This is a genomic window from Rhodococcus sp. IEGM 1351, from assembly GCF_030056875.1.
GTDB lineage: Bacteria > Actinomycetota > Actinomycetes > Mycobacteriales > Mycobacteriaceae > Rhodococcus_F > Rhodococcus_F opacus.
Genome location: NZ_JASHKU010000006.1, coordinates 230,687 through 288,202, shown reverse-complemented (window position 1 = coordinate 288,202; position 57,516 = coordinate 230,687). Strand labels below are relative to the sequence as shown.

Sequence of the window (57,516 nt, the reverse complement as noted above, 5' to 3'; positions counted from 1 at the left end):
CTCACCGCCGCCGTCGGCGACGTGGGGCCGCTGCGCGAACAACTCCTGCTCCTCGTCCGGTCACTGGGACTTCCGCCCCGGGACTGATCGCCGTCGTCACACGTTCGCAGGAAGGGCGATGACGACCTCCTGCTCGTGCGCCGGCAGATAGTGGACCGTCACCACCCGGCCGACCTGGACGTGCCCGACGCTGCGCGGCGGCAGGAACTTCTCGACACGGGTGGTGAACGTCGTGCCGTCGGGCCGGGTGACCGCCAGCCCGAGTTCGACCTTCGAATTCCCGTTGCGGATCTCGCCGGGCACGCTGAGCGACTGCACCACCGCCGGCGCGGGGATGCCGCGGGCCGCGATGTCGAGCTTGCCCGGGGTGGTGATCCCCTCACGAATCATGGATCGGTTCAACGCATCCTGGGCCGTCGACATGTCGCCCGAGCGATCGATCTCGACCTTGTCGGTGCGGTCCGGAAGATAGCGGACGGGCAGGACGACCCCTGGACGGAGAAGCGCCAACTCGGTCAGCGGCACGATCATCCTGGCGTGCGATTCGAAGATCCTGCCGTCGGCGCCCTCGACGCCGAGGTCGATCCGCACTTCCGGTTGATCGTTGAGCGTCATGCCGGTCTGGCGCACCGACCGCACCGTCCCCATCCCGACCGCGCCGTGCCGGAACGCGGCACTGTTCCGCCCCGTGAACACTGCCAGCACACTGTCGCCGGTGACGGCGAAACAGACCACGACCACGCTGACCGCGACGATCGGCCAGATCATCTGCGGGCCGACCCACGACAGCGCGTCGATTCCGTAGTTCGTCCGCCCCCGATCGCCGAGGCCGTACCACAGGTAGTAGCCGACCGACCCGACGAGAAACACCAGGGCGGCGGTACGCACGATCTTCTTCACGATGAGTCCTCTCCGTGCCTGAACTGGGTGGAAGAACGGGTGGGACGCGCGCGAACTCGACTCCCGCGCGCGTCCCGGGTGAGCCGGCTCAGCCGCCCACGACGGTCGAGCATGCGAACGTGATGTCGAACTTCGACGAACTCGGCGCGGTCGGGTTGCTCATGTCGGGCGCCCCGACGCCTTCGCCGGTGATCGTGTAGGTGTCGCCGTCCTTCACGACCGTCGCGGAGCCACCGGGCATTCCCTGGCCGAAGCCGAGGGCGTACGGGAGGCCGTTCGACCCGCCCTTGCTGCCCGCGATCCCGACGGCCTGCACGGTGTCGGTGCCGGTGACGGTCGCGGAGACCGCCAGGTCGCCGTACGTCGCGTTGGCGGTGTCCGCCAGCGCCAACGCGAGGGTGTCGCCCTGCTTGGCGCAGGTGGCGTCGAAGTCGGCTTCCAGTGCCTTGCCGTCGACCGCGGCCGAGGACGCGCCTGCCTCGGACGCGGCGGCCGGGGACTGTTCGGAGCTTCCACCGCCGGAGTCGCTGTCGCTGGTGTCGCTGCAGCCCGAGACGAGCAGGGCGACAGCGGCCGCCGCCACGATGCCGGCGGTGTAGACGCGCTTCTGAGTCCGAACGATCTTGTTCATGATCCGTCCTTCACGTTTCGTGAGGGGCGCTCGGCGCCCGTCGTCGATTCCTTCGGCTCGCGGACTGGAGCCGATGTGAGAAAGGTAGGAACGTCTCGCGCCCTACCGATCCCAGATTTGTCGACGGGTCGACGGGGCATCCCTGCGGTAACCTGCTCGAATGCGGACTGGATCGAGGAGCTCAACGGCTGCTCGGCGACCGCGCGCGATGGTCCTCGACGAGCTGTGGCGCGAGCTGGACGGCGTCGAACCGCTCAGTGGGCCGGACGGCGGACCACTGAGCCGCACCGTGAAACTGATCCTCGATCCGCTCGTCATCCGCCCGGTGCAGAACCCGCTGTGCGCCGGGCCGATCGTCACGGCCGACGGGGCGCAGCTGCTCGCCACCCGGGTGCACGCCTCCGCCGACGTGCTCCGCGCCACCGCCGCCTGGTTCACGCTGCTCAAGCGGGTTCGCCGAGCGCTGCGCATCACCGACGGCAACCCCCAGGACCTGTACTTCCAACGCTGTTTCGAACTTGCGTCCGGCTCGGGCTCACCCGACCCGTTCCGGGACGAATCCGTCGCCGAGGACACGCTGCGCGACGTGCACGATGTCGCGGCCGGCCGCACCACTCAGGCGTTGAAGGCCCACGTCACCGACCCGGAACGGGCACGGGAACTGAACGCCCTGATCGACGTCGCGTGGGGACGGCGTCCGCTGTCGGGCGCGGCCACCGGCGACCACGCCGCCGCGATCGACGCGGTCCTCGACGCCTGTCCCGGCGCGCGCCTCGAGCAGGACGGTGACGACGGACGGCACGCTCTCGACAGCCTGGTGGCCGGGCATGCGGGAACCCACCACGGCATCGCACTCTGGACGATCGAGGTCACGGCCCACCGGCTCGGCCTGACAGCGCATCCCGTGCCCGTGCCGCCGCGGCTGGGGACGTCGGCGTCCACGTCGACGCTCGGGCTCCCGCTCGACCGATCCGTCTATGAACGCATCTTCACGGTGCTCCGCGCGTCGACCGACCGTACGGAACTGCCACCGATCCACGAACTGGTCACCACCGAGATCGCCCGAAGTTGCTCGCCCTGGGCGCTTCTCGACGAATCCTTGCGGGTCGCGGCGACGACGGGTGCCGCGCTGGCGACCGGTCTCCGTCCGATCGGAACGCCGTCTTCTCCCGCGGCCACGGCCACCACCGCCGTCCGGGTGATCAACGGTCGCTGGCAACGGGAGGCGTACGTCCTGCAGGCACGCCGCCTCGCGGTGAGCGCCGACGCCGCGTCGCTGCCCGCAGCGAATCCACTGACGGCCATCGCCGCCGAACTCCTCGAGCCGTGGCGGCCCTACCTCCGCCGCCTGTGGGTCCGCCTCCACGGCCGCGACGTGCGCGAGTTCGCCGTCCACGAACCCGACGAACTCTGGGACCTCCTCGACGGCGTGGCGCGATCGGTCATCCTCGACCACCGCACGCGGGTCAAGCAGGCGCTCAGCGCAATTCCGCTCACAGACGCGGCGAATGCTCCCGAATCGAGGGCGAGTTGACTACCGGCACCGTGCGGATCGAGCGCGCGCCCGACGGGGTCTGGATCATCACCCCCGACGACGCACCGAGCGTCCTCGACGACACCGCAGGCATCGACGTGGCAGTGCTGGAAGTCGTCGGCGGGCACCTGTCATGGAGTGTGCTCGCGGACCATACGGTCCCGGTCGCGGTGCTCGACGACGTTGCCTCGGCGCAGGACTGGGTGTGGGCCGTGTTCGGCGAGGAGGTGGCGCTCGCCGTGGCGGCCGGATCCGGACGTGACGTCACGGTTTCCCCGGCGCGCCCTCGGGTGGCCGACGGTGCACGGCGACTCGCGTACGCGCACTGGGCGGCGAGGTGGTGGCCCACCTCGACGATCGACGCCGTCCCACCACTCGACGAGGGGCTGTTGAACGGCGAGATCGCCACGCTCGTCGAGGAATGCGATCTGCTCGTCGACGGGGACGACTCCGTCGCGGCGACCGGCCCGGCGCTCGCCGACCGTCCCGGCCGGGCAGAGGACTACGCCCTCGCGGCCGGCGCCGCGGCGACGCTGCCGAGCACGCTCGTCCTGGCGCGGGGTACCACCGGATCCGACTGGCGCCGGTACCCACCCGGACTCGTCGACGCGTCCGAGCGTGCGGTGTCGTGGGTGATGGTGCGCGCCGCCGGGAACACGACCATGCGGGTGAGCGTCGTTGCGGCACCGGGCCTCTCCGAACCCGTGCCGGAGCATGTGCGTCCCCACGCGCAGGTCGGCACGGCATCGGGCGCTGTCGATGTCGCGCTGCAACTGTCCGGGGATGCCTGGTTCGGCGAGTCGGCCGCACCGCAGGGCTCGGAATCGGGGGTGTCCGTGGACGTGTATCTGCCCGGGTTCGGTATGGACGGGCGGCCGGACGGTGGAGGTTCGGAGGTCCGGGAGCGGGTTCGGGCCCTGGTCCGCCGGCGGCTACGCCGGGCTGCGGAGACGGCGCCGGACGACGGGCCGGACTCACCTCTGCTCGCGGAGATAGCGGCGGCCGCCTCGGATTCGGACTTCTGACGTGGGAGATCAGACGCTCGGCCCGGACGCGGCGCGCGACCTCCTCGCGGCCGGCGCGGCAGCGTACTCCCGTGGAGAGGTCGCCGAGGCACTCCGGACGTTCGAGCGGGTCGCCCGCTCGACCACCGGCGATCTGCGGACGAGCGCGATCATCAACGCGGCCAGCATGTCCGACGAGCTGGGCGATCACACGAGGGCAGTCGACCTCTACCGGGAAGCCCTCGCGGTGATGCCGGCCGACGCGGCCCGGATGCGTCCCGCGGCGCTGGTCAACCTGTCGCAGGCCTTGCAGCACCTCGGCGACCTCGACGGTGCGCAGGACGCGCTCGAGCAGGCGCGGGGACTGCTCGCGGCAGCCGACGATCAGGGCGACCTGCGGGTCGCGTGCCTGCTGTCACTGACCGCGGTCGCGATGCACCGGCAGCAGTGGGCGCACGCGGCCGACATTGCCACCGAGTCCCTCGACGCGGCGCTGCGTTTCGCCCCCGCGCTGGCGGGCCACCCCCTCATGAACCTGGCCGCCATCCACTTCGAGACCGGGCGCTTCGACCTTTCCGACGACTTCGCCGGCCAGGCGCTCGACGCGTTCGAGACGGCGGGCGACGTCAACGCGGTCGCCGAATCACAGCAGAACCTGGGCATCATGCACGTCCGCTCGGGGCGGCCCGACGACGCCGAACCGCTGCTGCTGTCGAGCCAGACGTATTTCGAGCGCGCCGGGATCAGCCACCGGGCGGGAATCGGGTCGAAGGTGCTGGCCTTCCTCGCCGAGGGCCGCGGCGACACCGAACGCGCGTCGACACTCTATCGCTGCAGTCTCGACTACTTCCGGAGTTCCGGAGCGGTACTCGACGTCGCGGACGTCGAGACCCGCCTCGCCACCGTCGCCTTCGGTGAAGTGCGGCCCGACGAGGGAGAGACACTGCTCGCCGCCGCGTTCGACACGTACCGCGGGCTGGGGCTCGGGCTGCACTGCGCGCAGGTCGACTTCTGGCATGCAGCCCTCCTCGAATCCGCGCTCGCGGTGTCCGGCACCCCCGACGGCGCGGTGCGGGCACGAGCCACCGCGCTCGCGGTGCCCGCGGCGATCGCCATCGACGCCGTGCGGTGCACACTCCCGAACGGGCGTCAGCGCGAGCAGTGGAACCGCGAGATCGCCGATCCGGCGATGCAATTGGCGTTCCGTCTCGCCTACGCGTCTGGTGATGCGCACCTGGTGGCCGAACTCGTCGAAGCGCAGTGCGCGGGGACGACGGTGGACGTCGGCCGGGCCGGGCACCGCACCCCGGCGCGGCTCCCTCTGCAGTTGCCGGACCTTCCCCCGGCAGGCGCGACCGGCACCGAGGGTTCGTTTTTGCTCGGCGCCGCACTGGCCGGGGTCGCGGCCGGTGCCGGTCTGCCGGTGCCCCTTCCTCCGCGACTCGTCACGCCGGATGGACGGAATGTGCTGGGCACCGCAATCGCGGTCGCCGAGGAACGCTATGGGCGCGACGTCCGGGACAGCCGGGTGGTGCCCGCACGGTGACCTCGCCCGGGTGTCACGGTCGTCACACCGCACGTCCGGCGACTACCTCGGGCGGTGTGGGTGGAGTGCGGTACTGACCTGCAGCGCTGCCGATTCGGCGACCATTGATAGCCCCACCCAATCTATGGAATAGGTCTCATAGATTGGACCTATTCCAATGTGCTGGATAGCCTCGTCGTGTCGGCTTCCCCGTATCCACCGAATAGAGGTTTCAATGGCCCTGATCAACACGCAGATCAAGCCCTTCGCCGCCAACGCTTTCAAGGACGGCGCGTTCATCACCGTGTCCGCGGACGACATCAAGGACAAGTGGGCGGTCTTCTACTTCTACCCGGCCGACTTCACCTTCGTCTGCCCGACGGAACTCGGCGACCTCGCCGACCACCACGAGGAACTGCAGCGCCTCGGCGTCGAGGTCTTCTCGGTGTCCACCGACACGCACTTCACGCACAAGGCATGGCACGGATCGTCCGACACCATCGGCAAGATCAAGTACGCCATGATCGGTGACCCGACCCAGGAGATCAGCAAGAACTTCGAGGTCCTCCGCGAGAACGAAGGATTGGCCGACCGCGGCACCTTCCTCGTCGACCCCGACGGTGTCATCCAGTTCACCGAGGTCACCGCAGAAGGCATCGGGCGCAATGCCGCCGAGCTGGTTCGCAAGGTCAAGGCAGCTCAGTACGTCCGGTCGCACCCGGGCGAGGTCTGCCCGGCCAAGTGGGAAGAGGGCGAAGAGACCCTCGCCCCGTCGCTCGATCTCGTCGGCAAGATCTGACGCAGCCCAGTCGTACCGCAGGCACGGGCTCAGGTTTCCTGAGCCCGTGCGGGCGGTTCCCGGTGCTCAGCTCCCGTGGGGGCAATCGGTGTCGCACCAACACCTTCCGGACCACCTGAACCAGAATTTCCGGTTTCCGATCCCTTGTCCTCCCGATCGATGGAGTAGATCCTCATGCTCGAAGCCTCGCTTGCCGGCCAACTGAAGTCCCTGCTCGAAAAGCTGACCCTGCCGATCGAGCTCGTGTCCTCACTCGACGACGGACCCAAGTCTGTCGAACTCGCCGAACTGCTCACCCAGATCGCGGCGATGTCGGAAAAGATCACCTACGAACGCCGCGACGACGACACGAGACGTCCGTCGTTCGCGGTCCGCCGCAGCGGCACCGACATCGAGGTCCGCTTCGCCGGCATCCCCCTCGGTCACGAGTTCACCTCGCTCGCACTCGCTTTGCTCCAGGTCGGCGGCCACCCGTCGAAGGAGGCTCCCGAACTGCTCGAGCAGGTCCGTGACCTCGACGGCGACTTCCACTTCGAGACCTACTTCTCGCTGTCCTGCCAGAACTGCCCCGACGTGGTGCAGGCCCTGAATCTGATGTGCGTGCTCAATCCGCGCATCAGCCACGTCGCGATCGACGGCGCCCTGTTCCAGGACGAGGTCGACGGCCGCCAGATCATGGCTGTCCCGACGGTCTTCCTCAACGGCGAACTCTTCGGCTCCGGCCGGATGAGCCTGGAGGAAATCGCCGGCAAGCTCGACGTCGGTGCCGCCGACCGCGCCGCCGCGGCGATCGCGCAGAAGGATCCGTTCGACGTGCTCGTCGTCGGAGGCGGACCGTCCGGTGCCGCGGCCGCGGTATACGCCGCGCGCAAGGGAATTCGCACCGGCATCGCCGCTGAGCGCTTCGGCGGTCAGGTGCTAGACACCATGGCGATCGAGAACTTCATCTCCGTCCCCTACACCGAGGGGCCCCAGTTCGGGTCGGCGCTCGAGAATCACGTCCGTCAGTACGGCGTCGACATCATGAACACGCAGCGTGCCGCGAAGCTCGTGCCGGCCGCCACCGAGAACGGTCTCGTCGAGATCGAACTGGAAAGCGGCGCTTCTCTTCTCGCTCGCACCGTGATCCTGTCGACGGGTGCGCGGTGGCGTTCGATGAACGTGCCCGGCGAGGATACGTACCGGAACAAGGGTGTGACCTACTGCCCGCACTGCGACGGACCGCTGTTCAAGGGCAAGCGCGTCGCCGTGATCGGTGGCGGTAACTCCGGCGTCGAGGCCGCCATCGACCTCGCGGGCATCGTCGAGCACGTCACACTCGTCGAGTTCGACTCGGTGCTCCGCGCCGACGACGTGCTGCAGCGCAAGCTGCGCAGCCTCCCCAACGCCGACATCCTCCTGAGCACGCTCACGACGGAGGTCCTCGGGGACGGTAACAAGGTCACCGGTCTGACCTACCAGGACCGCACGACCGACGCCTCGCACACGCTCGACATCGAGGGTGTCTTCGTCCAGATCGGCCTCCTGCCCAACACCGAGTGGCTGGCCGGGTCGGTCGAGTTGTCCGACCGCGGCGAGATCGCGATCGACGACCGCGGCCAGACGTCGGTGCCCGGCGTGTTCGCTGCCGGCGACTGCACGACCGTGCCGTACAAGCAGATCGTGATCGCCGCCGGTGCCGGAGCAACGGCAGCGCTGAGCGCGTTCGATCGGCTCATCCGAACGGGCGTACCCGCCGAGGATTCCACCGCCGCAACGGTCGGATAGCTCGGCCGAGGTCGACGAGCCGTGCCTGCATGTCAGGCACGGCTTTCGGCTTTCGGCTCGACCCGGGTGCCCGGTACGCACACCAGCGCCCGGGTGGTAAGGGATGCTGTGACAGTGCCGACTCACCTGTCTCACCCGCCGACCGCGATCGTCCGGATGGCCGACGCCGGCGATCTGTACACGTCGTGGCGGTGGACCCACGATTCTCACCCCGGCGGTGTCGGCGTCGCACCCGCCGTGCAGGTGGACGAAGCCCTCGCCGCACTGGCCCGGGCCCTGCCCGACCTCACGGATCCGCAGGGGCTGCACCACGCGCTGACGGCGGGCGGTTTCTCCGCTTACGAGCCGGAGCACGATCTGGCTCAGCTCCTTTCACGCACATTCCTTCCGTTCGGCCTGGCGCAGCAATTGCACGAGCTGTTCACCCGCGGTGTGCGCCCCCACCTCCGGATCCAGCCGTCGCCCCGCGTCGCGCAGGTGCCGTGGGAACTGATCGCACCCGACGCCGGGCTGCGTCTCGTGGACATCGCAGACGTCAGCCTGCTGGCTCCGCTCAGCATCGTCCACTCGCCCGGCCGACCGGTCCGAGCCTGGACGCACACCCGACAACTCCCCGTCGTCGCGGTGCTCGACCCCAGGGTTCCGGGCTTCCGCGCGGATTCGGCGCTCGGCTCGGTCCTGGGACGGATGGCCGCGGACAGTCCACTGTCGCAGCGGGTCGCGACCTACGCCGGGGAGGGCCGGCTGCTCCCCGCCGTCGACGGACCGACGGAGTGTTTCCGCCGCGAAGACGTGGACCGGGAGTGGCTCGGCGCAGCGTTGCGTGACGGTGCGGGCCGCCTGGTGTACGTCGGACATGTCACCGCGGCGGCACCCGGATCCGGTCAGAGCGAGCACGCCGAACTACACCTCGCCTGCGCCGCGGACTCCGTCGGGTTCGCGGAGCCGACCCGTGCCCACCGGCCGTTGTCCGCGAAGGACCTGCTGCTGGGAACGCACACGCTCACGGCCGAGCCGATCCGCGGCACGGACCTGTGGCCGATCCCGAGCAGGGTTGCACTCATCGCCTGCGAGAGCGGTGGCGACCTGCGGTTCAGCGAGGCACTCGGATTGGTCTCCGCGATGATCGCCGGCGGGGCCGAACTCGTCACGGCCAGCCGCTGGGCCCTGCCCACCGACCTCGCGTTCCAGCGCATCGCCGGCGCCACATCACACTCGTGTCCTCTGCAGGACGCAATCTGCTCGATCGACGCGGCGCACGAACTGCCCGACGCGGTCGGCGCGCTCTGCGACTGGCAACGCGACCGGGTGGCCGCCTGGCAGGACGAGCGGACGATCGAGCACTCGCCGGTGCTGTGGGCGGCGTTCGCGACGGTCTCGACGCACTGATCCGCCTCGGCCGTCCGTTCCCCACAACGTGTCGGCCAGTCGTTGTACCGTCGTTGCTGTCGGTTCCGGCACGAAGAAGGAGCATGTCCCATGACCTCTCGGCTCAACCCCTACATCAGCTTCGACGGCAACGCGCGGCAGGCAATGGAGTTCTACAAGGACGTCTTCGGAGGCACCCTTGCATTGAACACGTTCGGTGAATACGGTGCGCCGGAGGGCGAGGGCGCCGACAAGATCATGCACGCCATGCTCGAGTCGGACAGCGGCTACACGATCATGGGTGCAGACACCCCGCCCGGAATGGAACACAACCCGGGAACCAACATCGCGGTGAGTCTGAGCGGAGACGACGGCGACGAACTCCGCGGCTACTGGGCCAAGCTCGCCGACGGCGGATCCGTGTCCGTGCCCCTGGAGAAGCAGATGTGGGGAGACGAATTCGGTGCCTGTACAGACAAGTTCGGCATTTCATGGATGGTCAACATCGCCGGCACACCCGGCTGATCGCAGCGCCGGGTAGTCCTGCAGATCGATGTCGGTAGCGAAGGAGTCGGTCAGCTTCATCATCAGGCCGAACAGGGTCTTGGACTTGAATGTCCAGTTGCGCAGCCTGATTCGAGTAGCCGACTTCGGCGCGAGAAACGGTCCGGCGCTGCCCTTGCGGGCGATCTTCGCGTACCCGTGCATCTGCTCGTTGTAGCGTCCGAACGCCACGCGGTGGTCGCCGTCGGCGGCGGCAAGCTCACCCGCCAGGACGTAGGCACCGACGAGGGCGAGTCCGGTCCCGAAGCCGCCCAGCGTGTTTCCGTACGCGGCGTCGCCGACCAGGGCCACCCGGCCGGCGGTGTACGTATCGGTCTCGACCCTCGCGATCGAGTCGAGGTAGAAGTCGGGCGCGTCGTCCAGGTGCGCGAGCAGCCGGGGCACGCGCCACCCCGAATCGGCATACGCGGTGGCCAGCATTCGTTTCTGCTGGGTGAGGTCGCCGCGGTCGTACTCGATCCGGCCGGAGGCGAAGACGAACAATTCCGGAGCCTTCGGTCCGCCGACGACGGCCATCCGTCCCGGCTCGTTGTACATCAGCCCCGTCCCGCGTTCCCGGTCCGGCGAGGTGTCGCTCGCCGAGCCGGTGGTCCCGACGACGGCGTAGTAGTACCCGAGGAATCGGACGAATTCGTCCTCCGGCCCGAACCGGTGACGTCGGACGGCCGAGTGGATGCCGTCGGCGCCGAACACCAGGTCGAACCGGCGTGCGTCCGACTTCTCGAACGTGACCTCGACACCTGACTCCGTGTCAACCAGTGCGGTGACGGAATCGCCGAAGAGGTACTCGCACGAATCCGCGGTGTACCGGTAGAGGATCTCGGTGAGGTCGCCCCGCAGGATCTCGATGTCGCCGCCGACGAATTCGCCCGGGATGGTCGCCAGGTGCTTGTCGCGTTCGTCGACGATCAGGAGGTCGGTCTTTCCGGTCTGACTGCGGAGCACGTCGTCGAGAATTCCCATCCTCTCCAACACTTTTCGGTGAACCTCCCCCTTGAAGTCGACGGCCTGGCCGCCGAGCTGGAGGTCCGGTGCCCGCTCGACGACGGTGACGGCGTATCCGCACCGACTGAGCCAGAACGCCAGGGCGGGCCCGGCGATGCTCGCACCAGAGATCAGGACGGTTCTGTTCGGCATGGGAGGCTCCAACGGATTAATTGTGTCTGACGGACACAATTCAGTGTATGGTAGACACTATTCCGGATCAAGAGTCGGCCGGAGGAGCGCAGATGGTCACCCAGCCCCGTACCGCCGAGCTGCTGTGGGGATCGTCGGAGAGACCGAAGCGGGGTCCGAAACCCGCGCTGAGCCTCGAACAGATCGTCGCCACCGCGATCTCGATGGCGGACGCCGAGGGCCTCGCCACGCTGTCGATGCAGCGCCTCGCCGAAGACCTCGGGTTCACCAAGATGTCCCTCTACCGCTACACCCCCGGCAAGGCCGAGTTGACCGCCCTCATGCTCGATGCCGCTCTCGGACCCGCGCCCGACCCGTCCGGGATCGACGGCGGCTGGCGCGGTGCGCTCCACGAGTGGGCACTCCGGATGTGGGCGGGCCTCCGGCGGCATCCGTGGGTGGTGGACGTCGCCGTCGGTCCGCGCGTGCTGGGCCCGAACGAACTGGACTGGCTCGAAACCGGCCTCGCAGCGCTGCGCGACACGGGACTCACCGGCGCGGAACGGCTGGACGCGGTGGTCCTGATCACCGGACACGTGCGCAGCCTCGTTCAGCAGGCAACGGCACCCGGCGCAGAAACCGACACACCCGAGAAGTCCCTGAACGCGATCATGACGGAAATCCTCGCCGACCACGCCGACCGCTACCCCGAGGTGACAGCCGCGTTCGCGTCGGCCGGATCCACCTCCGGGCACGACGACGCGCTCGAGTTCGGCCTGGCCCGGATCTTCGACGGTCTCGCCGCCCTCGTCGCGGCCCGTGCCGAATAGCAGCGCGCGGGGCCCTCAGCTCGCCTGCGGTTTCAGGTCGCCGTAGTGGGTGTGCGCCTTGCCGGCGAGAAGCCACAGAGGCGCCGACGCGTCGTCGTCGGTCAGGTAACCCTTGTCGCGACCGTCGGCCAGGTACTGGGAGCGCACCCATTCCTCCATCGCCTCGTTCGACTGGTCGGGCAGACCGTAGATCTGCGCGACGGCGCGGTGAAGTTGTTCATCGTCGACGGTCATGCCCTGCGGCTGCTTTCGCAGGTTCAGCGCCTTGTCCGTCTCCCCCGCTCGGTGCAGGTGGACGATGTGGAAGGCCATCTCGCACACGAAAGGCTGGTTTCGGTTCACGATGCTCCTCTCCGTTCGTCACCCTCGATCGTCCCGCCCGAGTCCGTCCGGCGCCAGTGCGAACTATCGGCCGGTCCGCGCTCCCCGTCCGCCCCGCCGGTGTCCGGGGCCGAATAACGCGTTTCCACGGCGGATCTCGGTTGTGCTCGTGTGACGCCGACGGCGAATCAACGCGCGCAGTGTGGCCGAGTTCTGGTAGCCCACAGCGGACGCGATCGTGTCGACGCTCTGCTGCGTCGTGCGTAGGAGGAATATCGCCTGGTCGAGTCGGATCTCCTGAACGAACTCCACCGGCGACATGCCCAGCACTGAGGCGGTGGTGCGTTGCAGCGTTCGTTCACTCACCCCGATCGCGTGCGCGACCGAGTTGATCGGCAACGGTTCCGCGAGGTGATCGCGAATCCACCGTTCGAAGGCGGTCATCGTCGGATCGGCGGTGGCGAGCAGGGACGGCACCGCGAAGATCGCCTGCGAGGGCCGGTCGCCGATCAGAAGGTACCGCGCGACGAGATCTGCCAGCGCCGGGCTGTGCTGCTGGACGATCGCCAGCGCGAGATCGATGTGCGCGAACGCCGCCCCGGCCGTCGTCACCCGGTCGTCGTGGATGAGGGTGCGCCGCTCGTCGAGGTCGACGCGGGCATAGCGGGCTCGGAACGCCGGCCCGAGCCACCAACTCGTCGTCGCGGTCAATCCGTCGAGCACCCCTGCCTCGGCGAGGAAGAACGTGCCACTGCACGCCGCGGCGAGGGCGGCGCCGGAACCGCGACCCGCCGCGACCCAGTCGAGGGCGGGATGCCCACGCACCACGTCGACGATCCGATCCGGCGTCTTCACCCCCACGGCGGGCATGACGAGGACATCGGGCGGCACGGTGATCTCCGTCAGCGGGGTGGTGGCCAGCACGAGTCCGTGACCGGTGCGGACCGTCGGTCCGACCGCGACGGGGATGACGGTGAATGCCTGGTCGCCCGCCTCCGCGTCGTCACGCAGGGCATCGGCCGTCGCCAGGACGTCGAGCATGACGCTCAGACCCGAATCGAACATGCCGTCCACGGCGAGCACCGCGACACTCATGACGGAAACGGTAACAAAGGTGGCGCTTCCGCCGCCCCGCGTGCCGCTCGACGCCCATAGCGTCGGAGTTGAACGAAGTCGTACATCGACCGAGGAGGAGACATCATGACGATCGACAGAGGAATACTGGCACTGCTCGAGGCCAAGCCGGGCAAGGGCGAAGAACTGGCCGCGTTCCTCGAGCAGGGGCGCGCCCTGGCGGCGGAAGAACAGGGCACCGTCACCTGGTACGCGTTCAAGGTCAGCGACACGACGTACGGCATCTTCGACACATTCGAGAACGAGGAAGGCCGGCAGGCGCACCTGACCGGAGCCATCCCCCAGGCACTCGGCAAGGTCGGGCCCGAACTGCTCGCCACGGATCCCGACATTCGTCCCGTCGACGTCATCGCCGTCAAGTAGGGACGCCCCCGTCGCACGGTTTACCTCCATCCCCCGTCGGGCACCCGAACACGGACATCGACCGACGAGAGGTGTGGTTCCCAGTGCGAGCAGTCACGTGGCAAGGCAAACGAAAGGTCAGCGTCGACACCGTCGCCGACCCGAAGATCGAACACCCGACCGACGCCATCATCAAGGTCACGACAACGAACATCTGCGGCTCCGATCTGCACCTGTACGAAACTCTCGGCCCGTTCATGGGAGAAGGTGACATCCTCGGCCACGAACCGATGGGGATCGTCGAAGAAGTCGGCGCGGAGGCGGGCGACCTGAAGGTCGGCGACCGAGTGGTGATCCCGTTCCAGATCTCGTGCGGCAACTGCTTCATGTGCAACATGCAGCTGTACACGCAGTGTGAAACGACGCAGGTTCGCGAGCAGGGCATGGGAGCGGCATTGTTCGGCTTCTCCAAGCTCTACGGCGAGGTGCCGGGAGGACAAGCCGAGTACCTGCGTGTTCCTCAAGCCCAGTTCACCCACATCAAAGTCCCCGAGGGCCCGCCGGATTCCCGTTTCGTCTACCTGTCCGATGTGCTGCCGACGGCGTGGCAGTCGGTCGAATACGCCGCGATCCCCGAGGGCGGGTCGGTCACGGTGCTCGGCCTCGGACCGATCGGAGACATGGCGGCGCGCATCGCCCACCACAAGGGCGCCCGGGTCATCGCGGTCGACAACGTCCCCGAACGCCTGGCTCGCGCCAAGGCCCGGGGCATCGAAACCCTGGACCTGGACGAGCACGGCGGCGATCTCGCCGACGTCATCCGCGACGCGACCGACGGTCGCGGCACCGACTCGGTGATCGACGCGGTCGGCATGGAGGCGCACGGTTCACCGATCGGCAAACTCGCCCAGCAGATCGTCGGGTACCTGCCCGATGCGGTCGCGGCGCCGCTCATGCAGAAGGCCGGTGTCGACCGTCTCGGTGCGCTGTACTCGGCGATCGACATCGTCCGCCGCGGAGGCACCCTCTCCATCATCGGCGTCTACGGCGGCATGGCCGACCCGATTCCCATGCTCACCTTGTTCGACAAGCAGATTCAGGTGCGCATGGGCCAGGCCAACATCAAGAAGTGGGTCGACGACATCATGCCGCTCCTCGGCGACGACGACCCGCTCGGCGTCGACACCTTCGCCACTCACGAACTCCCCCTCGAACAGGCACCCCACGCCTACGAGATCTTCCAGAAGAAGCAGGACGGGGCGGTGAAGATCCAGCTCAAACCCTGAACGACGAAGACGCAGGCGGCGATGGCCGGGATCCCGTGACGGGTGGCCCGGCCACCGCCGCCGTTTTGCGCAAACCGGATAGACCTCTCCGTGATAATCCCGCTGACCAGCACGGATGCCGGAGAAATCCGCATCACGCCGGCGCAGAGCGGATTGCTCCTTTTAGCGATGCCCCTCACACTCATAAGCGAGGAAACCTGATATTCAGCGACCAGCTGTCGCAGGTCTTGCGTACGACCCAGCCCCAGTGAGGTGTCAAGGAGAGTCTTCGAACCGTCCGGTCGGGTAGTACCCGGACCGGCGCGTCCGGGGGCATACTTGGCCGACTCAGGGGTGTCCGCAGACGATACGGAGAAACTGATGCTCGACCGGCTGTACGCCGCTGTCCTCGCCGTCGCCGGGCTCGGCTACGGGGGATACATCCTCCTCGACGAGCTGACCGGAGGCTCGGACACCCCCGGAGAGGAAGACCATCACCTCCGCCGAGAACCCTCCGAGCAGGTGTCCACGGCATAACCGCACCTTCGTCACGGAACGCCGATGGACCGCTGCGGCAGGCAGTGGCCGGCTCACTGGTCGACGGTGAGGCCCTTCGCTTCGAGCACCTGGGCGAGATTGCTGACCTGGATCGGGGTTTCACCCTTCTTGTACCGCTCGATGTAGGCTGCCTCGGCGGCGTCGCGCTCACGGGAGGCGTCGATGGCGAACTGGACCTCGTCGCGCCGGACCACCACCACTCCGTCGCAGTCACCCTTGATCACGTCGCCGGGATAGATGATCTGGCCGCCGAACACCAACGGCTGGTTGACGGGACCGAGGGATTCCTTCACCGTTCCCTCGATGCACACGTGCTTGGAGAAGACGGGAAACCCGAGTTCGCGGATCTCCCGACTGTCCCGCACTCCGCCGTCCGTGACCAGTGCGGTGATGCCTCGGGCCACGCACGCGTTGGCCAGCACGTCGCCGAACTGGCCTGCAGGCTGGTCGCCGGAGGACACGATGAGCACGTCGCCGGGTTGCGCGTAGCTGATGGCGACCTGGAGCATGATGTTGTCGCGCGGATGGCAGACGACCGTGAAGGCCGTTCCGCAGAACGACATGTCGCGGTCGATGGGCTTGATCCCCGAATCCAGTGCACCCTTGCGCCCCTGGGCTTCGTGGATGGTGGCGGCAGAGAAGGCGCCCAGTCGGTCGATCGCGGCCTTGTCGGCGCGGTCGATCTTGGTAGTGACGTGAACCATGATGTCTCCGTTGGTCGGGTAAGAGCGGGTGGGATCAGCTGAGCGACGCGACGGCCTTCTCGACCGCGGCGGCCGCGTTCCGCAGAACGTCCTCGGACGTGGCGAACGAGACGCGGAAATACGCCTGGGCGCCGTACGCGGAGCCCTGAATGGTGGCCACCGACGCGTGGTCGAGGAGGAAGAGCACCACGTCCTGATCGTTCTCGAGCAGCGTGCCGTCGGGAGTCCGCTTGCCCACGAGGCCCGCGCATCCGACGAACAGATAGAACGCGCCCTGCGGCAGAACAGGTTCCAAACCCTCGATACGGGAGAACATTTCGAAGATGACGTCCCGCCGCGCGCGATAGCTCGCGACGGACGTGGTGACGAAACTCTGATCGCCGGTGAGCGCCTCAGCCGCGGCGGCCTGACTGATCGACGACGGGCAGGAGGAACTCTGCGACTGCAACTTGTTGATCGCTGCGATCAGGCCCTTGTTCCCGACGCCGTACCCCAGACGCCAGCCGGTCATCGCGTAGGCCTTCGACACCCCGTTGGTCACCAGGATCCGATCGCGGAGGTGCGGCGCGGCCGACAACAGGTTCGGAAGGGGTGAGTCGGTGAAGACGATCTCGTCGTAGATCTCGTCACAGAGGACGTTCACGTGCGGATTCCGGTCAAGGACAGCTGCCAGGTCCGCCAGTTCCTGCTCGCTGTACACCGAACCCGTCGGATTCGACGGGGCGTTGAGGATCACCCATTTCGTCGCGGGAGTGATGGCGGCGGCGAGCTTCTCCGCGGTGAGCAGGAACCGGTCGGACTCCGGGCAGTCGACGACGACGGGCGTTCCGCCGTGGACGGTCACCATGTCGGGGTACGACACCCAGTACGGCGCGGGCACGATCACCTCGGTGCCCTCCTCCACCGTCGCCATCAGCGCCAGGAAGATGACCTGCTTGGCACCTCCGCCGACGGTAATCTCGTTGTCCGCGAACTCGACCCCGGTCCGGGCGAGCATCCGCTTCGCGATCGCGACCCGCAGTGCGGGGATACCGTTGACGGGGGTGTACTTGGTGAGACCGGATTCCATCCCCGCGACGGCTGCCGCCTTGATGTGGTCCGGTGTGTCGAAATCGGGTTCTCCGACCGTCAGGTCGAGGATCTCCCGCCCCGACGCCCGGAGCTCGCGAACCCGTTGCGCAGCTGCCACACTCGGTGACTCACGCATCTGGTCGACTCGCGCTGCAGGGACGAAGGTGGACATTGTTCCTCCTGGTAGAGGGCGTGGGAACGAAAGAAGCCGGGAACTCGGGCGGTACCTTCACACCCAGGTTATCGGGAGCACATCACGCCTGTACAAGACCGATTACTTGTCGGGTGATAGCCGTTCGACATGGCTGGAATCAGAACGCCAGCAACACCTTCGCGGACGTGGACGCGTCCTTCGCGACGGCGAAGGCCTCGAGGCCGTCCTCGATGCCGAACTCGTGACTGATCACCGGTTCGACGTTCAGGCTGCCGTCCGCCAGAGCGGCGAGCACCGAATCGATCTCGTCGTTGAATCGGAAGGAACCGACGAGTTCGAGTTCCCGCGTGATGACGAGCGAGAGCGGCGCGGGCTGAAGACCGGTGGGGAGCAGTCCGAGCATGACGACTCGGCCGCCGCGCGTCGCGCCGCGAATGGCCGATTCGAGCCCGAAGCGGTTACCGGAGCATTCGACGACGACATCGGCGTCGACGGCCGCGATGCTCTCGGAGTCGGTGGCGTCGAGGGTCCGGTCCGCGCCGAGCGCCCGTGCAACAGTGAGGGGATACTCGTGCACGTCGACTGCGGTGATCTCGCGCGCACCGGCTCGGCGCAGGACCGCCACCACGAGGGCGCCGATGGGTCCGCATCCCACGACGAGTGCGCTCTTCCCCGACACGTCGCCGGCGCGGGCCACGGCATGCCACGCGACGGCGGTGGGTTCTGCGACGGCAGCGGTGCGCAGTGGAAGGTCCGGCGGCAGCGGCCGCAGCATGCGCGAGGGCAGAACTGCGTACTTCGCGAATGCCCCTTCGGTGTGGGGGAATTGCGCCGCACTGCCGAGGTACGTGCATCCCGGTGAGAGGTTCGGGCGGTCCGCGGGGAACCTGGCGCCGCGACCGCCGGGGGTGGCGGGGTGCACGGCGACTCGTTCACCCGCTGCGGGGCCGCCGCCGTCCGCCGCGGCCTGCACCACCGTTCCCACCACTTCGTGGCCCAGCAGCATCGGTGCCTTCAGAATCGACTCACCCGCCGCCCCGTGCGTCCAGTAGTGCAGGTCGGATCCGCAGATCCCGCCGTAGGCGATCTCGACGACGGTCTCGGACGGCTCGGGCCGGCGCAGCGGCACCGATTCGATGCGCAGGTCTCCCGCGGCGTGCGCCACCACCCCGAGGGTTTCGGCCGGAAGCGGGGCGCCGAACTCGCGCTGTGCAGTGTTCACCGCGGGTCTCGATCGTTGCGCCGGATGAAGTCGAGTCCACCCGGTACCTGGAACGTGGGCATGATTTCGATCAGGCCGAGATTGACGTGGCCCGGGGCGTCGATCGCGAACTCGATGGTGTCGGCGATGTCCTTGGTCGTGATGGATTCGAAGCCTTCGTAGTACGTCTCCCACGCCTCCTTCATCGCCTCCGGCGACCCGCCCAGGTTGCGTCCGAAGATCTCGGTTTCGACTCTGCCCGGGCAGATCTCCGTCACGCGGATGCGCTTGCCGATGGTGTCGTTTCGCAGCTGTCGCGAGATCTGGTGCACCGCAGCCTTCGTGGCGTGGTAGGCGGTGTGGCCGTAGAAGTTGTACAGGCCGGCGATGGAGCTGATGTTGACGATGTGGCCGAGGTCCCGCTCGACCATTCCCGGCATCAGCAGCCGGCACAGGTGCAGCACCGCACGGAGATTGACGTCCACCATGGCGTCGACCGAATCCGCGGAGGCGTCCAGGATGTTGCCGGTGGCCGACACTCCCGCGTTGTTGATCAGCACGTCGATCTCGAGCCCCTCGACGGCGGCGCTCAGTGCGTCGATGTCCGTGATGTCGACGGCGAGCGGGATCATTCCCGTCTTGTCCGCGACCTCGTCGAGCCGTTCCTTGTTGCGGGCCACACCGTAGACGGTCAGTCCGCGCTTGGTCAGGATCTCGGTGACCGCGGCACCCATTCCGGTGTTGGCGCCGGTGACCAGTGCCGTCCGGTAGTCGTTGAATGGCATAACGCTCCCTTGCCTTGCTGGTGGTGAAAGTTGGTACAGCCCGGTGGTCTTCGAGTGGTCAGGAGACCACCGGGCCGAGTCTGGATCCGTCAGAGCGTGTCGCGGAGAGGCACGTGCGCCCGGTCGGTGATGGTGCTGACGGCGATGAGGGTGCCCACCGCGGTGACGACGGCATAGACCGCGGGAACGTAGATTCCGAACTGAGGAATCAGCCAGGTCATGAGCAGGGGCGCCGTGCCGCCGAAGACCGCGGAGGAGATGTTGTAGCCCAGCCCGTACGCCGAGTACCGCACCCGGGTGGGGAAGAGCTCGACGATGAGGATGTGGATGACGGCGGTGTGACCGGCGAAGATCACCGCCATGATGCATGCGCCGACCACTGCGAGCACGAAGTTGCCGGTCGCGATCAGGGCGTAACAGGGGATGGCGCCGATGGCCATGGCGATCGCCGCGCCGGCGATGACCTTCTTGCGGCCGACGCGGTCGGAGAGAGCACCCATGAACGGAATGGCGATGCAGATCGCCACGAGGCTCGCCGCGGTCACGAGCAGGGCGGTGCCGGTCGAGAAACCGATGTTGTCGCCCTTGAGGAACGTCGGCATGTAGGAGAACAGCACGTAGTAGCCGGAGCCGTTCATCAGCGGGATGAACAGCGCGAGCAGCATCGCCTTGCGGTGCTCGGGGGTCGCGAACGCTTCCTTCAGCGGGTTGCGGGACAGTCCGCCCTCGGCCTTGAGCTTCTCGAAGTTCGGGGTGTCGCTGATGGCCCGGCGGATGTACCAGCCGATGATGCCCATCGGGATCGCGACGAGGAACGGCACACGCCAGGCCCAGCTGGCCGGTCCGCCACCGTTGATCGCGGCCTCGTTGAGCCACGGTGACATCGCGAACGCCACGAGCGTGCCGGTGAGCAGGGCCAGGAAGGACGCGATCTGGGCGTAGCTGGTGATGAGTCCGCGCTTGCCCTCCGGCGAGTGCTCGGCGAGGAAGGTCATGGCTCCCGCCGCCTCACCGCCCACGGAGAATCCCTGCAGGATGCGCAGGAGGATCAACAACGCGGGTGCGGCGACGCCGATCGCGGCGTAGGTCGGGAGAAGGCCGATTCCCGCGGTGGCGACGCTGATCAGCATGATGACGAAGACGAGCATCTTCTGCCTGCCGATCCGGTCGCCCAGGATGCCGCAGACGACCGCGCCGAGAGGTCGCACGAAGAACGAGATCGCGTAACCGGCGAAGACGAGCATCAGCGCGTCACTCGACTTGGAGACGTCGAAGAAGACGATGGCCAGGGCGGTCGCCATGAAGGCGAAGATGCCGTTGTCGTAGAGCTCGACGAAGATGCCCACGCAGCCTGCGAGAACGACTTTGCGTAGCTGGCGGGGTTGCACCTCGTGTTCGGACGTGTGCCCGGCCGTGTCGGGTGAGATCGCGTTGGTCATGCTGACTCCATCTGGGGTACCGAGCTGTGCTGGGCGGATGTCGTTTCTGTGTGAAGGGGGATCCGAAGACTGGCGAACGCGTTCGCCACACGTGAGCGGAGGAGATCGATCGAGCGTCGTTGTGACCGGTACGCGTCCACGGCGTCGGGGACGGTCACCTTCCTGAACCGGACCTCCTGGCCGGGCCGTGCCTGGCCGAGCTGGGACAGAGCGGTGGCGGTCACGACCGCGAGCACCGGGTATCCGGCGGTCACCCCTCGTCCACGATGCAGAACGAGGATCTCGTCGCCGGCGGGAACCTCGACCGCACCGATCGGCACTCCACGGGAGAGCACCTCCGTCGACCGGTCTCGCCGGGGAACGGGGCTGCCCGGATCGGTCGGCGTGAGGCGGAGACCGATGTGGTTCGAGTTGCCGCCGATGACGAAGCGGGTGTCGAACAATCGGGCGGAGGTCGAGCCGAATTCGTGTACGTCGGGCCCATCCGTCACGTCGATGGTCCAGCATCCGGTGAAGGCCGCGGGCCGGGCGCCGAGCCGGAACAGGGGCATCCGGAAGTGCGGGTGGTCGATCGGCGGTCCGTCGACGTCGATGGCGACGGACTCGCCGACCGTCAGTTGCCGGCCGAAACCGAGAACCGAGTCGGGGGCGCAACTACCGAGCAGGTAGGGCGCGTCGATCGTTCCGTGCACGGCGAGGTAGACCCTGAGCCCGTCGCGGATTCCGCGGACGGTGAGTTCTTCACCTGCGGTCCACACGAACGGCTCCCACTGTGGGCGGGTGACACCCCCGACCTGCACCTCCGCCGGCGCTCCGGTCACGGCGACCAGCAGGTCGATGCTCGCGACGGCGCCGAAGTCCATGGCAACCAACTCGAGCAGGGGTGCCGTACGCGGGCTTCCGACCAGTGCGTTCGCCACGTCGGCGCTGTACTGGTCCGAGGCGCCGCCGGTCATCTGGCCGAATCGGGATGCTCGGAGCCGGCCGAGGTCCTGGATCGAGGTCAGGCCGGGTGTCGTGACGGTGATCGATTCAGCCATGACGGACCCCCTCGTACGTCGACCACTCGGCGGCGGTGATCGGAACGAAGAGGAACGTGTCGCCGGGCCGGAAGTCGGACAGTGGGTCCGTCGCCGGATCGACGATGGTCAGCGGTGTTCGACCGATCACCGGCCAGCCTCCCGGCGCGGGACGCGCGGACACGACGGCCTGCCTGCCCGCGACAGCGACCGCGCCGGCCGGCACGTGCGGCCGCGGAATCGTGCGGCGTGGGACGGGCCGCGGGAAGGCGGGGCCGTCCAGCATCGGGGCGCCACCTGGGGAACCGAAGCAGCGCATGGTCAGTGGGCCTGCGCCGTGCAGTCGGATCACCTCGGCGGGTGAGAGTTCGAGGTGTGCTGCAACATCGTCGAGGTCGGGGCCGAATTCTCCCCCGTAGACGACGGGGATCTCGAACTGCCGCGGGCCGCGCGCCGCGGCATCCGCGGGGAGCTCGATCAGCCGTTCGACGTGTGCACGGATGGCGTCGTGGGTGGTTGCACCACAATCGAATTCGACCAACAATGCGTCGTACGTGGGGATGATGCCGGTGACCGCGACCTCGTCGCCGCGTGCGTCGAGCGCGGCGGCAACCGTGTGGACCACATGCCAGCGCTCCTCGGCATCCGCGGACAGCGACGTCAGACGTACCGCGGAGTCTCCACAATCCGAGAGGACGAACTCCCGGTGCGGCCGGATGCACGTCACGCCGGACACGACGCGGACTCCTTCTCTTCCTTGCCTGCGAGGACCTCGGTCACCGGGGCGATGACAACGCCCGCATGCAGGAGCGCCTCCCGGATCGCTCGCGCGTTGCGTACGGCGTCGGCGCCGTCACTGTGCAGCAGCACCGTGTCGGCCTCGATCGGGATGCGGGTGCCGTCGACGGCCTCGACGACACCCTCCGTCACCATCTGCACGGTGCGCGCCACCAGAGTGTCCTGGTCGTGAATCACGGAACCGGGTTCGGATCGCGGCACCAGGGTGCCGTCCGAGCGGTACGCGCGGTCGACGATGGCGACGATCGCGACGCGAACCCCCCGCTCACGGGCGTGGTCGGCGAGTTCACCGTCCTGGGCGAGCACGATCAGCCTCGGGTCGAACGCTTCCACCGCGTCGACGACGGCACGTGCGTAGTCCGCGCGCGTCGCGACGAGGTTTCCCAACCGACCGTGCGGTGCGATGTGCGAGAGCGTCGTGCCGTGTGATGTCGCGAAGGCATGCAGCGCGCCGAGTTGGTACAGAACGTCCGTGCGTACCTCGTCTGCGGTGAGGTCCATCGCGCGCCGGCCGAAGCCTGCCAGGTCGGGAAAGCTGGGGTGCGCGCCGATGCCGATTCCGCGGGCGACGCATCCTCGGACCGTCGCATCCATGGTCCTGGGGTCACCGGCATGGAATCCGCACGCGACGTTGGCGGACGTCAGCACGTCGAGCAGAGCGTCGTCGTCGCCCATCGTCCATGCGCCGAAGCTCTCGCCGAGGTCGGCGACGAGATCGATCTTGACAGTCACGGTGCCTCCCATGGGGACCTGCAGTGGAACCGCTGGTGCAGTTCCTGTGAACTTTCGATGTAAACGGACGCTACGCAGGATCCGGTTCGGGCGGTTAATACCTGTTTTACGTGAGGCGATAACGAACGTCTATGGTGTTTGAACAGCGGCGATGCAAAAAGGGAAGAACAGCGCCTCGCATTTGGCTACGGCGGTGTTTCCGCCCGGCAACCTTGTCGAAACCGTGGCGTGCTTGCGTCGTCGCATCGTCAGAAAGGCAGATCGCTCGTGGATACCCGACGCTTGTTCTCATTCGTCCGCATCGTCGACGCCGGAAGCATCACGCGGGCGGCCGACATTCTGCACATCGCCCAGCCGGCACTGAGCCAGCAGATGACGGCATTGGAGACGCACTTCGGTCAGCAGCTGCTGATCCGCAGCAAGCAGGGAGTGGAACCCACCGATGCGGGGCGCGCGCTGTACCGGCACGCGCAGGTGATCCTGCGGCAGGTGGAGAGCGCGCAAGCCGAGGTGAGCGTCGTCGGTCGAGAACTGGCAGGCGGTGTCTCCGTCGGGCTCGCACCCTACAGCACCGTGAGTTCCATCGCGTTACCGCTGCTCACCGCGGTGCGGTCGCGGTACCCCAGCATCCTTCTGCACATCAACGAGAACTTCGGCGGTGTGCTGAGCGAGGCCATGATGACCGGCCGCATGGACATGGCGCTGCTCTACGACGCCGGGCCGATCAAGGGCGTCAACTTCGAGCGCCTTCTCACCGAGGAGCTGATGGTCGTCGCCCCGGCCGGCACCGGTCTGCCCGGTGACACCGGGACCGCCGTGGCCATCAAGGACCTCGTCGACCTGCCGCTGCTGCTGCCGGGCCCGATGCACACCATCCGCAAAGTGGTGGAGCAGGCCTACGAACACGCCTTCGAGCACGCGCGGGTGGTCGGCGAAGTGGAATCGGTGACCCTCATGGCGCAGGCGGTCCGAAACGGTCTGGGCGCGACGGTATTACCGTTCTCCGTGGCACGCCGCATCATGAATGTGGAGAACCTGGAACTCCGCCGCATCGAACCGACCATCGAAGTCCAGGTCTCCCTCGGAACACCCGCCAATCAGCCGCTCTCGGGACCTGCCGAGGCGGTACGCGAGGTGTTACGCAGTGTCGTCGCCAACTACATCCGGACCAGCTCGGAAGCCGACCGAGGCATTCAGTAACCTCGGCTCGGGTCGATCGGCGCCATCAAAGGCGCTCCGGCAGCGAAGCGTTCGACGTTGGTCGCGACGTGATCGGCAAGCAGCCGCGTCAGCCCCGTCGCCGGATTCGCGACGTGCGGGGTGATGATGGCGTTCGGCAGGGTCCAGAGCGGGTGTCCGTCGGGAAGGGGTTCGGGGTCGGTGACGTCGAGTGCGGCCCCGCCGATCGACCCGGCCCGCAGTGCGTCGACGAGCCCCGCGGTGTCGATGAGGGAGCCGCGCGCCACGTTGACGATCCACGCCGTCGATTTCATCTGCACGAGCGCGTCCTTGTCGACGATCTGCGCGGTCGCCGCCGTCGCCGGTGCGGCGATGACGAAATGATCGGCTCTGGACCAGATTTCCGACGTGCGATCGGACGGCAGCGTCTCGACTGCACCCGGGACCGGGGTTCCCGAACGGGTCACGGCGAGCACCTGCGCCCCGAACGCGTCGAGCAGCGGGATCATCGCGCGACCGATGCCACCGCACCCGACGATGGCGACCGTCGCCCCGCGCAGCGTGCCCACCTGCGGGTCGAATTCGGCCTTGCGCCAGGAGGTCGCGCGCACCTGCTCGGGGAGGGCACGGACCCCGGCCAGGAGCAGCAGGACTCCGTGTTCCGCGACGTTACCGGCGTAGGCGCCGGCCGCGGACGTCCACGTCCGCTCGGTGTCGACGATCCCCGCGGAGATCCACGGCTCCACACCCGCCGAGGGGAGTTGCACCCAGCGCACCGAATCCGGCAACTGCGCCGGGAACGTGTCGGGGCCCTGCGCCCACACCACGGCTTCGGCGTCGTCGAGCGGGGCGAGTATTCCTCCGCCCCGCTCGATCCCGCGCATCAGGGCGGTGTCAGGGTTCGGTCCGAGGTGAATTCGGGGCGTTGCGGTGTTCTGCATCATGGTCTTTCGAGTCGGTCGGGTGGGGATCACACGACGGCGGTCAGGCCGCCGTCGACGTACAGGATCTGGCCGTTGACGAAGTCCGACGCCGGCGACGAGAGAAAGAGCAGTGCGCCCACGAGTTCCTCGGTGCGCCCCCACCGCCCGGCGGGCGTGCGTTTGGTCAGCCATGCACTGAACTCGGCATCGTTCACGAGCGCCTCGGTGAGCTGGGTATCGAAGTATCCGGGCGCGATGGCGTTGGTCTGCAGCCCCAATGGTGCCCAGTCCGCACACATTCCGCGTGTGAGCATCTTCAGCCCGCCCTTGCTCGCGGCGTACGGGGCGATGCCCGCCCGGCCGAGTTCACTCTGGACGGAACAGATGTTGACGATCTTCCCGTGCCCGCGCCCGACCATCGCCCGCGCGAACTCGCGGCCGACGAAGAAGGCGCTGCTCAGGTTGGTGTCGAGCACGCGACGGAAGTCGTCGTCGCCGAACTCGAGCAGTGGGCTGCGGTGCTGGACGCCGGTGTTGTTCACGACGATCTCGACGGGACCGATCTCGTTCTCGACCCGCTGCGCGGCGGCGGCGACCTCCTCGGGAGCGGTGACGTCGAAGGCGCAGGTGTGGACTGTCGCACCGGTGGCGCGGACGATCTCGTCGCGGCTGCGTGCGAGGGCGTCGGCGTCCCGCCCGTTGAGCACGACCTCCGCACCGGCCTCGGCGAGTCCGTTGGCGAGTGCGAAGCCGATTCCTCGACTCGACCCCGTGACGAGCGCGATCTTGCCCTCGACATCGAAACTCCCGTGCGAACTCACTGTGTGACGACCTTTCGTTCTTCGTGCAGGTATTCGACGGCGGCCCGGGCGATCGCGTCCGGCGCCGGAGCGACGTCCAGGACCACTCCGAACTCGTCGGCGTCGAGCGGCTCGAGGAGCGCGAACTGGGAATCGAGCAGGGCAGGTGGCATGAAGTGCCCGTTCCGCGCCTGCATCCGGCCGTGGATGACCTCCCGCTCTCCCGTGAGGTGGACGAACAGTACCGGGTCGGAGACGTCGCGGAGGATGTCCCGGTAGCTCCGCCGTAGCGCCGAGCACGCCACCACACCACGGCGTCCCTGATCGGACAGTTCCCGCAGTCGGTCACGGACGACTGCGAGCCACGGCGCCCGGTCGTCGTCGGTCAGCGGGATACCGGCGGCCATCTTCTCGACGTTCGACGGTGGATGCAGATCGTCGGCGTCGAGGAACCGGTGGCCGGTCAGTTCGGAAAGTTGCTGCGCGACTGTCGTCTTCCCGCAGCCGGTCACCCCCATCACCACGATGTGGGGTCGCTGATCGCCACTCATGAAATGTTCCTGTCCGCCGGTATGGAGAGATGCAGTTCGAACATGCCCGACCGGACAACTGCTTGGCAATGGCGGAGGGGATACCGGTTGACGTTGCCGTCATAGCGAAGCGCGAGGGATACGGATGCTACCGGCTCACGAGTTTGACCGCCGCGGCCTCGATGGTGTCCTCCGAGAGCAGGACCTCGAGTGCGGCATCGCCGAGCGGGATGAAGCTGTCGTCGCTCGTGACGCGTGCGAGCGGCCCGGTGAAGCCGTCGTCGACCAGTGCCGCGACCACGCCTTCGGACACTCCCCCCGATGTGCGGGTCTCGTCGACGACGAGCACCCGTCCGGTGGCGTTCGCCTCCCGGAGGATGTCGTGCACGGGTAGCGGTGCGAGCCACCGCATGTCCACCACACGCACGGCGATGTGCGCCTTCTCGAGCCGGCGCGCGACCCGCAGGCTCATCCGGACCCCGTTGCCGAACGTGACGATGGTCAGGTCGGTACCGTCACCGTACGTGCGGGCGGAGCCGATCGGCACATGGTTCTCGGCCCGCTTCACCGGATCCGGATACGCGGCCAGCCACTGCTCGTCACCGTCCTCGTACAGATCCCGGGTGTGATACAGCGCAATGGGTTCCAGATACACACACACCGCCCCCGCGGTGCGCGCGGCCGCCGCGCACGTGTGCATCATGGCCGCGGCGTCGTCGGGGCGAGCCGGGGAGGCCACGACGATGCCGGGGATGTCACGCAACGCGGCGACGGCGTTGTCGTTGTGGAAATGCCCACCGAACCCCTTCTGATACCCGTATCCCGCGACCCGCACCACCATCGGATTGCGGTACTGACGGTCGGAGAAGAACTGCAACGTCGCACCCTCCCCGCGGATCTGATCGGCGGCATTGTGTAGATACGCCAGGTACTGGATCTCCGGGATCGGCAACAGTCCGGACACCCCCGCGCCCAGCGCGAGCCCTAGGATCGCCTGCTCGTCGAGGAGCGTGTCGAACACGCGCGCCGACCCGGCCCTCTTCATCAGACCCCGGGTCACCCCGTAGACCCCACCCTTGCGGGCCACGTCCTCACCGAACACCAGCGCCTCGGGGTAGCGGGCCAGCACGTCGAGCAGTGCGCGGTTGATCGCGAGACCGGTGGTGAGCCGACCTTCATCCTCGGGAAGCGGGGATCCGATGAATTGCGCGCGACGGTCCGAGTCGACGCGCTCCGGCACGGCCGCGGCGGCCTCGACGGCACTGTCGGTGAGCGGTTTCATCACCGCCGCGGGACTGTCCAGTTGAGGTAGCTCACCGGCCTGCTCGGCCAGTTCGAGCACCTCGGCACGCTTCTGCTCGTAGAGGTCGAGGGCATCAGTGGGGCTCAGGTGTCCTCGCTCGACCAGCAGTTTCGCCGTGCACAGCACTGGGTCGCGGTCGAAGTCGGCGGCGATCTCCGCTGATGTCCGGTACGCGGTCTCGACATCGGAGCCGGCATGCCCCATCAACCGGACGGTGCGCAGGTGCAGGAACGCGGGCTTCCGGTGCCTGCGGACCCAGTCGGCGGCATCTCTCGCCGTCGCATACGCCGCCGACAGGTCGGAGCCATCCGCCTCGAAGTACTCGAGCCCCGCCCGGTCACCGAAGTTCGCGGCGATCCAGCCCTGCGGAGTCCTGGTGCTGATCCCGATTCCGTTGTCCTCGCACACCAGCAGCAGCGGCAACGGCAACCCCTGGTAGGCGGCGTGCACCGCGGTATTGATGGCACCGACGGCGGTGGAGTGGTTCGCGGACGCGTCCCCGAAGCTACAGACGGCGACCGCGTCGGCCGGCCACGGCGAGGGCACGTGCAACTTCTCCGAGCGGGCGATGGAGAAGGCGACACCGACAGCGCGCGGGAGATGCGAAGCGATGGTCGAGGTCTGGGGAATGATGTTGAGGTCGCGGCGGCCGAACACCTTGTGCCTACCACCCGAGATCGGCTCCTCCGTCGCGGCCACGAGACCGAGGAGGACGTCGCGCAGCGGATCGCTGCCATCCACCTGCTGCGCCCGCGCCAGGAAGAAACCACCGGAACGGTAGTGCAGCAGAGCGGGATCGGTGGGTCGCAGCGCGGCCGCGACGGCGGCGTTGCTCTCGTGCCCGGACGAACCGATCGTGTAGAAACCCTTGCCCCGCGACCGCAGCCAGCGGGCCGCCAGATCGAGATGCCTGCTGCCGAGCTGGGCGTCGAAGAGGTTCAGCGCGCCCCGCACCGACAACGGGAACAGCGGCTGAATCGGATCCTCCGGACCGACGCCGGGGCGGCTCTCCCCGGGGGTCAGCCCCGACACGACAGAGGTGAAGTAGTCGTCGATCTGTTCGGCCATCCCTAGATCATCCTGTGGCGCCGATCAGCGGGCAAGAGTCGCAGAATCAGAGTCTCGATGCTTCACCGACAGGTCGACTGGTCCTCGCGCCGGGTCGCGACCGTCACCATAACGAATACTGGGGTCGCGGTGTCTCTGCGGGCGCTCCGCCTCCGGCTCCGATGTTCGAGCACATGACGTTCGGCGACACTGGAGTGGAGTCGCGGGATGGCAACATGTCATCGGCAGGTAGTGGGCGCGCGACGGCACCACTATCTGCCGGGACAGACCTCCGGGTCCGACTCCGCGAACCTACTGCACATTCGAGAGGCCACTGTGATCATGACCAATTCCCCCGCTGGTGAATACACGCTGGTGCGCGGTCGATGATCACGACGAGAACCAATGTCGCCGTGATCGGTACCGGCACCATGGGCTCCGCAATCATGTGGCGACTGTCGGAGCGCGGTATTCCTGCCGTCGGTCTCGAGCAGTTCACTCCCGGGCACGATCGTGGCTCCGGACACGGCGAGTCGCGCATCTTCAGAACTGCATATCATGAGGATCCCGCGTATGTCCCGATGCTCCGAGCCGCACTCCGAGGTTGGCGGGAACTCGGTGAGCAAACCGGCGAACCCGTCCTGACGATGACCGGGGGCCTCAGTATCGGCCCGTCGACCGGCGTGATTGTGGGTGGCTCCCTCGAAGCGGCCAAGGTGCATGCCCTCACACAGGAGATTCTCGACCCGGCCGAGTTCAGTGCCCGGTTTCCCACTCAGCGATTGCGTGAGGGAGATACGGCCATCTGGGAGAAGGACGCCGGCGTGATAAGGCCGGAGTTGGCAATCACCGGTGCCGTGCGCCGTGCGTGCGAACTGGGTGCCTCCGTGCGTCCCGAGAGCCGCGTCCTGGGTATCGAGGACGGTCCCGGTGACACGGTGCTCGTGCGGCTCGACGAAGAGGTCATTCGAGCCGACCGCGTCGTGGTCGCGGCCGGCGCCTGGATTCCCGGCCTTCTCCCAGAAGCCCAGCTCCCCTTGACTGTGGAGCGCAAGATCCTCGCATGGTTCCCAGCCGAAGATCCGACGCAGTTCGGGCCGGACCGGTTCCCGATATTCCTGAGGGACAGCCCGGAGGGTACGTGGTACGGCTTCCCCACCATGGACGGCAAGACGGTCAAGATCGCGCTCCATCTCGGCGGGCGCGAGACCGACCCTGACGAGCTGGATCGGGTGGTCCATGACGAGGACACCGCTCCGTTGCGGGACCTCGTTCGTCATTACCTGCCGGGATTGAGTTCGCGCCCCGTTCGGGCCGCGGTGTGTATGTACACGAACACACCCGACGGGCACTTCGTCATCGGAAATCCACCCGCCTACAGGAACGTGACAGTCGTTTCCGCGTGCTCTGGTCACGGTTTCAAATTTGCACCGGTGATCGGGGAGATCGCCGCCGATCTCAGTTGTGGCTCGACCCCCGAATTCTCCTTGGAGCTGTTCGACGTCAACCGATTCGCGGATTGACGCACCGGAATCCGGCGTTCGCGCGGTTGCGATCGAGGGGGGAGGGCCGTCGGCCCTCCCCCTCGCCGGCTAGGCGGAGAAGTACACCGGGGGTGTCGTCGAGTCGAGTGCCAGTGCCACAGCCGCGCGGGCAGCGACGGGACCGACCAGGTTTCCCGTCCCGTTGTACCCACCGATGGCGATGACACCGGGAAGAACCTCGGAGCAGAGGGGTCGACCGTCGGTGGTGTAACTCACGGACGCACCCCATCTCCGAACGACGTCGACGGGCTTGCCCGCCATACGTTCCGCTACTCGTTCGATGTAGCCCTGGACATCCGGAGTGGGTGACGTGTCGAATGTCCACTCGGTGTCGACGAAACGGTCTCGCCCGCCCCCGACGAACAGGCGCCCATCCTTCGCTTGCTGCGCGTAGTCGTATCCCCAGCGTCCGTACACAGGACACGGCAGGCGTTCGGGCAGCCCCGGCGCCGTCCCGAGCATTTGCAGGCGTGCCGTCCGGACGCGCCCCTGCAAGACCGGGAGGACCTGTTCGAGTTTGCCGTCCACCGCGACAATGACGACAGGCGCACTGATCGAACCGTGTTCTGTTGTCACCCTTCCACTTTCCACGTCGGTGACAGCCGAATGCTCGTACAGGTCGGCCCGCCCCCGAAGGAGTGACGCCAACCCCAGAGCTCGACGGGAGGGGTTCATTGCCGCGTCGTCGGGCAGAAACAGGCCGCGCCCGAGCTCGCCGTCGTATTCTTCGACAGCGATGTCGTTGTCACGCAGCACCGTTTCCAGTGCTGCGCAATCCGCGAGTTCCGCCACACGGTCGGCGGCCTCGGCGTCGTCGACAGGTTCGCCGGGCAATCCGGCGAGGCGAATGGAACCCGTCCGTGCGATGACCTCCGGACCCAGCAACTCGGCAAGCCGGTCCAACTCGAGAAGAGTTGCGCGATAGAGATCGACCGACGACGTCCCCCAGGTCGTGAGGGACGAGTGGAGGAACGTCGCCGGGCCGCCCAGGAGGAAGCCGCCGTTGCGCCCCGCCGCGCCTGCCGCGACCCGCCCGGCGTCGACGCCGACAACCTGCAGCCCCCGTTCGACCAGGGCGCCGATCGCCGCGAGACCCGACCCGCCGAGGCCGACGACACACACGTCGGCCGTGACGTTCTGTTCCAACACCGGAAGACCGTTCCACGACGCGACCACCGGGTCGTCGTCCCAGGCGCTCACCGAGTCCCACTGGGTGACGGGTCGAAAATTCATCATCGCATTCCCTATCCTTCATCTCGCGACGTTCCGATGTCCGAGGAAGTTGACGCCTTGCGCGAAGCCACGACCGGGCAAGTCTATGTGGCACTGCGGGCGACGAGATAGTCACAGACGACTTTTCCAGCGGGGCAACGGTCGCAGCCGGGACCGGTGTCACGAAATGTTGCGGCGGTGTCGCTCGTCGAACCGGTGGATCTCGTCGATGACGGTCTCGACGATGCGTGACCCGGCACCACTGACGGAGGTCGCGACCGCGAGTATGCCGACCGCACTGGGCTTGTCGGCCGGGTGTGGTGTCCACGCGGGGACCACGCCGCGGCGGCGCCGTCGGACCGGGAGCAGCACATCAGATTTCCGGCGTCGTCGACGACGCTGACGGCGACGGCCGTGTCGAGTGTCGCGGCATGGCGCCGCACGAGGTCGAGGGCGAGTTGTGCACGTGCTGCGGTGAGTGTCATGGCGTTCTCCGATGGTGAATCCGCGGACGGTGCGGCTCAGCTCACCTTCTTGATCAGGTCGGCGAGCTCGGCCAGTTCGACGGCGTCGAGGTCGGTCAACGGCGCGCGGACGGGGCCTGCGGGTCGGTCGATCACCGTCATGCCTGCCTTGATGATGCTGACCGCGTAACCCTGCTTCTTGTTGCGCAGGTTGCAGTACGGGATCACGAACTCGTTGAGCGCGTTGATGACGAACGCGTTGTCTCCGCTGCGGAGTGCGTTGTAGAAGTCGAGCGCGAACTTGGGCACGAAGTTGTAGATGGCCGAGGAGTACGTGGTGACGCCGAGTGCGAGATAGGGCAGTGCGAACATCTCGGCGGTGGGCAGTCCGCCGATGTAGGTGAGCCGGTCGCCGAGACTCGCGTAGATGCGGGTCATCTGCTCGATGTTGCCGACCCCGTCCTTGAACCCGACCAGGTTCGGGCAGCTGTCCGCGAGTTCCGCGACGGCGGCCTCGGTGTAGACGGCGTTGGCGCGACTGTAGATTGTCACACCGAGAGTGGTTGCGGCACACACCTCTTTGACGTGGGCGACGAGACCGTCCTGGCTCGCCTCGGTGAGGTATGGGGGCAGCAGCAGGATGCCGTGCGCGCCGACACTCTCGGCCGACCGGGCCATCTGCACGGCGGTCGCAGTGCCGTAGCCGGCGGGCGCGATCACCGGGAGACCGTCGGGTGCCTCTTGCACTGCGGCGCGGACCACCTGCTCCACCTCGGGCGGGGTGAGCGAGAAGAATTCGCCCGTGCCGCCCGCGGCGAACAACCCGGAGGCGTCGAACTGTCCGAGCCAGCCGATGTTCTCGCGGTACGCGGCCTCGTCGAACGAGTGGTCATTCTTGAAGTGGGTGACCGGGAACGACAACAGACCGGAGCCGAGCTTGTGGGCGATCTCGTGGGGGGACGCAGTGGCCATGGGTTTCGTTCTCCTCGTTCGCAATCGCGTCACCGTCGGTGCGCGCTGTGTCCCCAAGGCTAGGAGCGTCAACCATTCAAGTCCAACACTAGTTCTGGATCTTTTGATACCCAAAAGGTATTGCGCTCCCTGGACGAACGGGAAGCTCGTTCGATCTGACGCAACGAGCGTCCCGTTCGTTCAGGAGAGGTCGAGGGCGGCGCGGACGATGCTGTCGGTGTCGATGCCGTGGTAGCGGTAGACGTCGTCGAGGGAACCGACCTGCCCGAACTTGCTGACACCGAGCGCAGCACAGGGAACGTGGTTGATCCCGGTCAGGTACGCCAGGGTGTGCGGGTGCCCGTCGAGGACGGTCACCATCGGTGCCGCCCGGTCGGCGGGGAACACCTGGTCGAGGATCCAGGACGGGCCGTCGGCGAGTCCGCGGCGGGCCTGGACCGCCTCGAACAACAACCCGGGACTGGTCACGCACACGACGTCGGCCGCAATCCCCTGTTCTGCCAACCGGTCGGCGGCGGTGAGGGTTTCGGTGATCATGGCGCCCATGCCGACCAGGGTGACCGCCGGATGGTCGCTGTGCCGGAGGGTGTACGCGCCGGCGACCACCTGACGGCGGCGGCGCTCCCGGGCGGCGGGATCTGACGGCACCGCGGCCAGGGTCTGATCCACCGGGCGGGTCGACAGCCGCAGATACGACGAGGTGCCATCGGGCCGGCCCAGCCGGCTGATGCTGTCGAGGAGCGTCCACTCGACGTCGATCGCGAACGCGGGTTCGTAGCTGACGCAGCCGGGCTGTTCGAGGCCGATCGACGGGGTCTTGATCGACTGATGCGCCCCACCCTCCGCGGCGAGGGTCACCCCGGACGGGGTGCCGACCAGGATCGACTGCCCACCCGCATAGATCCCATAGGACCAGGGCTCGAGGGCGCGTTCGACGAACGGGTCGTACATCACCCCGATCGGGAACAGCGGCTGCCCCCACCGGCTCCATGTCGCGCCGAGCTCACCCATCAGCCCGACGAGGTTCGTCTCGGCGATGCCGAGTTCCATGTGCTGCCCGGTGGGCTTTTCCCGCCAGTGCATGATCGTCTCGGCGTCGTCGTCGAACCAGTTGCGGCGCTCGTGCGGCGACCACACCCCGACCTTATTCAGCCACCCGGCAAGGTTCGTGGTCGAGGACACGTCGGGGCTGACCGTGACCACCCGTTTCGCAGCGTCGGGGGACTCCCGGGACAGGTCCAGCAACGCCCGGCCCAGCGCGGCCTGGGTGGTGGACGTCCCCGACGGGGTGCGGCCGATGTCCGCCGGGACCGCGGGCGGTGTGCCGAATTCGACCTTCTCCCGCCTCAATCTGTCTGCGGTCGCGGCGCACACCCGGCCCGCCGCACTGCCGGGCTCGAACCGGGCCCACGGGTGCGCCGGGTCCATGCCCAGCTCGGCGGCCAGCTGTTCGTACTGCTCCACCGTCAGCAGCGACGAATGGTTCTGCGGATGCCCCTGCGTCGGCAGGCCGCGGCCCTTGATCGTGTAGGCGATGATCACCGTCGGGCGGGTGTCGTCGATCTGCGCGTACGCGGCGCGCAGGGCGTCGAGGTCGTGGCCGCCGAGGTTGCGGATCGCCCGCAGCAGGGTGTCGTCGTCGAGGTCGGCGATCAGCGACGCGATCGCGGCCGCATCGGGGCCGTCCCCGGGCAGCCGCACCCGCACCTGCTCGGCACTGCACCGCAGCAGCCGCTGGTATTCGGGGTTGGGCATGTCCAGGATCCGGGTCCGCAGTGCCGGCCCGCCGGTCCGGGTGAACAGCGACTCGAGCAGGGTCCCGAACTTCACGGTGATCACCTGCCACCCGGCGGCAGCAAACATGGCCTCGAGCCGGCCCGCGGCGATGTTCGGCACCACCCGGTCCAGGGACTGCCGGTTCAGGTCGACGATCCACACGATCTCACCGAGTTCGGCGACGGAGGTGTCGAGGATCGCCTCCCACACCGCGCCCTCGTCCAGTTCGGCGTCACCGACGAGGGAGTACTGCCGGCCCGTCCCCGCCGAACCGATCTGGGTGTTCACGTAGCGGCGGGCGATGGCACCCCAGATCGGGGCCGTCGCACCGATCCCGACCGAACCTGTCGAATAGTCCACCGGATCAGGATCTTTCAACCTGCTCGGGTACGACTGCAGGCCACCGAACTCCCGCAACGTCGTCAGATACTTCTCGTCCAGCTCACCGAGCAGGTAGTTGATGCCGTGCAGCACCGGCGAGGCATGGGGTTTGACCGACACCCGGTCACCTGGCCGGAGCTGCTCGAACCACAACGACGTCATGATCGAGACCATCGACGCGCACGACGCCTGATGGCCGCCCACCTTCAATCCTGTCGGATTCGGGCGAACCCGGTTGGCGTGGTGGATCATCGATGTCGACAGCCACAGCACCCGCTTCTCGATCTCCACGAGCGCTTCCGGGGTGGCCGCGCGCGGGGTGAGCTGCGCCGTGTGGTTGTCGATCGTACGGGCGTCGTTCATTGCTTCGTCCTTGCCTGTGAGTTCCTGGCACCGAATCCGATCCTCCTCGGCCCAGTTCGTGAGCGAGGCGGATCGGCGGTGACGGGCAGGCGGACCTGTGGGAACCGACCTCACCGCATCTTCGAGGTCTCGTGTGCAGATCTCACACAACAGTCGACCACCGGAACGCACTTTGAGCAATACCGAGCGTCACGTTTGAGCATCCTGCGCATGTTCGGAGCAGCCGCCGTGGTCGGCGGTTGGCAAAATGCCCAGCACGACCGCCGCCGCTACCTCCGGCGCTACCCTGACCGGGAGGGCACCGCACCGCGCACACCGACCCAGGGGGAAAGCTTGACCACCACACCAGACCGTGTTCGCACGGCGTTCCCGGAGATCAGCTCGCGTGCGTGGGAGCACCCGGCGGATCGGGCGGCGCTCGTCACCCTGCGCACCTTGAAGGGGTTCGACACGGTCTTCCGGACCATCCCGGGTCTGTTGCAGGAGCGCCAGCACCGGCTGATGTACCTGGCCACGTCCGTGCGCGTCGACGAACGGCAGTTCAGCGATCTCCACGACCTCCGCAGCGACTGCGTGCGCATTCTCGGCGCCGACGAAACGCCTGAGCTGTTCGTGCTGCAGACCCCGGTCGTGAACGCTTTCACCATCGGCATGGACCGTCCGTTCATCGTGGTCACCACCGGACTGCTGGACGTCATGAATTACGAGGAGCAGCGGTTCATCATCGGCCACGAACTCGGGCACGCGCTGTCCGGGCACGCGGTGTATCGCACGATCCTCATGCATCTGATGCGCTTGGCCGGGACCATCGGCTGGATTCCGATCGGCGGGTGGGCGCTGCGCGCGATCATCGCCGCGCTCATGGAATGGCAGCGCAAATCGGAACTGTCCGGCGACCGTGCCGGATTGCTGTGCGGGCAGGACGTCCACACAGCCCTCCGCGTGCAGCTGAAACTGGCAGGCGGCTCTCGGGTGAGCGAGATCGACACCGACGCCTTCCTGGCCCAGGCCGCGGAGTACGACGCCAGCGGCGACCTGCGCGACGGTGTCCTCAAGCTCCTCAACATCGAATTGCTCACCCATCCGTTCTCGGTGCTGCGTGCCGCCGAGTTGAAGAAGTGGGTGGACAGCGGCGCCTACGCAGCCATCCTGCGTGGCGAATACCCGCGCCGCGGCGAGGATGACGATGCCAAGATCACCGAAGAATTCCGTAAGGCCGCGAAATCGTACAAACAGAATTTCGACACCTCGAACGACCCGCTGATCCGCATGCTCCGTGAGATCGGCAGCGGACTGGGCACCACCGTGGACGCCGTCGGCAACGGCGTCGGCGACGTCGCGGCGGACATCAAGGAGCGGTTCACGCACTGGCGCAGGAATTCCGACGGCAACAAGGATTCCGACGGCGACAGCTAGCCGCGAGTCCACCGGAGGTCGGGCGCGGTTTCGCGCGCCCGACCGATCCGGTCAGTCGGCCATCGCCTCGGCCAGCTCCTCGACCTCCTGGATGACCGGTTCGGGCACCCGCACGGGGCCGGGCGTGTAAGTGACCGACCGCAGTCTGCCGGTGAATCGGAACGTTCCGCGGCGTTCGCGCAGATCCCACACGACGGGTCCGCGGGCGTCGACGCCCACCGAGATCCCGGTCCACGGCGCCATGCCGACCAGCTGGAACTGGTCGTCGAGGGTGGCCACGCCGGTGGTGACCCCGGCCGAGTCGGTGAGGGCGACGGTGAAGTTCCACCGGACGGATTCGGTGGCCTCCCCCCGCACCTGCACGCCCACCAGTTCCGCGCCGAGGGGCGCGGAGGTGTGTGCGACGCGGCCGTAGCTGTTGACCGCGAATACGATCCGGCCGTCCTCGACGTAGAGGACGTATCCGCCGTGCGGGTCACCGTGGGCGACGAGGACTCCTTCGTCGCCTGCGGCGATCGGGTGGGTGGCGACGTCGATGGTGAAGTCGCGGTACTGAATCAGCACACTGGACCGATAGCGTTCCAGAGTCGGCGTGCCTGCGAGGATCTTCACCGGCTCCGCGAGGCGACGCTCGTCCGGTCGCTGCTGCACGGCCTTGCGGTCGTTGAGGATCGGGAACACGGTGTTGTGCCACGCCGCCCGATCCCACGCCTCGGCGAGTTCGCGCACCTTCTCGGGGAAGAGATGCGCGACGTCCGCGGTCTCGGCCGGATCGGATTCCACGTCGAACAGTTGCCATTGTGGATCGTCGACCCGGGTCGGATCCGTGTGCAGCGACAGCAGTTTCCAACCGTCTCGGTAGAACCCGCGGTGACCGCCGAACTCGGCGTACTGCTCCGTGTGGGGTGTGGGCTGCGCAGCGTCCCGCAGGATGTCGGCGATGCTGACACCGTCACGCTCCTGGGCGGGAAGCCCGTTCCGGTGGCTCGGAGTCTCGAGTCCGGCGAGATCCAGGAGGGTCGGGGTGATGTCGGTGACGTACGAGTAGTGCTTGCGCAATCCGGTGTCACCGTCGGCGCGCCCGAGACCGGTAGGCCAGGACAGCAGGAACGGCACCCGGACACCACCGGCGAACGTCTGACCCTTGTAGAATCGGAACGGGGTATTCGACGCCTGTCCCCAGCCGCGCGGGTAGTGGACGCCGATCTTCTCCGAGCCGATCAGTTCCTCGTCGTGCGGAACGTCGCGCACCCAGTCCGACGGGACCGGCCCGTGCACGAATTGACTGAAGTACGACCGTGTTCCCGCTGCGCCACCCTCGGCGGTGCCCCCGTTGTCGGACGTGAACACGATGATGGTGTTGTCGGTCTCGCCGAGTTCGTCGAGGGTGTCGAGTACCCGGCCCACGCTCTGGTCGATGCTGTCGACCATCGCGGCGTAGACCTCCTGGTACCGGGCGAACCGCAGCTGCTCCTCTTCGGTGAGCTCGTCCCACGGCGGCGCGTCGTAGCCGGGTTCGGTGTTGCGTTCGGTCATCTGGGTGCCGGGCGGGAAGAACCCTGCCTCGAGCTGTTCGTCGAAGCGGTTGCGTCGCACTGCGTCCCAGCCCTCGATGTAGCGGCCGCGGTACTTGGCGAGGTCTTCGGGCTTGGCCTGGTGGGGTCCGTGCATCGCGATGTGCGAGAAGTACAGGAAGAACGGCTTGTCGGCGTCGTGGGCGCGCAGGCTCTTGATGCGCGAAATGGCCTTGTCCGTGATGTCGTCGGTGACGTAGTAGTCCGACGGATACTCCTCGACGTCGACGACGGAGTTGTCCGAGATCAGCTCGTTCGGGTAGTAGAACGAATTCAACCCTTCGAGCGAACCGTAGTAGCTGTCGAATCCACGCTGCAGGGGCCAGGAGTCGCGGGTGCGGCCCGGCGCGAGGTTGGTGTCACGCGCGAGATGCCACTTGCCGACCGCGTGCGTGGCATACCCGTTCGCGCGCAGAATCTCGGCGAGGCTGAGCGCGTCGTCGGCAAGTTCCATTCGCAGTCCGGGGAAGCCGGGATCGAAGTTGGCGACGCTGCCGTAGCCGGCGCGGTGCGGGTTCAGGCCGGTGAGCAGCGCCGCGCGAGCGGGTGAGCAGACCGAGGTGGTGTGATAGTTCGACAGCCGGTAGCCGCTGTCGGCGAGCCGGTTCAGGTTGGGGGTGTCGATCTCGGAGCCGAACGGTCCGATGTCCGAGTAGCCCATGTCGTCGATGAGGATGACCACGATGTTCGGTGCACCGGCCGGGGCTTTCGTCTCCGGCGCCCACCACGGCGTCGACTCCGCACTCGTCCGCCCGACATACCCGCCGAATCCGTCGTACCCTCGCGCACCCGGAGGGAGCTGCTGCTGACCTGCAACACCACGGATTCGGTCACTTTCCACTTCGGGCACGCGTGCAACCCCTTCACTCACGGAGACAGATTCCCCACATATGTGGGGAAATCGTACGGTCGCTCGTGATGGCGGTGAGTGGTTTGAATCACGAAGATTTCAAGCCACGTTCAGCAGTCGGCTGTGACCTGAATCGCCCGAAACGAGATGGAAAACGTGATCTGCGCTATGAAAGCGGCGACTTTTACACCGGCGTAAGAAATCCAGGACAAGCTTTGCGAAGGCTTGTCCACCGGCGGTCGTCGGTGTCGGCAGGCTCTACAGAATGTGCTCCTGCCCACGTGTGACCGTCCAGAAAGCTGTACCACTGTGCTCCAGCTCATCTCGATACTCGCCTTTCTCCGAAGGGTCGGCTCCACGGCTCTGCCGTCAGTGCACGCCGCGTTGCTTCGCTTCGCGGGGTACCTGGTGCCGATCGCGCAGACGGCGGTCACCGCGGGGGCGGCGTGGTGGGTGTCGGTCGAGGTGGCCGGACACGAGCAGCCGCTGCTGGCTCCGTTGGCGGCGGTAGTGTGCCTGAGCGTCGCGCGGGGTGCCCGCAGTCGTCGGGCCGGCGAGTTGATCGCGGGTGTCACCATCGGAACGATCGTCTCGGACGTCGTCGTGCGGTACATCGGCAACGGGCCGTGGCAGATCTGCCTCGTGGTGGCTGTGGCGATGTCTTTTGCGGTGCTCCTCGACGGTGGTTCGGTGATCGTCCTGCAGGCAGGTTCGTCGGCGGCGTTGGTCGCGGCCATGGCATCCGCGACCGCCGCGCACCCGTTCGATCGTGTCGTGGACGCACTGATCGGGGGTGCGCTCAGCCTGGTGGCGCTGTCTGTGTTGCCCACCGACCCTGTGCGGCGGACGCGCCGGTGCGCCGCCGCTGTGCTGGACAGCGTGGCCGCAGCCCTCCGGCAGACGTCGAAGGGACTCGCCGCCGGCGACATCTCCGCGCTGGAGGATGCTCTCGCACTTGCCCGTTCGACGCAGTCGACCATCGACAGCATGCGCGTCGAACTCCGCTCCGGATCCGAGGTGGCCCGGATCTCACCGATTCACTGGCGGGGGCGACGCCGCATCGGCCGGCTGGCATCGATTGCCGACCCGATCGACAACGCCGCACGCAACACCCGGGTCCTGGTGCGGCGCGCCCTGATCGCCACCTACGACGGCGAACGAGTCGACCCGCAGTTGGCGGACGCCATCTCCGAGCTGGCGCACCTCGCCGACCGGATGCGGCTGATGATTCTCGCGACTCCCGCGAAGAAGCCCAACGAAATCCAGATCAGCGACGAACTCGAGCGATTCGCGCGCTCACTGCCGCAGCAGGAGATCTCGGCAGGGTTCTCCGCAGCGGTCGTCTCCGCGCAGGTCCGGTCCATCGTCATCGACTTCTTCGAAGTGTGCGGCATCCCCCGCGCCGTCTGCCGGCCGATGCTGCCCCGCCCCGCCCACTACGCGGGCGCCGCGTAGAGCAAGACTCAGGACATCTCGAGCCGGCACTGTTCCGGCGCGCGAGAGTTGTCGATGACGCAGAACCGGTTGCCCTCGGTGTCCTCCAGCACGACGAAGTCCGATTCCTCGGGGTACCGGTCCCACGGCACCCGCTGCGCGCCGAGACCGACGAGCCGTTCGATTTCCGCGGCCTGATCCGCGCTGTCGCGGGCGTGCAGGTCGAGGTGCAGTCGCGGTTCGGGTTCCGCGTCGTGTTCGCTCTGCTGGATCGCCAGCAGTGACCGGCCGTCGGGCTGCGTCAGGTTGGTGAAGCCGTTGTCGCCGACGGGCGGGAGCGCAGTCAATCCGAGTGCCTCGGTCCAGAACCTGGTTGCACGCCGAACGTCGCGTGCCCCGATCACGGTCGTTCCCAAGATGAGCATGAACCGAATTTATCCGCTGCGCCGGGCCGGTGTGGACGATGTGGGGTGTGGATTTCGAGGACCTGACATTGCGACCCCTTGCCGAACGCTTGTGCCGCGTCGACGGCGTCGTCGGCGTCACCCTCGGCGGCAGCCGCGCCCGAGGGACACACACGGCGGAATCCGACTACGACCTGGGCGTCTACTACCGCGGGGCCCTCGACACCGACGGGCTGAACGACCTCGCGCGGGAGTGGGCGGGTGCCGGGGCATCGGCGACCCGGACGGGTGAGTGGGGACCGTGGGTCGACGGTGGTGCGTGGCTGTCGATCGACGGCCGGGCGGTCGACTGGCTGTACCGCGACCTCGACCGGGTGACCGCGGTGTGGCAGGACACCCAGCAGGGTGTGTACCGGTTTCACGCCCAGACCGGACACCCGTTCGGGTTCGCGGACTTCGCGTACGCGGGCGAACTCGCGTCGGCGGTGATCCTCGCCGATCCGTCCGGACGCATCGCTGCGCTCCACGCCCACATGCAGCACTACCCGGACCTCCTGCGTGAAGCCCTGGTGCGGCGACTGTGGGAGGCGGACTTCGTCACCATGCTGGCCCGCAAGGCGATCCCGCGTGCCGATGCGACGTATGTGGCGGGTTGCCTGTTTCGCACGGTGTGCCTGTGCGCGCACGCCCTCCACGCGCATGCCCGGCGCTGGGTGATCAACGAGAAGGGGGCTGTGGCCGCCGCCGGTGCCCTGCCGAACGCACCCACCGACTTCACCGCTCGCGCTCACGCCGTCTTCGGTCGGCTCGGAACGACGCCCGACGAACTGACCGCCGCCCTCACCCTGGCCGAACAACTCGTCGACGACACCCGGAACGCCTGTCCCCTGACGTGAGCGTGCGAACCCTCAACCGTTCTCCCCGAACCGCCCGCGGGCCTCGACCGGAATCAGCGGCTTCTCCGCCCGCGCCTTGATCTGCTGGACCGCCCACGTATTGCCGTCGGGATCGGCGAATCCGAAGAAAGTTCCCCCGTCACGCTCGTCGAACACGGTGATCTCGCTGACCTCGACACCTCGATCGAGCAACTCCTGGCGGGCCGCGGCGGCGTCCGCGACCACCAACTGCAGTCCCCTCATCGACCCCGGTGCCATCTCCGTGTGCGACGGGAGGTCGCCGATCACGATCGAGCAGCCCGAACCGGTGGGGGTCAGCTGAACGACATGCATGTGCTCGTTGGTGGTGTCGTGGTCGAGATGGAATCCGAGCTTGTCGCGGTAGAACGCGACGGAACGATCGATGTCACTGACGGGCAGAACGACCACTTCAAGTGTCCAGTCCATGATGCGAGTTCCTCCGTATAGGTGGGGAGCGAGATTGCTCCGCATCAGATGGTGGCGCATCGGGGACGTCGTTGCCGTCGTTCTGCCCAGAACTCGGGGTTACCAGCCGCGCAACCGGTCCGGGGTGACGCGGACGAGCGTCGAGTAGTCCTGTCGGAACTTCTCGGGCGTGTAGTCCAGACCGGCCATGTGCTCGCGGTACTTCTCGACGTAGGTCTCCCACTCCTCCGCCGTGGGACCGTCCGCGTCGACGTGCGCCTTCCCGGTGAACACCGACACGTCACCGCCCGTGGGGCTGCGGTTGAAATTGAGCGCGACCTGCGGATTCCTGCCGATGTTCGCGAGCTTGGCGGTGCCCGGTCGACTGAAGATCAGGAATTCGGTGCCCGACCAGCTGAACCACACCGGGGTGGGAACCGGTGTGTCGTTGCGACCGATGGTCGTCAGCCACACGATGGCTTCGTGGCCCAGCCGGTCGGCAACGGATTCGGTGATCGCGGACGCTGAAAGAGTCATTGCGTTCTGCTGTGTCGTTTCCGATGTTGACTTCCTCTCGGCCGTGAACGACCGAGAATCCCCTCGGGACTCGCGTCTCGAGGTTCCTGTTTCACCGACAGTCGCCTGCCCGCACGTTATGTGCGGGGCGGTCTCACACCGTCTCCGCAGGCTGCCACCGTCAGTCCGACGGCCAAAATGTTCCTTGCCGCGTTCACATCCCGATCGTGAACGGCGCCGCATCGGCACGTCCACTCCCGCACGGTCAGCGGCATCGTCGAGGCGATTGCCCCGCACACCGAGCAGGTCTTCGACGACGGATAGAACCGGTCGATCACCACCACCCGCCGCCCGCACCAGTCGGCCTTGTACTCGAGCATCGACCGGAACTCGGACCAACCCGCATCCGAGATCGCCCGAGACAACGACCGATTCTTCACCATGTTCCGCACACTCAGATCCTCGATGGCGATCACTTGATTTTCGCGCACCAGCCGAGTGGAGAGTTTGTGCAAATAGTCGCGGCGCCGATCGGCGATCCGACCATGAATCTTCGCGACCTTCAGTCGGGCCTTGGCCCGGTTCCGGGATCCCTTCTGCTTCTTGGCCAGCACCCGCTGCGCCTTCGCCAGCCGCTCACGGTCCGTGCGCTCGTGTCGCGGGTTGGTGATCTTCTCCCCCGTCGAGAGCGTGTAGAGGCTGGTGATCCCGGCGTCGAGCCCGACCACCCGACCGGTCGACGGGGGCTCGGTGATCGTGTCCTCGACGAGGATCGAGATGTGGTATTGACCTCGTGTATTACGCGACACCGTCACCTGCGACGGCGTGGCCCCCTCCGGTAGCGGCCTCGACCACCGGATATCCAGGGGTTCGGACTGCTTGGCCAACCGGATCTGCCGGCCGCGGTAGGTGAAGCAGTTCGAATAGTAGGTCGCCGAATCCTTCGACTGGCCCTTCCTCTTGAACTTCGGGTAGCCGGCCTGCTTGCGCCAGAACCTGTCGAACGCACCCTGCAACTGCCGCAGCGCCTCCTGCAACGGCCCCTTCGACGGCTCCGACAACCACTCCGTCTCGGCATCCCGCTTCCATCCGGTGAGCATCTTCGAGGTATCCGCATAGGTCACCCGACGCCGCTCCTGCGACCAGGCACGCGTCCGCTCCGCCAACGCCCGGTTGTAGACATACCGGGTGCACCCGAACGTCCGAGCAAGCTGTTCCGCCTGCACCGCAGTCGGATAGAAACGGTACTTGAACGCCCGCCTCACCACCCTCCCCGCCATAACCCAGACACTAGCCACACAGTCCGACAAAACCAGATCGGCTCACCCGGACCTGAAGGACCGGATTTGCGCCGAAAGACTCACGGATCAACCGGTATCAACCGCGGACCGGTGCGCGATCTTCCCCGACGCGGATCGAATGCGTTCAGCCGTGCGCGTGCAGCGGCTTCCCCGACAACGCCAGCATCGCTTCGCCCAGCGCTTCGTTCTGGGTGGGGTGCGCGTGGACGAACGGCGCGACGTCGGAGGGCAGGGCTTCCCAGGCGACCGTCAGTTGGGCCTCACCGATCAGCTCGCCGACGCGGTCGCCGACCATGTGCACACCGACCACCGGTCCGGTGTCGCCGGCTCGGACGACCTTGATCCCACCCGACGTCTTCAGAATCTGGCTCTTGCCGTTGCCCGCGAGGTCGTATACGACGGACGTGACGTCGCCGTACCGTTCGCGGGCGGCGTCCTCGGTGAGGCCGACGGACGCGACCTCGGGGTGCGAGTACGTCACCCGCGGAACGAGATGCTCGGCCACGGGAACGGGATCGAGGCCGGCGATCTCCTCCGCCACGAATACCCCGTGTTGGAATCCGCGGTGCGCCAGTTGAAGTCCCGCCACGATGTCGCCGACGGCGTACACACCGTCGACGTGGGTGCGCAGCCGCTCGTCGGTGACGACGAACCCGCGGTCCAGTGTGATTCCGTGTTCCGCGAATCCACTGTCGCCGGTGCGCGGTCCGCGTCCTACCGCCACCAGCAGGATCTCCGCCTCGAGGGTCTCGCCGCCGTCGAGTTCCACGAGAACGCCGTCCGCGGTTTCCTTCGCCGCCGCGACGGTCACGCCAGTGCGGGCGGCGATACCGCGCTTGCGGAATGCGCGTTCGAGTTGCTTCGAGCACCACGGATCCTCCGCCGCAACCAGGTGGGGAAGCGCCTCGACGACAGTCACTTCCGCGCCGAACGATGCCCAGACGCTGGCGAACTCGACGCCGATCACACCACCGCCGAGAACGATGGCTCTCTTCGGGACGAACCCGAGATTCAATGCGTCGTCGCTGGTGACGATGCGCTCACCGAGTTCGATGGACGGCACCGTCCGGGCGTAGGAGCCGGTCGCGAGAACGACGGACGTCCCGGTGTACCGGGTGCCGTCCACCTCGATCGTCCTGTCTCCGAGATACTTTCCATACCCGTTCACGAGGTTGATCTTGTGCTGGGCGACCAGGCCCTGCAGTCCCCTGTGCAACCGGTCGATCGTGCCGTTCTTGTACTGGTGCACCGCCTCGATGTCGATGCCGTCGAACGTCGTTCGCACGCCGAACGCGGCACCGGTCCGCGCGGTGTCGGCGACCTCGGCGGAATGAAGCAGCGCCTTGGTCGGGATACAGCCCCGGTGCAGGCAGGTTCCGCCGATCTTGTCCGCCTCGATCAGCGTGACCGACAGGCCGAGCTGCGCGGCCCGGAAGGCGCAGGCGTAGCCGCCGGAACCGCCACCGAGGATCAGGACGTCACTGTGTGTGTCGGCCATCAGAGCCTCCCCAGCACGGTGATCGGGTTCTCGAGGTAGTCGGCGAACAATCTGAGGAACCCGCCCGCGACACCGCCGTCGCACACGCGGTGATCGAAGCTCAACGACACCTGCGTGACCTTCCGAACGGCCAACTGCCCGTACACGACCCACGGTTTGTCGACGATGCGGCCGACACCGAGGATCGCGGCCTCGGGATGGTTGATGATCGGGGTCGAACCGTCCACACCGAAGACGCCGTAGTTGTTGAGGGTGAACGTGCCACCCGTCAGCCGCGCAGGCGGGAGCGTCCCCTCACGGGCCAGCTCCGTCGTGTCCCGCAGCTGCCGGGCGAGTTCGACGGTGGTGAGCGAGTCGGCCTTCTCGATCACGGGGACGACCAGGCCTCGCGGTGTTTGCGCCGCGATGCCGAGGTGGACGTGACCGTATCGGACGATCTCGTTGCGTTCGGTGTCGACGGTCGAGTTCAGTTCCGGGTACTGCGTCAGCGCCGCGAGGGCCAGACGCGCGAGCAGGGCCATCAGGCTCACGCCGGCGTCGGCGTCGAGGGCGGCATTGATTGCCCGGCGGGCGGCGAGGAGATCGGTGGCGTCCACATCCACCCAGGTTGTCGCGTCCGGAATTTCACGGCGGCTCGTCGAGAGCTTGTCGGCGACTGCTTTCCGCAGGCCCTTGATCGGAATCCGCTGTTCGTCGGCCGTCTCGGGTGGCGCGGCGAGTGCCTTCTCGACGTCGGCGCGGTTGATCACACCGCCGGGACCGCTCCCGGGCAGCCGCGACAGGTCGAGGCCGTTCTTCCGGGCGAGGTTGCGAACGACCGGCGAGATGACCCGTGGCGCAACACCGGCGCGGTTCGGTTCCGGCCGTGTGAGCTCGCGTGTCACGCCGACGCGCCGGCGTCGCCGGCGCGTGTCCTCGCTGGTGCCATACCCGATCAGGACGTTGCCCGAGCCGGCTCGTTCTTCTTCGCGATGCTGCTCGTGTGCGGCGGGTGTTCCACTGACGGTGATCAGCGGGGTGCCCACCTGCAGCGTCGAGCCTTCGTCGCCGTGCAGGGAGATTACCGTGCCCTCGAAGGGAATCGGCACCTCGACCGCGGCTTTCGCGGTTTCGACCTCGACGACCACCTGGTCGACGGTGACGGTGTCGCCGACCCGGACTTTCCATTCGGCGATGTCGGCCTCGGTGAGTCCTTCGCCGAGGTCGGGGAGCAGGAAGACCTGGTTGCTCACTGGTGCACCATCCTTGTGTCGGTGGTTTCAGATGGACTGCCGATGCACCCGAGGTGCCGCCGGGTCACTGCCCTGCTCGCTTGACACGATCGATGTCCGGCATGAGTTCTGCAGGACCCGGCGGTCGCCCGGGCCGCGCCGACCGTCGACAGGGCTGAGCGCCACCGAGCGCCGAACAGTGAGCGAACCGGCTGCCGCGTCCCGGCACCGCACGAGGGTGCCTCCCCACTGGGTCTAGCAGCGAGGAGGCTGACATGAAGTCTGCCAGAAACACCCTTCCCGATGAACCACCCAACGCCCTGACCTGCGGCATCGACTGGGCCCGCGACGATCACGACGTGTCCGTCGTCGATGCCCGCGGCCGTGAGGTCCACCGCTGCACCGTCGAACACAGCGCCGCCGGGCTGCGCGAACTGCTCACAGTCCTCGCCCGCACCGGCGTCTGCGAGGTCGCGATCGAACGCCCGGACGGACCGGTGATCGACACCCTGCTCGGCGCCGGGATCACCGTGGTGGTGATCAGCCCCAACCAGGTCAAGAACCTGCGCGGCCGCTACGGATCGGCCGGCAACAAGGACGACCGCTTCGACGCCTTCGTCCTCGCCGACACCCTGCGCACCGACCGCGCCCGACTGGCGCCGTTGACCCCCGACCACCCGGCCACCGTCGCGCTGCGCCGCGTCTGCCGGGCCCGCAAGGACCTCGTCGCCCACCGCGTCGCCCTCGCCAACCAGCTGCGGGCGCACCTGCGCAACGTCTTCCCCGGCGCGGTCGGCCTGTTCGCCGATCTCGACTCCCCGATCAGCCTGATGTTCCTGACCCGCTTCGACTGTCAGGACCGGGCCGACTGGCTCACCCCCAAGCGCCTGGCCACGTGGCTCTCCGGCGTCAGCTACAGCGGCCGCACCGACCCCGCGGTCCTGCACGCCCGCCTGACCGCCGCACCCCGCGGCGCCGTCGGTGACGACGGATCCGCGCACGCCCACATCACCCGCGCCTTGCTCGCCGCCCTGCGCACCCTCGTCGAACAGATCAAGTTGCTCACCGAACAGATCGGCGAGCAACTCGCCGGGCACGCCGACGCCCATATCTTCACCAGCCTGCCCCGCTCCGGCACCGTCCGTGCCGCCCGGCTGCTCGCCGAGATCGGCGACTGCCGGGCACGATTCCCAACCCCCGAGTCGCTGGCCTGCCTCGCCGGCGTCGCCCCCTCCACACGCCAGTCCGGCAAGGCCAGAAGCGTCGGATTCCGTTGGGCCGCAGACAAACAACTCCGCGATGCCGTCACCGACTTCGCGGGCGACTCCCGCCACTCGAACCCCTGGGCCGCCGACCTCTACCGCCGAGCCGTCGCCCGCGGACACGACCACCCCCATGCCGTCCGCATCCTCGCCCGCGCCTGGCTGTTCGTCATCTGGCACTGCTGGCAGGACAACCTCGCCTACGAACCGGACAAACACGGCGCCCTCCAACGACTGATCGCCCACCAACAACCGGCGGCTTGACACAGGGCAACTCATGCGGTCACCGCCCAGCGGGTGTCGGCGGAGCCGTTCCACTGCAACCGGTCGACGCTGTCGAGGACACGGTCGACGCTCGGCAGGTGGAGGCGTTCGAGTTTCGGTGCCGGGTAGGGGATGTCGAATCCGCTGACCCGCAGCACCGGCGCGTGTAGGTGATGGAAACAGCGTTCCTGGACGCGGGCGGCGATCTCGGCGCCGACACCGGCGAATCCCTGCGCCTCTTGAATGACGATGCAGCGGCCGGTCTTCCTGACCGATGCCATGACGGTCTCGTCGTCGAAGGGCACGATCGACCGCAGGTCGATCACCTCGATGTCGTGACCCTCGGCCTCGGCCGCTTCGGCGGATTCGAGCGCGACGGTCACCGACGGTCCGTACGCGACGATGGTCGCGTCCCGGCCGGAACGCCGGACGGCGGCCTGCCCGATCGGTGCGCCCACCGCGAGGTCGACGTCGGCGCGGGAGAAGTACAGGCGTTTCGGTTCGAGGAAGATCACCGGGTCGGGGTCGTCGATCGCCTCGCGCAGCAGGGTGTAGGCGTCCTCGACGGTGGACGGGGCCACGACCTTCAGTCCGGGGGTGTGGGCGTAGTAGCCCTCGCTGGAGTCGCAGTGGTGCTCGACCCCGCCGATGCCGCCGGCGAACGGGATTCGGATGACGATCGGCACGGACAGCGCGCCCTTGGTGCGGTTCCGGATCTTCGCGACGTGGGAGACGATCTGCTCGAACGCCGGGTAGGCGAACGCGTCGAACTGCATTTCGACGACCGGTTTGAACCCGGACATCGCCATGCCGATCGCGAAGCCGATGATGCCGGATTCGGCGAGCGGAGTGTCGAAGCACCGGTTGTCGCCGAAGTCGCGGGTCAGGCCGTCGGTGACGCGGAAGACGCCGCCGAGGGCGCCGACGTCCTCGCCGAAGACGACGACGTTCTCGTCGGCGGTGAGGGCGTCGCGCAGTGCGGTGTTCAGGGCCTGGGCCATGGTGAGCACGGGCATGGTGTCAGTTCTCCTCGGATTCGGCGGCCAGTTCGGCTTCCGCCTGCGCTTGCTGCTCTCGAAGTTGCGGGGTCTGCTCGGCGAAGACGTACCGGAACAGGTCCATCGGGTCGGTGGGCCGGTCGACGTTCATGCCGGCACGCAGCGCGGATGCGGCGGCCTCGGCGTCCGCGGTGAGGGCCTCCGACGATGCGTCGTCGAACAGTCCCTTCCCGCGCAGGTACTTCTCCAGCCGGGCCAGCGGGTCGCGGCCGAGCCACTGTTCCACCTCGGACGAGTCGCGGTAGCGGGTGGCGTCGTCGGCGTTGGTGTGCGCGTCGATCCGGTAGGTGTGAGCTTCGACGATGACCGGACCGTTGCCGGCCCGGACGAAGTTCGCGGCCTCGTCCATCACGGCGAGCATGGCGACCGGGTCGTTGCCGTCCACCTGCTCGGAGCCGATTCCGTAGCCGACTCCCTTGTGCGCCAATGTGGGCGCCGCGCTCTGCCGGGCGAGCGGCACGCTGATCGCGAATCCATTGTTCTGTACCAGAAACACCACCGGGGCCTTGAACACGGCGGCGAAGTTGAGGGCCTCGTGGAAGTCGCCCTCACTGGTCGCGCCGTCACCGCAGAACGCCAGGGCGATCGTGTCGTTTCCCTTGCGGTGTTCGCCGTAGGCCACACCGGTCGCGTGCAACAACTGGGTGGCCAGCGGGGTGCACTGCGGGGCGCTGCGGTGGGCGGCGGGGTCGTAGCCGCAGTGCCAGTCGCCGGCGAGCATGCTGAGGATCTCGACCGGATCGATGCCGCGGGCGGCGAGCGCCACCGAGTCGCGGTAGGTGGGGAACATCCAGTCGCCGGGTTGCAAGCTCATCGCCGCCGCGATCTGGCAGGCCTCCTGACCACGCGACGACGGGTACACAGCCAGCCGGCCCTGCTTGGTCAGCGCCGTCGCCTGCTGATCGAAACGCCTGCCCAGCACCATGTTCCGGTACATCTCGACCAGACGGTCGTCGCTCGGCCTCGGATACCGGGCCTCGCTCTCGGTCAGCTCGCCGGCCGCGTCCAGATACTGCACCGCGCACTCGGCGGGAAGGAACTTCCGATACGGCGTCGCCAGGGGCGGCTCTACGAGCGTCACGTCTACCTCCAGATGCATTGTGTTCGTCAATGCTCGCAACTGAACGACCTATCGACAACGACAAGGCGGAATCAGAGACAAACGGTCTAGAATCGGCTCATCGGGAGCAGAATGTCTCACCGGAGTGTGAGCGACCACAGCAGGGATGGACAGATGGCCGGCGGCACAGCGGACACGTATGAACTCGACGCCATCGACCGGCGCATCATCAAGGAACTCGTCGCCGACAGCCGCATCTCGATGCGGGCGCTGGCGGAGAAGGCGCACATCTCCCGCGCGCACGCCTACGTCCGCATCGAGCGGTTGCAGGAGGCGGGGATCATCGAAGGCTTCACCACCCGGATTTCGCACTCCAAGGCGGGACTCGGCTCGTCTGCGTTCATCGCCCTCTCGATTCGGCAGGATTCGTGGCGGGGGATCTCCACCCAGCTCCGAACACTGCCCTTCGTCGAGCACTTCTCGCTGCTGGGCGGCGATTTCGACGTTCTCGTCCTGGTGCGCGCACCGGACAACAGCGCACTGCGTCATGTCGTCCTCGAACGGTTGCAGAGCCTCGAGGGGGTGCAGTCGACCAAGACGTGGCTGATCTTCGAGGAAGCCAACGGGCCCGGACCGGAATGGGTTCGTTGACGGGACGGATAGGATTCCGTCATGCGCAGCGACCTGATGAAAAACGCGGAACGCAGTGGTGACCCGGGCACCTTCGTGCTACAGAATCCCCGAATGCTCAAGGTGGACTTGGCCGGAACCAGCGGTCACTTCTTTGCCCGGCAGGGATCGATGGTCGCCTACCAGGGGGACGTCGACTTCGCCTACCAGGGCAGCGGAGGTGTCGGGAAGTTCTTCAAGAAGGCATTCACCGGCGAGGGCATGTCGCTGATGAAGGTGTCCGGCAGCGGCGACGTGTTCCTCGCCCGCGACGCCGACGAAATCTTCCTGCTCGAACTCGAGGACGAGTCGGTGACCGTCAGCGGTTCCAACGTCCTCGCGTTCGACAGCTCCCTGAACTGGGACATCAACCGCGTCGAGGGGGCGTCGATGCTCAGCGGCGGACTGTTCAACACCACGTTCACCGGCCGCGGTGTCCTCGCCGTCACCATCTACGGCACTCCCGTCGTCCTGAACGTGGACACCCCCACCTACGTCGACATGCAGAGCGCGGTGCTGTGGTCGACAGGCCTGCACTCGACGATCCGCAAGACCGCGAAGATGGGCGCCGCGATCGGCCGCGGTTCCGGTGAGGCATATCAGCTGTGCCTCACCGGAAACGGCATCGTCGTCGTCCAGGCCTCGGAGGGGCACCCGGTTCCCAAGCCGTAACCACCGCGGCCGCACGGGTGCCCCGGTCGATCACCCTGCCCGGGTGCGGGCGAGGGCGCCGACCGCGACGTCGACGAGCAGGAACGCGAGGAGGCTGACGCCGAGCAGCGGGACGAACCAGCCGACGAGGACGACACAGGCGGCCCCCGCCACCGCCGCCGCCGGGTGGATTCGACGCCAGGTGCCCCGCACCGGCGGCCTGCCGACCGCCCGGGTGGTGCCGCGGGTGGGCCGGCGCCGCCACCACAGGAGGTAGCCGCGGACGATCACGGCCAGCAAGGCCACCGCGAGGGCGGCCAGGACCAGCTGGTTGAGCAGGCCGAACAGCAACCCCATGTGCAGGGCGATGCCCCAGGACGTCAGCTTCGCGGCGAGCGGCCAGTCACCGAATCGCGACACGTCCGTCACCGCGCCCGTGGCCCCGTCGACCGCGATCGAATCGGTCGAGAACTGCCACGGTCCGCGGGTCTGCGTGACGGTGAACGCGGTGCCCGCGTCGGCGGGAACGGTCGCCTCGACAGCGCCGGTGACACCGCCCCGCCGGGCCACGTCGAGGACGGTGTCGAGTGCGCCCACGTTGCGGTCGAGGATTCCCGTATCCGACGCGGGGGTGTGCCCGGCGCCGTGCCCGTCGTGACCGCCCGATGCGGCGGCGCCGGCGGCGGGCGCCGAGTCCAGTTTCTTGTCGATCTCGGGAGTGGTCCAGCTCAGGGCGGTACGGAGTTCGCCGACGTTCTCGCCCGCGTACCGCGACCACGTCAGACCCGTGACCGAGAGGAACACCAGACCGACCGCGATCCAGATGCCGACCACCCCGTGCCAGCTGAGGGTGCGGTTGCGTCCGCGGCTCGACCGGTCGAGCGTCCACAGCCTGGCGGCGTCCGCGTTGCGGGCGCGGGTGGTGCGGTAGCGCTGCACCCACAGGTACACGCCACCGAGCGCGATGACCCACAGCCACGACGCGGCGAGCTCGCTGTAGATGCGGCCGGGCTCGCCGAGGTGCAGGTGCCGGTGCAACTGCGAAATCCAGGTCCGCATCGGCAACGCCCCACTACTGCCGTAGACGACGAGCTCACCCACCGACTCCGCGGTGACGGGATCGACGAAGACCGCGCGGCGCTCGGACTCTCCGAGCCCGGGATCGGTGAACATCACCTGCGTCGTGTCACCCGGTTCGGTCGCCGGGCGCACGGCGGCGACAGTGAGGTCCGGGCGAACCTGCTGCGCGGCCCGCACCTGTTCGGACATCGGCAGGTCCGGGCCGGTCGAATCGACGTGCAGGTAGTCGCGGTAGACCAGCTGCTCCACCGACGGCGCGAGGGCGTAGAGGCCGCCGCTGACGGCGGCGATCACCAGGAACGGGGCCACCAGGATCCCCGCATAGAAGTGCAGGCGCAGGATCATTGGCCGGAAACTGCGCGGCGGCGAGGAGACCTTCGACGCCGGGGAGGACGCGACCGGTGTGTCGCGTTCGAGTTCGGGGATGGACATGACGATCTCGTTTCGAATCGGCTGAGACGGGCACCCGGCGCCGTCGAGACCGCGCACTGCGGGGTGCGCTGGGCAACTCGAGGTCAGGGATGCACCGACTCAGGAAGGGATCGGCACCGGAGCCCGCCGGGGGTCTGCTGGTGCCGTGTGAGAACACGCCGGACCGGCGACCACACGTCTCGTGTGTGCCGGGAAGGCGGTGAGAAGGATTCGACTAGACGAGAGCGGGTGGTCCGCGGGTGCCGGCGCCCGCGGCGACCAGCAGCCACAACGACAGCTTCGCGCGGTAGACCGGGGTCGCCGTCCAGGTGCCGGTATCGACCTGCAGCGGGGCCAGGACTGCGAGAACGATCCGCGACAACGCCGCCAATGCCCGCAGGCAGGCGCGTTCGGCCGACCGGACCAGCACCGCGGCCACTGCGATCGCGGCGAGGTGCGCGGCGATCATCGGGGTGGAAAGCCCCAGACCATGGGCATGATCGGCGGCCAAGGCCAGTGTGGTGTGGCTGATCAACTGGCCCGCAGCGAGCACCGACAGCACGAACAACCATTCACGGCGGGGCACCCGGACGGCGGCGACCGACGCCCCGACTGCGGCGCACGCCGCGAGAAGCAGCACTACCGAACCATCGCTAGGGGGCATTCCGCCTCCGGCGATGCCGTGCGCGGCGATGCTGACCGCGCCGGACAGTGAACCCACGACGGAGCCGCGCACCCGCGCGACCACATCCAACCGTGAATTCACCCCGCGAGGGTACCGCTTCCGCGATGCCCACCCCGGCCGCGGTGTGCGAAACGGGTCAGGCGGAAGCCCCGGCCGCCGGGCGCAGTCGCCCGAGGACGTCCGTCAAGGTGACGACACCGGTCAGCTCGCCGTTGTCGGTGACGATCGCAAGGTGGCTGCGGGTCTCGCGCATGGTGCGCAGTGCCTCGTACACGGCAGCGTCCGCGTCGAGGGCCAGCACCGGGCGCATGAGGTCGGCGGCCGTGACTGTGGCGCCGGCCTGCAGGCTGTCCCGGGCGTGCACCACCCCCTTGATCCCGTCCTCGTCGCGTACGAGCAGTCGGAGGTGGCCGCTCCGATCCGCGGCCGCCCTGATCGCCGCCGCGGTGGCGTCCGGGGCGACACTGCTCGGGGCGGTGTTCGGCCGCACCACGTCTCGCACGGCGAGCGATTGGAGTTCCAGGGCGCTGGTCAATTGGCCGTGGTACCGCTCGTCGAGCGTGCCGACGGTCGCCGAGTGCTCGACGAGGTGACGCAGCGCGTCGGGATCCTGCCCGGCGCCCACCTGGTCGACCGGTTCCACGCCGAACCTTCGCAGACACCGGTTCGCCATCCGGTTCAGAACCAGCAGCAGCGGGCGGGTGGCCCACATGAATCCGCGCATCGGGATCGCCAGCAGTGTCGCCGATTTCTCCGGGTGCGCGATCGCCCACGACTTGGGTGCCATCTCACCGACGACGAGATGCAGGAACGTGACGATGATCAGGGCGAGGACAAATCCGAGCACATCCGCCAGCCACAGCGGGGCACCCCACCCCTCGAAGGCTGGGGTGAGCCAGTGATGCACGGCCGGCTTCGTGACCGCGCCGAGCGCGAGGGTGCAGACGGTGATGCCCAGCTGGGATCCGGCCAGCAGCACGGACAGCTCGGACGCGCTGCGCAGAGCCGCGCGGGCAGCAATGCTGGTGGAGGCGGCGTCCTCGAGCCGGTGCCGACGGGCAGCGATCAACGCGAATTCGATCGCCACGAAGAACGCGCTGGCCGCGATCAACCCGACGGTGACGAGCACGATGACCCATGGATTACTCATCGGTCGAGTCGCTCTCCAGGATGCGGAGCCTCACGAACAGCGAGGACGGGACGTGATTGTCGACTGCCCGCACCTCGGCGTCGAGGGTGCGCACGGGTGGGTCGGCGTCGTTGATCAGATCGGCCGGATCCGGTTTCAATCGGATCGCGACGGCGTCACCGACGACGGGGAGCCCGCCGAACTCGGCGATGACGGCACCCGCGAGCGTCTCGAAGTCGCCGGGCGGCAGGTCGTGTCCGAGGATGCGCTCCACCTCGTCGATGTGCAGATCGCCGGGCACCGTCCAGCCTTCGGATTCGGACCCCGTCACGGAGACGTCGCCGTCGGGATCGTGTTCGTCGGCGATCTCACCGACGAGTTCCTCCGCGAGGTCCTCGATCGTGATGACGCCGGCGAACCCGCCGTACTCGTCGACGACGAGCGCCATTTCGTCCCGGGCGGCCGTCAGCTGTTCGAGCACGTCGGGCAGCGGCAGCGACGTCGGCACGACGACGGCCGAACGGGCCCGGGACGCGGCCGGACCGTCGGCGTGCTCGCCGAGCAGGTCGTGAAGGTGGATGACGCCGCGCAGATCGTCGGAGGAACTCCCGACCACGGGGTAGCGGGTGTGGCCCGCGCCCATCTTCTCGAGAACACTGCTCAGGGAATCGTGGGCCCGGACGGTATCGACGTGGGCGCGGGGAATCATCGCGTGCCCGGCGGTGCGGGTCGGAAAGTCGAGGATCCGGTCGAGCAGGGTCGACAGTTCCCGCGGCAGCTCACCGGCGTCGCGGGATTCGGCGACGATGTGTTCGAGGTCCCGCACGGTGGCCGAGTGTTCGACGTCGTGGACCGGCTCGATCCGCAGCGCGCGCAGCAGCAGGTTCGACGACTGGTCGAACAGCCAGATCAGCCAGCCGAAGAGTTTCAGGTAGATCGTGGTCGACAGCGCGAGCCAACGCGCCACCGGTTCGGGCCGGGCGATCGCCAGGTTCTTCGGGAAGAGCTCCCCGAAGAGCATCTGGACGAAGGTGGAGAACAGGACGGCGAGGACGGCGCCGACGCCGATCCCGACCGCGGTGGGGATGCCGACACCGCCGAGGAGCTCACCGAGGCCGCGTCCGATCAGGGGTTCGGCGACATAACCGACGAGCAGGCCGGTGACGGTGATGCCCAGCTGGGCGCCGGAGAGCATGAACGAGGTGCGGCGAGTGACGCCGAGGGCGCGGGCGGCGCCCGCGTCTCCCGCCTCGGCCCGGGCTTTGAGCCGCGAGCGGTCGACCGACATGTACGCGAATTCCTGGGCGACGAAGTAGCCGGTCAGGGCGGTGATCAGTAATACGACGACGACGCCGAAGCCGATGCTCAGGACGGTCACCATGTGTTCACCCCCGCGGTGCGTCCGGGACTGCGGTGATCACTCTGGGGCGGGCTGGGTCTTCGGGGGCGCGAAGCGCTGGTCATGGCTCTCTCTGTATTCGGGGTACGAGTCACCCCCATAGTAAAGGACTCTTTACTTTTGTGATCGGCGGGTGCGCAGAATCAAGCGGTCGGTGTTACGACCGGATTTCCGGATTCGGGCCGCGGTGAGGGTTACGAAACCTGAGCTTGTTCCTCGCGTGACCATTCGGAAATCACCGAACCGTGTACTTGTTTCAGGTCGACG

54 protein-coding genes (1 of these 54 running past the window's edge) are annotated in these 57,516 nt (G+C 67.6%); 20 read left to right on the top strand and 34 right to left on the bottom strand.

Annotation, left to right across the window (positions count from 1 at the left end):
* Positions 1-87: the 3' end of a MarR family winged helix-turn-helix transcriptional regulator gene (locus tag QM806_RS13385; protein WP_054248779.1), read on the top strand. It extends 348 nt beyond the left edge of the window; 87 of the gene's 435 nt are visible here — the last part of the coding sequence; its start codon lies beyond the left edge, outside the window; it ends in the stop codon at positions 85-87.
* 9 nt (positions 88-96) lie between these two features.
* Here the strand turns inward: QM806_RS13385 and QM806_RS13380 are convergent, their stop codons facing one another.
* On the bottom strand, positions 97-900 hold the full coding sequence (locus QM806_RS13380) for a hypothetical protein (protein ID WP_054248780.1): 804 nt from the start codon (positions 898-900) through the stop codon (positions 97-99).
* An 88-nt stretch (positions 901-988) separates the two neighbouring features.
* Positions 989-1,531: a lipoprotein LpqH gene (locus QM806_RS13375; RefSeq protein WP_005261518.1), complete on the bottom strand. Its 543-nt coding sequence runs from the start codon at positions 1,529-1,531 to the stop codon at positions 989-991.
* A 208-nt stretch (positions 1,532-1,739) separates the two neighbouring features.
* Here QM806_RS13375 and QM806_RS13370 point away from each other — a divergent pair, with 208 nt between their 5' ends.
* From QM806_RS13370 to QM806_RS13340, 7 genes are all read left to right on the top strand, one after another.
* Positions 1,740-3,065 (top strand): hypothetical protein, encoded by a 1,326-nt coding sequence (locus tag QM806_RS13370; RefSeq protein ID WP_054248781.1) that lies wholly within the window; start codon positions 1,740-1,742, stop codon positions 3,063-3,065.
* Complete coding sequence (locus QM806_RS13365) at positions 3,062-4,090, top strand: hypothetical protein (RefSeq protein ID WP_210460259.1); 1,029 nt, start codon at positions 3,062-3,064, stop codon at positions 4,088-4,090. Before QM806_RS13370 ends, QM806_RS13365 begins: the two co-directional genes overlap by 4 nt.
* Before the next feature lies 1 nt (position 4,091).
* Positions 4,092-5,615, top strand: coding sequence for a tetratricopeptide repeat protein (locus tag QM806_RS13360; protein WP_054248226.1), 1,524 nt, complete (start codon positions 4,092-4,094; stop codon positions 5,613-5,615).
* 214 nt (positions 5,616-5,829) lie between these two features.
* The gene (gene ahpC, locus QM806_RS13355) at positions 5,830-6,393 is read left to right on the top strand and encodes an alkyl hydroperoxide reductase subunit C (RefSeq protein ID WP_005250059.1); all 564 of its coding nucleotides are present in this window, start codon (positions 5,830-5,832) and stop codon (positions 6,391-6,393) included.
* Between the two features lie 174 nt (positions 6,394-6,567).
* The gene (gene ahpF, locus QM806_RS13350; protein ID WP_005261514.1) at positions 6,568-8,160 is read left to right on the top strand and encodes an alkyl hydroperoxide reductase subunit F; all 1,593 of its coding nucleotides are present in this window, start codon (positions 6,568-6,570) and stop codon (positions 8,158-8,160) included.
* Positions 8,161-8,274: 114 nt separating this feature from the next.
* The gene (locus QM806_RS13345; RefSeq protein ID WP_005261512.1) at positions 8,275-9,549 is read left to right on the top strand and encodes a CHAT domain-containing protein; all 1,275 of its coding nucleotides are present in this window, start codon (positions 8,275-8,277) and stop codon (positions 9,547-9,549) included.
* Positions 9,550-9,639: 90 nt separating this feature from the next.
* Positions 9,640-10,053, top strand: a complete 414-nt coding sequence (locus QM806_RS13340; RefSeq protein ID WP_005261503.1) for a VOC family protein — start codon at positions 9,640-9,642, stop codon at positions 10,051-10,053.
* Here QM806_RS13340 and QM806_RS13335 read toward each other — a convergent pair.
* Positions 10,018-11,229 carry an FAD-dependent monooxygenase gene (locus tag QM806_RS13335; RefSeq protein WP_054248227.1) on the bottom strand — a complete coding sequence of 404 codons (1,212 nt, stop codon included), beginning with the start codon at positions 11,227-11,229 and terminating at the stop codon, positions 10,018-10,020. The genes QM806_RS13340 and QM806_RS13335 overlap by 36 nt on opposite strands.
* Positions 11,230-11,321: 92 nt before the next feature.
* Between QM806_RS13335 and QM806_RS13330 the strand changes: the two genes are divergently transcribed.
* Positions 11,322-12,038 carry a TetR/AcrR family transcriptional regulator gene (locus tag QM806_RS13330; protein WP_005261493.1) on the top strand — a complete coding sequence of 239 codons (717 nt, stop codon included), beginning with the start codon at positions 11,322-11,324 and terminating at the stop codon, positions 12,036-12,038.
* Between the two features lie 15 nt (positions 12,039-12,053).
* Here the strand turns inward: QM806_RS13330 and QM806_RS13325 are convergent, their stop codons facing one another.
* Both QM806_RS13325 and QM806_RS13320 read right to left on the bottom strand, forming a co-directional pair.
* Positions 12,054-12,380: a hypothetical protein gene (locus QM806_RS13325; protein ID WP_005261491.1), complete on the bottom strand. Its 327-nt coding sequence runs from the start codon at positions 12,378-12,380 to the stop codon at positions 12,054-12,056.
* A gap of 63 nt (positions 12,381-12,443) precedes the next feature.
* Entirely contained in the window at positions 12,444-13,454 is a 1,011-nt protein-coding gene (locus QM806_RS13320) for a GlxA family transcriptional regulator (RefSeq protein WP_005567616.1), read from the bottom strand.
* Between the two features lie 105 nt (positions 13,455-13,559).
* Between QM806_RS13320 and QM806_RS13315 the strand changes: the two genes are divergently transcribed.
* From QM806_RS13315 to QM806_RS13305, 3 genes are all read left to right on the top strand, one after another.
* Positions 13,560-13,856 (top strand): putative quinol monooxygenase, encoded by a 297-nt coding sequence (locus QM806_RS13315; RefSeq protein WP_005261488.1) that lies wholly within the window; start codon positions 13,560-13,562, stop codon positions 13,854-13,856.
* Positions 13,857-13,939: 83 nt separating this feature from the next.
* Positions 13,940-15,121, top strand: coding sequence for a zinc-dependent alcohol dehydrogenase (locus QM806_RS13310; protein ID WP_054248228.1), 1,182 nt, complete (start codon positions 13,940-13,942; stop codon positions 15,119-15,121).
* Positions 15,122-15,454: 333 nt separating this feature from the next.
* The gene (locus QM806_RS13305; protein WP_005567618.1) at positions 15,455-15,637 is read left to right on the top strand and encodes a hypothetical protein; all 183 of its coding nucleotides are present in this window, start codon (positions 15,455-15,457) and stop codon (positions 15,635-15,637) included.
* Positions 15,638-15,690: 53 nt separating this feature from the next.
* Here the strand turns inward: QM806_RS13305 and QM806_RS13300 are convergent, their stop codons facing one another.
* From QM806_RS13300 to QM806_RS13265, 8 genes are all read right to left on the bottom strand, one after another.
* Complete coding sequence (locus tag QM806_RS13300) at positions 15,691-16,362, bottom strand: 4-carboxy-4-hydroxy-2-oxoadipate aldolase/oxaloacetate decarboxylase (protein WP_054248229.1); 672 nt, start codon at positions 16,360-16,362, stop codon at positions 15,691-15,693.
* Between the two features lie 34 nt (positions 16,363-16,396).
* Positions 16,397-17,605 (bottom strand): aspartate transaminase, encoded by a 1,209-nt coding sequence (locus QM806_RS13295; RefSeq protein ID WP_283291686.1) that lies wholly within the window; start codon positions 17,603-17,605, stop codon positions 16,397-16,399.
* 139 nt (positions 17,606-17,744) lie between these two features.
* Positions 17,745-18,809 (bottom strand): L-idonate 5-dehydrogenase, encoded by a 1,065-nt coding sequence (locus tag QM806_RS13290; protein ID WP_005567624.1) that lies wholly within the window; start codon positions 18,807-18,809, stop codon positions 17,745-17,747.
* Complete coding sequence (locus QM806_RS13285; RefSeq protein WP_005567627.1) at positions 18,806-19,573, bottom strand: SDR family oxidoreductase; 768 nt, start codon at positions 19,571-19,573, stop codon at positions 18,806-18,808. Before QM806_RS13285 ends, QM806_RS13290 begins: the two co-directional genes overlap by 4 nt.
* Positions 19,574-19,662: 89 nt before the next feature.
* Positions 19,663-21,012: an MFS transporter gene (locus tag QM806_RS13280; RefSeq protein WP_054248231.1), complete on the bottom strand. Its 1,350-nt coding sequence runs from the start codon at positions 21,010-21,012 to the stop codon at positions 19,663-19,665.
* The gene (locus QM806_RS13275) at positions 21,009-22,052 is read right to left on the bottom strand and encodes a 5-oxoprolinase subunit C family protein (protein ID WP_269590994.1); all 1,044 of its coding nucleotides are present in this window, start codon (positions 22,050-22,052) and stop codon (positions 21,009-21,011) included. Before QM806_RS13275 ends, QM806_RS13280 begins: the two co-directional genes overlap by 4 nt.
* Positions 22,045-22,767, bottom strand: a complete 723-nt coding sequence (locus tag QM806_RS13270) for a 5-oxoprolinase subunit B family protein (protein ID WP_210460261.1) — start codon at positions 22,765-22,767, stop codon at positions 22,045-22,047. Before QM806_RS13270 ends, QM806_RS13275 begins: the two co-directional genes overlap by 8 nt.
* Positions 22,755-23,573, bottom strand: coding sequence for a LamB/YcsF family protein (locus QM806_RS13265; protein ID WP_054248900.1), 819 nt, complete (start codon positions 23,571-23,573; stop codon positions 22,755-22,757). Before QM806_RS13265 ends, QM806_RS13270 begins: the two co-directional genes overlap by 13 nt.
* 270 nt (positions 23,574-23,843) lie before the next feature.
* Here QM806_RS13265 and nac point away from each other — a divergent pair, with 270 nt between their 5' ends.
* Positions 23,844-24,761 (top strand): nitrogen assimilation transcriptional regulator NAC, encoded by a 918-nt coding sequence (gene nac / locus QM806_RS13260; protein WP_005254585.1) that lies wholly within the window; start codon positions 23,844-23,846, stop codon positions 24,759-24,761.
* On the opposite strand, the gene QM806_RS13255 is transcribed toward nac, so the two are convergent.
* The 4 genes from QM806_RS13255 to QM806_RS13240 form a co-directional block, all read right to left on the bottom strand.
* Positions 24,755-25,684 (bottom strand): D-isomer specific 2-hydroxyacid dehydrogenase family protein, encoded by a 930-nt coding sequence (locus QM806_RS13255; protein WP_082359916.1) that lies wholly within the window; start codon positions 25,682-25,684, stop codon positions 24,755-24,757. The genes nac and QM806_RS13255 overlap by 7 nt on opposite strands.
* A gap of 26 nt (positions 25,685-25,710) precedes the next feature.
* On the bottom strand, positions 25,711-26,484 hold the full coding sequence (locus QM806_RS13250) for an SDR family oxidoreductase (RefSeq protein WP_005567638.1): 774 nt from the start codon (positions 26,482-26,484) through the stop codon (positions 25,711-25,713).
* Entirely contained in the window at positions 26,481-27,014 is a 534-nt protein-coding gene (locus tag QM806_RS13245) for a gluconokinase (RefSeq protein WP_005254592.1), read from the bottom strand. The genes QM806_RS13250 and QM806_RS13245 overlap by 4 nt, the downstream gene beginning before the upstream one ends.
* A 127-nt stretch (positions 27,015-27,141) precedes the next feature.
* Positions 27,142-29,364, bottom strand: coding sequence for a thiamine pyrophosphate-dependent enzyme (locus QM806_RS13240; RefSeq protein ID WP_283291677.1), 2,223 nt, complete (start codon positions 29,362-29,364; stop codon positions 27,142-27,144).
* Between the two features lie 365 nt (positions 29,365-29,729).
* Between QM806_RS13240 and solA the strand changes: the two genes are divergently transcribed.
* Complete coding sequence (gene solA / locus QM806_RS13235) at positions 29,730-30,866, top strand: N-methyl-L-tryptophan oxidase (protein WP_054247934.1); 1,137 nt, start codon at positions 29,730-29,732, stop codon at positions 30,864-30,866.
* A gap of 69 nt (positions 30,867-30,935) precedes the next feature.
* On the opposite strand, the gene QM806_RS13230 is transcribed toward solA, so the two are convergent.
* From QM806_RS13230 to QM806_RS13210, 4 genes are all read right to left on the bottom strand, one after another.
* Positions 30,936-32,123, bottom strand: coding sequence for an NAD(P)/FAD-dependent oxidoreductase (locus tag QM806_RS13230; RefSeq protein ID WP_054247933.1), 1,188 nt, complete (start codon positions 32,121-32,123; stop codon positions 30,936-30,938).
* Between the two features lie 156 nt (positions 32,124-32,279).
* A complete protein-coding gene (locus QM806_RS13225; protein WP_240482959.1) occupies positions 32,280-32,471 on the bottom strand; it encodes a hypothetical protein in 192 nt (63 codons plus the stop codon).
* Between the two features lie 149 nt (positions 32,472-32,620).
* Positions 32,621-33,535, bottom strand: a complete 915-nt coding sequence (gene kdgD / locus QM806_RS13215) for a 5-dehydro-4-deoxyglucarate dehydratase (RefSeq protein ID WP_005560844.1) — start codon at positions 33,533-33,535, stop codon at positions 32,621-32,623.
* Positions 33,536-33,715: 180 nt separating this feature from the next.
* Positions 33,716-36,055, bottom strand: a complete 2,340-nt coding sequence (locus QM806_RS13210) for a thiamine pyrophosphate-binding protein (RefSeq protein ID WP_210753128.1) — start codon at positions 36,053-36,055, stop codon at positions 33,716-33,718.
* A 333-nt stretch (positions 36,056-36,388) separates the two neighbouring features.
* On the opposite strand from QM806_RS13210, the gene QM806_RS13205 reads away from it, so the two are divergent.
* Complete coding sequence (locus tag QM806_RS13205) at positions 36,389-37,471, top strand: M48 family metallopeptidase (protein WP_283291757.1); 1,083 nt, start codon at positions 36,389-36,391, stop codon at positions 37,469-37,471.
* A gap of 51 nt (positions 37,472-37,522) precedes the next feature.
* Here the strand turns inward: QM806_RS13205 and QM806_RS13200 are convergent, their stop codons facing one another.
* Positions 37,523-39,895 (bottom strand): arylsulfatase, encoded by a 2,373-nt coding sequence (locus QM806_RS13200; RefSeq protein WP_283291672.1) that lies wholly within the window; start codon positions 39,893-39,895, stop codon positions 37,523-37,525.
* A gap of 309 nt (positions 39,896-40,204) precedes the next feature.
* Between QM806_RS13200 and QM806_RS13195 the strand changes: the two genes are divergently transcribed.
* On the top strand, positions 40,205-41,350 hold the full coding sequence (locus QM806_RS13195; protein ID WP_005561707.1) for an FUSC family protein: 1,146 nt from the start codon (positions 40,205-40,207) through the stop codon (positions 41,348-41,350).
* An 8-nt stretch (positions 41,351-41,358) separates the two neighbouring features.
* Here QM806_RS13195 and QM806_RS13190 read toward each other — a convergent pair whose 3' ends face one another.
* Positions 41,359-41,754, bottom strand: coding sequence for a VOC family protein (locus tag QM806_RS13190; RefSeq protein ID WP_054247932.1), 396 nt, complete (start codon positions 41,752-41,754; stop codon positions 41,359-41,361).
* A gap of 38 nt (positions 41,755-41,792) precedes the next feature.
* Between QM806_RS13190 and QM806_RS13185 the strand changes: the two genes are divergently transcribed.
* Positions 41,793-42,629, top strand: a complete 837-nt coding sequence (locus QM806_RS13185; RefSeq protein ID WP_283291669.1) for a nucleotidyltransferase domain-containing protein — start codon at positions 41,793-41,795, stop codon at positions 42,627-42,629.
* Positions 42,630-42,641: 12 nt separating this feature from the next.
* Here the strand turns inward: QM806_RS13185 and QM806_RS13180 are convergent, their stop codons facing one another.
* The 5 genes from QM806_RS13180 to QM806_RS13160 all read right to left on the bottom strand — a co-directional run bounded on the left by QM806_RS13180 (position 42,642) and on the right by QM806_RS13160 (position 47,602).
* Positions 42,642-43,076, bottom strand: a complete 435-nt coding sequence (locus tag QM806_RS13180) for a VOC family protein (RefSeq protein WP_269591003.1) — start codon at positions 43,074-43,076, stop codon at positions 42,642-42,644.
* A gap of 99 nt (positions 43,077-43,175) precedes the next feature.
* Positions 43,176-43,592 (bottom strand): TIGR03667 family PPOX class F420-dependent oxidoreductase, encoded by a 417-nt coding sequence (locus tag QM806_RS13175; RefSeq protein WP_283291666.1) that lies wholly within the window; start codon positions 43,590-43,592, stop codon positions 43,176-43,178.
* Between the two features lie 116 nt (positions 43,593-43,708).
* Positions 43,709-44,836: an RNA-guided endonuclease InsQ/TnpB family protein gene (locus QM806_RS13170; protein ID WP_005254615.1), complete on the bottom strand. Its 1,128-nt coding sequence runs from the start codon at positions 44,834-44,836 to the stop codon at positions 43,709-43,711.
* 160 nt (positions 44,837-44,996) lie between these two features.
* Positions 44,997-46,370 carry a dihydrolipoyl dehydrogenase gene (lpdA, locus tag QM806_RS13165; RefSeq protein ID WP_269591006.1) on the bottom strand — a complete coding sequence of 458 codons (1,374 nt, stop codon included), beginning with the start codon at positions 46,368-46,370 and terminating at the stop codon, positions 44,997-44,999.
* Positions 46,370-47,602, bottom strand: a complete 1,233-nt coding sequence (locus tag QM806_RS13160; protein WP_037203356.1) for a dihydrolipoamide acetyltransferase family protein — start codon at positions 47,600-47,602, stop codon at positions 46,370-46,372. The genes lpdA and QM806_RS13160 overlap by 1 nt, the downstream gene beginning before the upstream one ends.
* Before the next feature lie 254 nt (positions 47,603-47,856).
* On the opposite strand from QM806_RS13160, the gene QM806_RS13155 reads away from it, so the two are divergent.
* Entirely contained in the window at positions 47,857-49,107 is a 1,251-nt protein-coding gene (locus QM806_RS13155) for an IS110 family RNA-guided transposase (protein WP_283291663.1), read from the top strand.
* Between the two features lie 11 nt (positions 49,108-49,118).
* On the opposite strand, the gene QM806_RS13150 is transcribed toward QM806_RS13155, so the two are convergent.
* Together QM806_RS13150 and pdhA are read right to left on the bottom strand one after the other, a co-directional pair.
* On the bottom strand, positions 49,119-50,123 hold the full coding sequence (locus QM806_RS13150; protein WP_283291662.1) for an alpha-ketoacid dehydrogenase subunit beta: 1,005 nt from the start codon (positions 50,121-50,123) through the stop codon (positions 49,119-49,121).
* Between the two features lie 4 nt (positions 50,124-50,127).
* Positions 50,128-51,264 carry a pyruvate dehydrogenase (acetyl-transferring) E1 component subunit alpha gene (gene pdhA, locus QM806_RS13145; protein ID WP_133985627.1) on the bottom strand — a complete coding sequence of 379 codons (1,137 nt, stop codon included), beginning with the start codon at positions 51,262-51,264 and terminating at the stop codon, positions 50,128-50,130.
* A gap of 135 nt (positions 51,265-51,399) precedes the next feature.
* Between pdhA and QM806_RS13140 the strand changes: the two genes are divergently transcribed.
* Together QM806_RS13140 and QM806_RS13135 are read left to right on the top strand one after the other, a co-directional pair.
* Positions 51,400-51,876: an Lrp/AsnC family transcriptional regulator gene (locus tag QM806_RS13140; protein ID WP_007297835.1), complete on the top strand. Its 477-nt coding sequence runs from the start codon at positions 51,400-51,402 to the stop codon at positions 51,874-51,876.
* A 21-nt stretch (positions 51,877-51,897) separates the two neighbouring features.
* Positions 51,898-52,566, top strand: a complete 669-nt coding sequence (locus tag QM806_RS13135) for an AIM24 family protein (protein WP_005254630.1) — start codon at positions 51,898-51,900, stop codon at positions 52,564-52,566.
* A gap of 30 nt (positions 52,567-52,596) precedes the next feature.
* On the opposite strand, the gene QM806_RS13130 is transcribed toward QM806_RS13135, so the two are convergent.
* The 4 genes from QM806_RS13130 to QM806_RS13115 all read right to left on the bottom strand — a co-directional run bounded on the left by QM806_RS13130 (position 52,597) and on the right by QM806_RS13115 (position 57,231).
* On the bottom strand, positions 52,597-54,057 hold the full coding sequence (locus tag QM806_RS13130) for a PepSY-associated TM helix domain-containing protein (RefSeq protein ID WP_283291659.1): 1,461 nt from the start codon (positions 54,055-54,057) through the stop codon (positions 52,597-52,599).
* Between the two features lie 214 nt (positions 54,058-54,271).
* Positions 54,272-54,802, bottom strand: a complete 531-nt coding sequence (locus tag QM806_RS13125) for a hypothetical protein (RefSeq protein ID WP_283291657.1) — start codon at positions 54,800-54,802, stop codon at positions 54,272-54,274.
* Positions 54,803-54,857: 55 nt separating this feature from the next.
* Positions 54,858-55,871 carry a hemolysin family protein gene (locus tag QM806_RS13120; protein ID WP_283291655.1) on the bottom strand — a complete coding sequence of 338 codons (1,014 nt, stop codon included), beginning with the start codon at positions 55,869-55,871 and terminating at the stop codon, positions 54,858-54,860.
* Positions 55,864-57,231: a hemolysin family protein gene (locus QM806_RS13115; protein ID WP_169694839.1), complete on the bottom strand. Its 1,368-nt coding sequence runs from the start codon at positions 57,229-57,231 to the stop codon at positions 55,864-55,866. Before QM806_RS13115 ends, QM806_RS13120 begins: the two co-directional genes overlap by 8 nt.
* Positions 57,232-57,516 lie beyond the last annotated feature (285 nt).

Excerpts from the sequence above, each read along its gene's own strand:
- QM806_RS13375 (WP_005261518.1), bottom strand. The coding sequence starts at position 1,531 with ATGAACAAGATCGTTCGGACTCAGAAGCGCGTCTACACCGCCGGCATC.
- QM806_RS13370 (WP_054248781.1), top strand. The coding sequence starts at position 1,740 with ATGGTCCTCGACGAGCTGTGGCGCGAGCTGGACGGCGTCGAACCGCTC.
- ahpC (WP_005250059.1), top strand. The coding sequence starts at position 5,830 with ATGGCCCTGATCAACACGCAGATCAAGCCCTTCGCCGCCAACGCTTTC.
- ahpF (WP_005261514.1), top strand. The coding sequence starts at position 6,568 with ATGCTCGAAGCCTCGCTTGCCGGCCAACTGAAGTCCCTGCTCGAAAAG.
- QM806_RS13340 (WP_005261503.1), top strand. The coding sequence starts at position 9,640 with ATGACCTCTCGGCTCAACCCCTACATCAGCTTCGACGGCAACGCGCGG.
- QM806_RS13335 (WP_054248227.1), bottom strand. The coding sequence starts at position 11,229 with ATGCCGAACAGAACCGTCCTGATCTCTGGTGCGAGCATCGCCGGGCCC.
- QM806_RS13330 (WP_005261493.1), top strand. The coding sequence starts at position 11,322 with ATGGTCACCCAGCCCCGTACCGCCGAGCTGCTGTGGGGATCGTCGGAG.
- QM806_RS13320 (WP_005567616.1), bottom strand. The coding sequence starts at position 13,454 with ATGAGTGTCGCGGTGCTCGCCGTGGACGGCATGTTCGATTCGGGTCTG.
- QM806_RS13315 (WP_005261488.1), top strand. The coding sequence starts at position 13,560 with ATGACGATCGACAGAGGAATACTGGCACTGCTCGAGGCCAAGCCGGGC.
- QM806_RS13300 (WP_054248229.1), bottom strand. The coding sequence starts at position 16,362 with ATGGTTCACGTCACTACCAAGATCGACCGCGCCGACAAGGCCGCGATC.
- QM806_RS13295 (WP_283291686.1), bottom strand. The coding sequence starts at position 17,605 with ATGTCCACCTTCGTCCCTGCAGCGCGAGTCGACCAGATGCGTGAGTCA.
- QM806_RS13285 (WP_005567627.1), bottom strand. The coding sequence starts at position 19,573 with ATGCCATTCAACGACTACCGGACGGCACTGGTCACCGGCGCCAACACC.
- QM806_RS13280 (WP_054248231.1), bottom strand. The coding sequence starts at position 21,012 with ATGACCAACGCGATCTCACCCGACACGGCCGGGCACACGTCCGAACAC.
- QM806_RS13275 (WP_269590994.1), bottom strand. The coding sequence starts at position 22,052 with ATGGCTGAATCGATCACCGTCACGACACCCGGCCTGACCTCGATCCAG.
- QM806_RS13265 (WP_054248900.1), bottom strand. The coding sequence starts at position 23,573 with ATGGGAGGCACCGTGACTGTCAAGATCGATCTCGTCGCCGACCTCGGC.
- QM806_RS13255 (WP_082359916.1), bottom strand. The coding sequence starts at position 25,684 with ATGATGCAGAACACCGCAACGCCCCGAATTCACCTCGGACCGAACCCT.
- QM806_RS13245 (WP_005254592.1), bottom strand. The coding sequence starts at position 27,014 with ATGAGTGGCGATCAGCGACCCCACATCGTGGTGATGGGGGTGACCGGC.
- QM806_RS13240 (WP_283291677.1), bottom strand. The coding sequence starts at position 29,364 with ATGGCCGAACAGATCGACGACTACTTCACCTCTGTCGTGTCGGGGCTG.
- solA (WP_054247934.1), top strand. The coding sequence starts at position 29,730 with ATGATCACGACGAGAACCAATGTCGCCGTGATCGGTACCGGCACCATG.
- QM806_RS13230 (WP_054247933.1), bottom strand. The coding sequence starts at position 32,123 with ATGATGAATTTTCGACCCGTCACCCAGTGGGACTCGGTGAGCGCCTGG.
- kdgD (WP_005560844.1), bottom strand. The coding sequence starts at position 33,535 with ATGGCCACTGCGTCCCCCCACGAGATCGCCCACAAGCTCGGCTCCGGT.
- QM806_RS13210 (WP_210753128.1), bottom strand. The coding sequence starts at position 36,055 with ATGAACGACGCCCGTACGATCGACAACCACACGGCGCAGCTCACCCCG.
- QM806_RS13190 (WP_054247932.1), bottom strand. The coding sequence starts at position 41,754 with ATGCTCATCTTGGGAACGACCGTGATCGGGGCACGCGACGTTCGGCGT.
- QM806_RS13185 (WP_283291669.1), top strand. The coding sequence starts at position 41,793 with ATGTGGGGTGTGGATTTCGAGGACCTGACATTGCGACCCCTTGCCGAA.
- QM806_RS13180 (WP_269591003.1), bottom strand. The coding sequence starts at position 43,076 with ATGGACTGGACACTTGAAGTGGTCGTTCTGCCCGTCAGTGACATCGAT.
- QM806_RS13175 (WP_283291666.1), bottom strand. The coding sequence starts at position 43,592 with ATGACTCTTTCAGCGTCCGCGATCACCGAATCCGTTGCCGACCGGCTG.
- lpdA (WP_269591006.1), bottom strand. The coding sequence starts at position 46,370 with ATGGCCGACACACACAGTGACGTCCTGATCCTCGGTGGCGGTTCCGGC.
- QM806_RS13155 (WP_283291663.1), top strand. The coding sequence starts at position 47,857 with ATGAAGTCTGCCAGAAACACCCTTCCCGATGAACCACCCAACGCCCTG.
- QM806_RS13150 (WP_283291662.1), bottom strand. The coding sequence starts at position 50,123 with ATGCCCGTGCTCACCATGGCCCAGGCCCTGAACACCGCACTGCGCGAC.
- pdhA (WP_133985627.1), bottom strand. The coding sequence starts at position 51,264 with ATGCATCTGGAGGTAGACGTGACGCTCGTAGAGCCGCCCCTGGCGACG.
- QM806_RS13140 (WP_007297835.1), top strand. The coding sequence starts at position 51,400 with ATGGCCGGCGGCACAGCGGACACGTATGAACTCGACGCCATCGACCGG.
- QM806_RS13135 (WP_005254630.1), top strand. The coding sequence starts at position 51,898 with ATGCGCAGCGACCTGATGAAAAACGCGGAACGCAGTGGTGACCCGGGC.
- QM806_RS13130 (WP_283291659.1), bottom strand. The coding sequence starts at position 54,057 with ATGTCCATCCCCGAACTCGAACGCGACACACCGGTCGCGTCCTCCCCG.
- QM806_RS13120 (WP_283291655.1), bottom strand. The coding sequence starts at position 55,871 with ATGAGTAATCCATGGGTCATCGTGCTCGTCACCGTCGGGTTGATCGCG.
- QM806_RS13115 (WP_169694839.1), bottom strand. The coding sequence starts at position 57,231 with ATGGTGACCGTCCTGAGCATCGGCTTCGGCGTCGTCGTCGTATTACTG.